The following is a 57,671-nucleotide window of genomic DNA, read 5'->3' on the forward strand; positions in this document are numbered from 1 at the left end:
GTTTTCTGTTATAGTTGCCATGAGTAGGGTTCCTTTCTTGGTGACTTTAGCCATCCCGAGAATACCCTACTTTTTTGCTGTCTGGAAGACTCCAGATCTTGGTACACAAACTATTGTACGCCATCCTGTGAGATGGCTTTAAACGGTTTTTTTGTTGTTTTTCTTTAACATCAAACCCAATAATCGACTCTTCACGGAAAAAACGTGACTTTTTCAGTGGCCTCCAGAAATGTGGGGTTCTTTGTTAATAATTATCACTTTATATGAAAAATCACAGCTTGAACTTCGAATTCTAAAGGTGCGAAAGGATGGGATGTTCGACCGTTGAAGGATTGGATAGTCTGTTGCGAAATGAAACACCTCGAATCGGAATGTGGTTGGACTCATCTGAATTGACCCCTGAAGAAACTGTTAATGAAATTATAACAAGATTGCAAGATGAGGCACTTCTAAAATTAAGAGATTGAACTGACTGATATGAACGAGGCGGTCAATACCTCTTTTAATAAATCAGTGTCATTTTATTTTTAACTCGGGAAAATCCATTTTTAACAAGGTGTGTTAAGGTTTAAAAAGCTTTTAAAACCTTGGCACGAAGGCAAAGACGTTGACGGTGGTTAACAGTCTGATATGCGCGGGTTGGGTACCGCATTTCAATCCATCCGTCGCGGAGCTGCCTCTGACTAACGGCGCACGTTCGGCTATCAATCAGTGCCTAGTGCATAGTTCAACATGAGGGTTCTCCTTACCGGGGTTTTGCCTCCGAGCCAAAGTTTCAAATTCTCCTTTTCAATACCAAAAAGTTCTTTTGAATAACAACTATGCAAGCAAAGCTTCAGACTGTTTCTTTTCGATCTCACAGCCAATAGCCCAAATGAACCCAATGAGTTCCCTGGCAACAGCCACGGCAGCTTTTTTTCCAGCATTCCCTCGAGACGTAATCAGATGATATTTCTGATGCAACCGGTGTTGAGCTTTCCAGGCAATACGCTTGGCCTCAGAGTCTAGTCCTTCCTGACGAGCACGGAGTTGTCCTTTTAAAGAAGGGGAGTGACGATAGGCCCAAGCGGATTCTACGATGACATGACGAATGTGAGCATTCCCAACTTTGGTGATAGATCCTTGCCAACGACTTGCTCCACTTGAATATTCTTTAGGAACAAGTCCGGCGTACGACATTAATTGCCTGGGACTTGAAAAACGAGAGAATTGTCCGATTTCCGCTACTAACGTGGTCGCGGTCACTTCTGCTACTCCACGCATGGTTTGAAGAGCTTGGATAACAGGCGCATGAACACTACTCGTTGCTTGTTCATGAATTTCAGATTCGATGCGCTTCACTCGGTCCATCGCTTCATCAATGGCATGAAGATACTCTTGAAATACGATTCGTAATGATGATTTTTCAAAACGAAGACTGTCCAGCCACTCTCTGTGCTTAACAGACCAATTCCGTGTTCCTTTTACCGGGCGTAGATCATGGCGAAGCAAAAATTGGACAAGGCGAAGTCGAGCTCGGTGTAAATCTTCCTTAGCGTCATGACGAGCGCGAACCAAGTCTCTCAAAGCCTCATGGTCTTCGTCGGGAGTCCAAACAGGTGTAAGTTCGCCAGCTCGAAGAAGCTGTGCGAGCCTTAATGCATCTCTTCGGTCCGTTTTGTTGATCTCCCGCGCGTCGTGGAATAAGGGTTGGTGCAACAACTATACAGTCAATACCGAGAGAAAGCAGAAATCTGAAAAGGCCATACCCAGTTGGTCCTGCTTCGTAGCAAACATACAAATGTTCAGGAGAGCCTATTTTTTTCATGAGCTTGCGGATAGCTTCAGGAGTGTGTGGGATGTTTCCGAGAAAACGTGGTTCACCACGTCCAGTATCTGCGACAGCAACAGAAATTGAATCTTTTGATACGTCTAAACCAACATATTTTGTGTAATCCTTCATAATAGCGGCTCCTTTCGAATGTAGCTCTGCATTTGGTTTTAAGTAGAATCCACTACACATTCTAACCAAAAGCAACCTACGTTAGGCGAATGAGGGGCCGCCTCGTTCATTATGACTAACGGGTACAATAGCTCAATAAAGGCCGCCGATCCAGTCGGCGGCCTTTTCTCAACTAACATGCGAATATTTTAACCCATGCGGACTGTGGCAAGCAGCTTTCGAGTCTCGTCTACGACTCGTTCGCTGAACTGCACGTCACGTGCCTGTGCCGAGGCAAGCATAGGCTTTCCATTCTCGTCGTAGTACACTCCGGTCGCATCGGACGTGTCGGTTAGAACCTTGGTAATAACGCGAGCGGCTCGCTTCGGGGTGCTCCAGTACTTGATTAAAGGGGCTAGTGGAGACATCACATACTTCGCGATAAACTGAAGAACGGCATTCGCGTCGCGGCCAAGACCGGTGCCGGGGTTGAAACCCGGCTCGACGGCGTTGAATCGCAGACGCGGTATCTCACGCGTGAATGCGAAAACCGTCGCAAGATTGCACTGCTTTGAGGTTGCATAGGCGTCATATCCCAGCTTCGAAGAACCGCCGGGTTCCCATTCGCCTCGTGCGCTTGACTCGGCGGAGATGTAACGCCCACCGCGGAAGCCAGCAACAACAGCGGGCTTTCGCTGAGGATCCTCAACGCCCGAACAGGTGAACACGACATTTGCACCGTCTGGCAGATGTGGGATTAGCGCCTCCGTGAATACGAACGGTCCAAGGTGATTTGTCGCGAAAGCGAGGTCCCAACCCTGCGCACTCCGGCCGCCCCTCATCGGCATAATACCCGCATTGTTCGCTAGACCGGCGATCGGAAGCTTGAGCGCGACGATCTCAGCAGCAGCTCGGTGAACACTTTTGATGTCGGCGAAGTCGCAGACGACTGACAAAGCGTGACCGCCGGGCAAGGCGTTGATCTCAGCTTTGACTTCGCTGAGCTTATTAGGGTCACGCCCGACTAACACAACGGTGCCGTGTTTGGCGAGCTCGAGCGCGGTGCGACGGCCAATGCCGGACGTAGGGCCGGTGATGACCCATGCTTGTGTGGTGCGGGCAGTTCTTTTCATAATGGTTTCCTTTTTCATTTCAATTCCTCCTTAAATGTATGACTAGTCAGTCATTATGTGGTTAAAAAAATTTAAGTAAGTATTCGCCAAAAGGCTTCGAATCCAGCCATACAATGTTTGTCTGCGTTGGCCGGGTCAATAAGCATGTAGTTGATTGTCGCTTCCGCTAACCCGGTCATGAGGGCAGCTATGAATCCTATCGGTGCTTCGCGCATGGGCCCATTTTCACTGCTCCGTTTCAGAAGCTCTCTCATTCCGGTGAGCGCCAGACTCGCAGTCTGGTGGCTCTCTTTTGTGATTTCGTCTGATATGCTCAGAAGCTCGAGTGTCCGGCGCTTTTCTGGATAGGACGTTGCCCAGTGTAGCCAATGGGACCACATATGAAGCGCCTGCATGCGGACATCGCTCTCCATCGGAAGTTCGCCTAAGGAAACTTCAGCCATCTCAGCCTTTAGTTCTAAGTAGAGATGGTTCAACAAATGGGTCTTCGTTTCGTAGTAGGTGAAAAGTGAGCCGTTAGAGACGCCAGCCTCTTTCGCGATTGTTGCCGTTGCTGCGCCCAATCCTTTGGAGGCAATAACGCGAATCGCTGCCGACATAATAGCGTTTTGTCTGTCTTCGCTTTTTGGTCTGGCCATGCTTAACCTCCTTTTATTGGTATTTTATTAAAAAGTGACTAGTCAGTCAATACCTAATTTATTTTGTTATCAATGAGCTGTATCGACTTGTATTTCTAGAGACGTTTTTTGAACTAACGGGTACGATAGTTAAACATAAAGGGTTCCACATATTAGTCATGTACAATATGTAGAACTCTTTATTTTATCTGACTTTTTTATATTTAGCTCTTGATAAACTCAGAAAATTAAGTTGTAGACTGGCGAGCCTGCGACACGGCTTCGTGCAGCTCTAGGATCTGGCCGGCGAGTTCGTATAACTAAAGTGTTCGACTGATAAATAAAATATTAGGCTAACGTAAGCGTTAACCTAAAGGCGCAGTCGGCGAATCGTTTATATATTCATCGCAACTGCTATACAGCCCCAGACCATTCATTACATAAGGACGAACAATATCTATAAGTAAATCGGTTCGATTATTTTCCCCAACAGTTAACCAATAATGCGCAGCGCCATAGATCGCTGAGCCTGTCATAGCCGAAATGATCTTTGTACGGTGGTGGTCTGTATATTGCCCTTTCGAAAAAATGCTTTCTATTATTTGCTGCAACATCTTCTTTACCTTTTCATCCACAAGCGCAGCAATCGATTTGGAATCCATTCTGCATATCTGGTAAAAATCTACAATGTAGTGGTGTGTCAGCAAGATCAAATGGTCACATATTTCAACTGTAAACTCCGGTGCATTCATCACTTGCTCGGGAATCATCTCACGAAAAACCTGTTCTGTGATTTCTTCAAGCAAAGCATATTTATCTTCATAATGGGCATAAAAGGTGGCGCGGTTAATGGTGGCTTTCTGTGCGATATCCTTTATGGCTATTGCATCAAATTCTTTACTCCGCAACAAATCTCTGAATGCTTCCCTTATTAACTGTCGTGTGCGCAAAACCCTTGGATCTTGCAGATTTACCATATCCATATCCCCTTCTAAAACATCAAATTTCACATTGTGTTGTCTATGCAACTTTCCACTGAATCTGCCTGTTGTATTCATACAAATTCAGTAATATTATTGTACCAGACAGATGTTGCTTAAACAATTTGTGACGATTTTTCCGAAAGGAAGGAACATAATGAACACAAAACAAAATAGACTTTTAATATTTGGTGCTGGTGTGATTGGTAGTGTATATGCTCTCCGATTTGCACAGTACGGACTGGACGTAACAATGCTGGCACGAGGAAAGAGACTGGATGCACTGAAAAGGAACGGACTGCGATACAACGATAATGGAACAATGAAGCAAATATCGATCAAAACGATAGAAAAGCTTGATAACGACGACATTTATGATTTTATTTTTGTTCCAGTACGATATGATCAGGCCGAATATGCCCTAACTGTGATCAAGAATAATCAGAGCAAATCCATTGTCACCTTGACCAACACCATTGGATATGACAGCTGGCTTGAAATCGTGGGCGACCGGTTACTCCCAGGATTCCCGGGTGCGGGTGGAGACATCAAAGAGGATGTTCTATATGCCCAATTCGGCTCCGAAAAACATCAAGGGACCATTTTTGGTGAAATAAATGGACTGACTACCGAAAGAGTGAAAGAGCTTGCCAAAATATTTGAATCGGTGGATTTACATTATGAAATTCAAAAAGACATTCAGGCATTCCATATTTCACATACTGCATTGGCTATCGTCAACAAGCATTTCTATACGAATGACGGAATGGTGGATTTAGAATCAGCAAGGAGTGTAAGCACTCTAAGCAAGATCGCCGCAGATATTAAACAAAACATTAACCGGGTAGAGCAAGCCGGTATTCCGGTAATCCCACCCGAAACGAAGGCATTGGGGGAATTGCCCGAAAACGATATTATTTCCCGTTACCACCAGATGCTGAGCAATGACTTTATTATTGATGTAAAGCTTGGGAACCATGCCGTCAGCCAAAAAGCAGAAATAATGTTATTAGATGAAATGTTTCATAAAAAGATATCTATACGGTGATGACATCACCGTAGACTAAACATAGGACTGCAAAACGGATACTGATATAACCATAGTGTCATCTAAGATAAATGTGCTATACAAATTACGATCTTAAAAAACAAAGAGAGTTTATAAAAAAGGTTTGTAACTCATCGTATTTAGGCAGAAAACCCTATGATCACTTTAGTAAATACTTTAAATATTGTGAGGAATGCTTGAAATATCACTTTCATAGTATTTTTCATCAACTAAGGGTTTTGAATAAATGCCCTTTCCACGGGATAAGTTTAAGGGACACATGTATAAGGTGTAACAAGACACAGATGTACTATTTTAGGTATGGCGATCATTATCGATGCTATTGTGGTTATAGTTTTATAACTGAAAATAGTAGTGTCAGAACAATTTGGACAAATTGGGATAGGGAATTCGAAATAAAGATAGATTTGTTTATTTGGAGATATATATGATTGATTAGATAGATCGTCTTTGAATTATGTGCAAAATGTAGGGGGCGTTGTGTCAATTGGGGTGGAAAATTAAGTAGATCGTTGAATTACTGAGTTGAGTTACTGTGCATATTCGAGTGGTTTTCATGTCGTTAATGAGGAGATTTTCTTGTCGTTGTACTTCAACCTACAGTTATGTAGGAACATTTGTGTCGTTAGAATAAATTATAATAATTCTAAATTAGTATTGACTTTAATTTATTTTTATTTATAATCATTATTAAGTGATATGAGTTATCAGTTGAAATGAATGAAACAAAAAGGCGATGGATTTTGGAGAAAGGGAGTGACGTTATGTACGATGTCATTATTATCGGGGCGGGTCCGGCAGGGGCTTCGGCGGCCATTTATACGGCAAGGGGGAACCTGAAGACGCTCGTCATCGACAAAGCTCCGAATACGGGGGCGCTTGCCATCACGCATAAAATTGCGAATTACCCGGGTGCGCCTGGGGAAATGACGGGAAAACAACTGCTCGATACGATGCGCGATCAGGCCAAAGGCTTCGGCGCGGAGTTCGTGCAGACGACGATTACCGCCGTCGATGTGGAAGGTGAAACGAAGTATGTGTTTACCGCAGACGGGACGTTCGAAGGAAAGTCGGTGATCGTAGCTACCGGCTCGAAGGGGCGCAACCGGATGCTTCCCGGCGAGGAAGATTTGCTCGGCCGCGGCGTAAGCACATGCGCTACGTGCGACGGCGCTTTTTTCACGGGCAAGACGGTCGCTGTCATCGGCGACTCGGAGGAAGCGTTGGAAGAGGCGCATGCGCTGACCAAATTTGCCGAGAAAATCTTTTTTGTCATCCCGCGGCCTGAACTGCAAGGTGTCGATCATCTGCCTGAGCTGCCGGGTACCGAGCTTCTTTTTAAAACGAGAGCTTTGGAAGTCATCGGCGACAATCAGGTAACGGGCCTCAAAATCCGCTCGGCCGCAGGCCAGGAAGAAGTTTTGCCGGTTGACGGCGTGTTTGTTTTCCTATCGGGCAGCAAGCCCGGCACCGACTTTTTGCAGGAGCAGGTTCCGCTGGATGAGGAAGGCTTCATGATCGTCGACAGCTTCATGCAGTCTTCCGTAGCCGGTGTGTTCGGGGCCGGAGAAGTAAGACGCTCACCCGTGAAACAAGCGGTCGTTGCCGCTGCGGACGGAGCGATTGCCGCGATTTCGGTCGATAAATTCATTAACAAACGGGCTCAATTGATCCCGCAATATAAATAACCTACTGACAAGGAGATGGATACCAATGTCCAACGTTATCGTCTATTCCAGCACCAACTGCCCTTATTGCCAACAGCTTAAAAAATATTTAACCGAGCAAAATGTCGCTTACGAAGAAAGAAATATCGATCTTAACGATCAATACGGCCAAGAGCTGCACGACATGGGCATGATGTCCTTGCCGGTTACGGTGATCGGAGAGCACAAAATTTTGGGCATGAACGTCACCCGGCTGAAAAAAGCGTTAGCTGAAGTCACCGCATAAAACAATCCAATTCGAGAGGAGCAAACAACATGACACAAACTATTGTACAAGCCAGTGAAACCGCCAAAATCGGTCTGCCCGCCCCGTCCTTCAACCTGCTGTCGACGAAAAATATGGAAACTTTGGAGGAATCCATTTCGCTTGAGGATTACAGAGGAAAGTGGCTGGTCTTCTTCTTCTGGCCGTTCGACTTTACTTACGTATGTCCAACGGAAATTACGGCATTCAGCGACAGCTACGCGCAATTCCTCGATTTTGATTGCGAGATCGTAGGCGCGTCCGTCGACAGCGTCTATACGCACAGAGCGTGGACGCAAACGCCGCGCGAGCAAAATGGCATCGGTCCGGTGAGCTTCCCGCTGGTCAGCGACTTTTCCAAAGAGACGGCAAAAGCTTACGGAGTGCTTGACGAGGCTACGGGCGCGGCGCACCGCGGACTGTTCATTATCGATCCGGAAGGCATTCTCCGCTACCAGGTAGTGACGGACATGAACGTCGGCCGCAGCGTGGAAGAAACGCTGCGCGTGCTTCAAGCTTTGCAGGCAGGGGGCTTGTGCCCGGCAAACTGGAAGCCAGGGGATAAAACGCTGTAATACGTTTTCGCTTTGACAACGAAAGTATCGCTTGCATGGAGCCTTGACCGTTTTTGCGGTTGAGGCTTTTTTTTAACCGATTAAACCTGCCTCTAAACGCGGCCCTCACATTTTCGAAAAACACCGATAGAGGTTTATCCCATTTGAAGTATAATAGTAACACCAAGACTCCCGTACCGATGGCGCGGCTCGTCCGGGTGATGAAATCATTTCAGGGCAGGGCGGTCGTTTGGGAGAAACGGGACAGGAGGCAAGAGGATGCAGTCTATTTCGGATAAACTTTTTATGGGTTCGTTGATTTTGTTGATGATTTCCGTGGTAGTCAGCGGGATCGGCTTCCAATTTATCAATTGGCGCACCCAGATTTCGGACGAGACGGAGGGAGAAACCGGCGAAAGCGGCTCGCGCAAAAAAACGGTCATCGACCGGCAGGACAAAAGCCTGCGTAGACTGGCCCGCTCTTATTTATTTTGGATCTCCCTCGGGGGTGTGGCGATTTCGATCGTCCTGTCTTATTTGTGAAGCGTAGAGGCTAGAGGCAGTTCCCGTCTTGATCGGGCCTGCTTGCGGCTGAAGCAGTAGTGGGTTACAATAACGCAAGTTCGCGGCCAAACAAATTGTAACGAACCATACAAGTCTTAAACGTGCTCCCAGAAGGCTTTTCAGCATGTAACGCACCGAGGCAGCCTTATTTCGTGGGAAAACCACCCGAATGAACGATGGAGGAGCTTAACAACGACGCTCAGGTTCGTTACAACGCAGCCGCGAAGAAATAAAGGCGAATAACGCTCGCCCTGAATGACCGTTTTTTGCGAACGTTCAACTGGGAAATGCTAATAACGCTAGACCAGCTCCTAGACCAGTTCGTCAGTGCCGGGAACTTACGGATCATAGTACAGACTAACTGGTCGTCCTGAATGAACGTTATTTTCGTAGCGTTCAACCAGGAGTCTGTCGGGCGGAGTTGCTTTTGTGCGGACTTAATGAACAAAACTGCATATATGCCGCTAGCGCTGGGTAGAAACCGCCAACTCGCTTGCACATACCTTCTACCGAGTTCGTCGGATAGACTTCTCGAACACTTATAGGTTTTATCTATGAAAATAAGAGTTATTATATATTAGTAATTATAAGTGTGGCGAGTATAATAAAACCAACTAACGTTAGCCAGCCTAGTATGCACAAGAAAGCAGGGATGATTCCATGACAGAAGAACAAGCCGCGAAAAATTGGAATGCCGCGCAGTATGATGCCAACATGAGCTTTGTCTCCGGCTACGGCCAAACCGCGCTGGCGCTGCTGGCGCCGCAGCGCGGAGAACGCATCCTCGACCTCGGATGCGGCACGGGAGACCTTGCCGCCGAGCTGGCGCGGCTCGGCGCAGAACCCGCGGGCATCGACTTCTCCGAGTCGATGATCGCGCAGGCCCGGGCCAAATACCCGGGCCTGGAATTCACGGTGGCGGACGCGACCGCCTACCGCAGCCCGCGCCGCTTCGACGGCGTCTTCTCCAATGCTGCGCTGCATTGGATCAAGCCGCCGGAAGCGGCGGTGGAAACCGTCCGGCTCGCGCTGCGGACGGGCGGGCGCTTTGCCGCCGAATTTGGCGGCAAGGGCAATATCGCCGCGATCACAGAGGCGATCGCGGAGGCACTGCAAGGCCTGGGCATCGATGCCCAGGCGCGGAATCCGTGGTATTTCCCGAGTATCGGGGAATATACCACGCTGCTGGAGGCGCACGGCTTCCGCGTTGCTTGCGCCGAGCATTTTGCCCGCCCGACGGCGCTTTCGGGCGGGGAGCAAGGCATGCGGCTTTGGATCGACACCTTCGCCGACTTCTTCTTTGACGGCCTCGCGGACGACGTCAAAGAAACGGCTCTGCGCCGCGCCGAGGAGCGGCTGCGTCCGCGGCTCTACGCGAACGGCGCCTGGAGCGCGGACTATGTACGGGTTCGCGTACTGGCCGTTCGCGAGTCCTAAGGGTGACAGGGGCGCCAAAGTTCCAACGATATGTTCTGCACGTTCTACACACCACCATTCAAAACAGCGTCCCAACCCAATTGGCATCGCAAAGCCGGCAAAAATACATCTTTTTGCTCCACGCTGCCCGTGCAGGGGGAAAATTCCTGCAAATCTGCAGGTTTTTTCGCTAAAACCGGGGCTCGGCCCTGTTAGGAGCGGGAATTCCTGCACAATTGCAGGTTTTTCCTCCGAACGGGTCGTTTTAAGCGAAAAAGCCTGTACTTTTGCAGGCTTTCAGCTCGTTGCCAATGACCCGCCAGCTCTAGCGGGCGGTCTGAACTTCCGCGGTTTGTCAACTGCCACGCCATGCCGCGCCGCACCATACCGCAAACAAACCTCCAGCCTCGCCGGTTAAGCGGGACTGGAGGTTTTTGCGCTCTTTTCAACTTACTCCACACCGTCGACAAAGTGCTTTTTATAGTTTTTGTCGCCTTTGTGCTGGAGATCTTCGATTGTCCATTCCAGTGTTGCGAGCAGATGGTCTTTCATGTTCCGGATCGTCTCGTAAAAGGCCGATTCAACTTCGCCGTTTTGCTTGATGCCGGCAATGGCTTGTGCGGCGACGAGCTTGCGGTGGTGGTCTTCGAATTGATCCAGCGCTTCAATGACGTGTTTGGCGTACAGCGCAATATCTTTATTTTTCTCGGGTACCATTTGTTCCAATTGATGAAGTTTGCTAAACATCGCGCATCCGTCCTCTCTCCATTGCGTTGACGAGGTTAGCTGCCGGATTCGGGCCGTGAGAGTTGCCCTACCTGGGGTTAGCCAGGATTCACCCCGTATGCCGCCGGCTGGCGCTTGCCTCTCACGGATACAAGCACGCCTTTGGCATGTGTCGGTTCCCCCGTTCCCTTGCGGGATTAAACGATCCGATCCGCCGCATTGCGGCAGTCGGATAATTGAATGATACGCCTGAGGCGGAAGAAAGTAAAACCGCAAAAACGCGTTTTTTTGCCCGATTTTTGCCGCTAGCGGATGAAAGCAACGTTTACTTGATCTGTTTTCATATCTTATGGCGCTGCCGCTCGCGATGGGACGCTAATGCTGCTGCGCGCAGCTCCCGGCGCGCGGTGTTGCGCTGCATGACGGCGGTCGGTCGACCATATGGTGCATGGAGCTGCTGAGCTAGTCCGGTACGGAACGGATCGAGGTTTGCGGGTGAATTTACAGCAAAAAGACAGACGTGGATTGTCCGTTATGATAACAAAATAACAAAAAAACGGAAGTGAACGTTGTTTTGGCAAAAAATCATTGACCTTCCTGCGAAAAGTGATTACATTATGTACATAACGATTATTTGTTAGGCTAACAATAATAACATCGGAGGCGCGCTTTGAGCGGCGTACCTATGGAGGATGAACTTATGAGCCAATTGGTTATTTTTTACGATCCTGACTTTCCTTATGAAGGAGTCCGCCCGGAGCGCGTGCAGTTGGAGGAGCTTGCCGGTGCGGGACGCCTGGTTGCCGCTGCTGAGCTGGCGCAAGCTTTGGAGGGGGCGGAAGGGTTCGTTCATCTGCACGGCAAATATTTTCCGAAAGATGCGTGGACGGCGATTGAAAGTTTAGCCGGCAGGGGCAAAGGGATCGTCCATGTAGGCAGCGTGCCGTTCAAGGTGCCTGTCTATCGCGGCGAAAACGGCTGGCAGCAGGAAGCCGAGCAAACGGTTTACCATCAGAAGCTGCATATTCACGAAGCGCTGCCTGTCGATCCTGCTCCAATTGCGCGGTATGCGGCGCACGACGAGCTGCCGCTGCTGGCAGGCCGCGAATCGCTCATTGCGGTGCAGCCGACCGTCGGTCTTGCTTTGCACGTTACGCGTTCGGACGATCATCCGGGCCAGATCGGTTCCAGCGGACCTATGGATGCGCATATGATTCCGCTTTTAAAAGGGATCTCGGCAGAAGGCCGCGAAGTCGCCGCCCCAGTCGTTCTGATCGAAAACACGAAGGGCGTTTTTGCCGGCGGGCGCTGGGTTTTGGCGAACCTGCTGACGGATAGCGCCTTCTGGTCGCAAGGCGGTGCTTCGCTGATCGCCGATCTGGCCGCATTTGTCCAAAGAGGCGTTACGGAAATTTGGTTCAAGCCCAACTATGCTTGCTACGATCCGGGGGATCGGGCTGCGCTGACCGTGCAGCTGCAAACTTTGGGGAACCGGGCGGGAGCCCTTTCGGCTTCGGCCAATGCCTCCTGGACGTTCTCGATCAAGGTCGGCAAAGTGGACGGTACCGAACCGGTCTGGTCGGCCGAAGTGCAAATGAACGCTTCCCGCGAGCTTTCGTACCGGCGGTTTCAAGTGCCTGTCGATCTGGAAGCGGGCTATTATACGGCAGAGTGCAAAGCCGTCGCCAATACGGGAGAGGTCCGCTTGTTCCGCCAAGGCTTCTGGGGCTACGATGCGGAGCTTCTCCGCCAGGGAGAGCCGATGTCGGCAGGCCGCGACTATTTTGTGAAGGACGGGCGTCCGCTGCCTGTCGTCGGCATGACTTATATGACCAGCGATGTGGCGCGCAAGTTTTTGTTCCTGCCGAACGTTTCGGTGTGGGACCGAGACATCGCGCAAATGGCGAAGGCGGGCATCAACCTGATCCGCACAGGCATTTGGTCCGCATGGCGTCAGGTGATGTTCGTCGACGGCCATCCTTACGAGGAAGTGCTGCGGGCGATCGACGCTTTCATTCTGACCGCAAAAAGGCACGATATCGAAGTGACGTTCAACTTCTTCGCATTCACGCCGGAGGCGTGGGAAGGCGTAAATCCGTACCTCGACCCGCGCAGCGTCGAAGCGCAGAAAAGGTTCATTGCGGCCGTCGTCTCCAGGCATGCGCAGACTACGAACGTTCATTGGGACTTGATCAACGAGCCTTCCATGTTTAATCCGAACAAGCCGTTTGCCGGCCCTCAGTCCGCTCACGACAAGTTCGAGCACGAGGCTTTTGTGCAGTGGCTGCAGGAGCGCCATGGCAGCATCCGCAAGCTGCAGGAACGGTGGAATATGATACCGGCGGATCTGCCCGATTTTGCAAGCGTACGGCTGCCCGATGCGTCCGAAATGAACATGAATACGACGGAGCAACTGGAGAAAAAAAGCTCGCCGTGGCTGGACTATACGCTCTTCACGATGGATATGCACAACCGCTGGGCCGGTGAGTTGATCGCGACGATCCGCAGCATCAATCCGCGGCAGTTGGCGACGGTCGGACAGGACGAGGGTCTCGGCGCGCAGCGCCCGTCTCCTTTTTTCTACGCCGAGGAAGTTGACTATACGACTGTGCATTCGTGGTGGCTGATGGACCAGCTGGTATGGGACGGCATCTTTACCAAAGCGCCGGATAAACCGAACCTGGTGCAGGAAACCGGCATCATGTACGTGGAAACGGCGGATGGCCGGGCGAAGAGGTCGGAGCTTGAGCTGCGCAACATTTTGGAGCGCAAGTACGCTTATGCGTTCTCGACGGGCGGAGCCGGAGCCGTACAGTGGATCTGGAACATCAACTTTTATATGAACAACATCAATGAGTCGCATATCGGCGCTTTGCGGGCGGACGGGACGGAGAAGCCGGAGGCGGACGTTTCCTACGATTTCGGCGCGTTCATGGGCGGAATCCGCGATTTGTTCGCAGGCAGAAAGCTGGAGGAAATCGTCGCCATCTTCCCTTACTCCAATGATTTCTCGACGAGAAAGCTCGCTTTTGACGCGACGGCCAAGCTGACCCGAACGCTTGCCTATGAAATGAACGTACCGTTCCGTGCGCTTGGCGAGTACCATCTGGATTCGCTGGAGCAGGACCGGCCGAAGCTGATCATCGTGCCGAGCGCGCACAATTTCAGCGATGCCGCGCTGCAGCGGTTGACGGATCATGTTCGTACGCATGGCGGCACACTGCTGTTTACGGGGCCGCTCGGGCTGGACGAATATTGGACGCCTCGCGCAAGGCTTGCGGATGTTGTCGGCGATACCGTGCTGAGCAACGTGCTGCGCGAGGAGCTGATGGAGCTGGAAGGCAAGCTGTATCCGGTATCTTTCGGCGGGGCGCGCATCGCTCAAGCGAATAAAGAGATTCACGCCGCGGCGGCAGGCTCGCAGACCGCCAAGGCCGGCCGCTATGAGCTGGGCCGGGGACAGCTGATCTGGTGTCCGCTGCCAATCGAGCTGAACGAGCGGAGCGAAGCGTTGACAGCACTGTACGCGTACGCCATCCGGGAGGCAGGCGTGGACGCGGAGCTGGAATGGCTGCAAGGCGGCGAGTGGCCGGGTATTTACGGGCGCAAGCTGAGCTTTGACGACGGTGCGCTGTATATTTTCGTATCGGAGTTTGGCGCGGATGCGAATGTTGAGGTAAAAGATCCGGCGACTGGCCGGAGCTACGCTTTTGATCTGGAAAGCGAGCGTGCGGTCATGTTTGCGGCGGACCGGGAAGGCGGCCTTACGGCGGTCTACAGACCGCGCGAAGTAACCATTGACGTCAAATGAGACCTTAACGCCTGCGAATTTCGTTTCTTTGCCGATTTTTAATCTACCTTTGGACACAGCTGGTCCGGACCCGTTCGTTCTATACGATGGGGCTGGATCAGCTGTGTCATTTTACATGCCCACTTCCATGGAGTTTTTCCTTCATATTTCCTGCTTTGCTAACTATTAATTCAAATTATGATTCCCAAAAGGAGAAATTTGTATTATTATGTAGAACGTATAGTTCTATTAGCCTAATTTTGCAGTAAAAGTGAATTGCTTCTTTGGCATTATGCTTTCCAATTTTTTTATGGGCACTTGAGGAGACCGGCATGTTTAAAAAAATTATCATTTTAGTTATGTTAACTCTTTTTCTCCCTGCAAACCAAGAAACGCAAGCAGCCGAGCGATTGTTTATGATAAATGACGTGCAAGTAGAGTCGCAATTTCCGGAACTGCCGTCCGGATGCGAGATAACCGCTGCTACAATGTTATTGAACTATTTTGGAGCTTCTGTTGCGAAAACGGATATAGCGGATTTATTGCCAAAAGGCCGGATGCCAGGAGTAGTTAATAATTCTTATGTCGGTGGCAATCCGAATGAAGTATTTGTCGGGAATCCGTATTCTACGATAGGCTATGGCGTGTACGAAACACCGATTTTGAAAATCATTGATCGCTATTTCCCAGGCAAAGCGAAAAACTTGACAGGCCATTCTTTTGATGAGCTGCTTGCTGCAGTTCGAGGGGGATCGCCTGTTGTGACTTGGGTAACCTTGGATTTAATGGCACCGGAAGAAGTTGACGCGTGGGTTGATTCCGAGGGCAATAGGATTCATTGGAACGGTCCGGAACATGCGATGCTGCTTGTTGGCTGGGATGATGATAACGGATATTTCAATGATCCCTACACCGGCAAACGCGTAGCATATAATCTTTGGGCTTTTAAAGATCGTTGGGAAAGCATGGGGAGCCGAGCGGTTACGCTGCTGCAAAATACGCCTTCGGTCACCGATTTAACATATGGAACTTATGAAACCGAAATAAGTATCGGTTCAAAAATTTCATTTCCAAACATCGTTGCCAATTATGACGACGGAGAGCAGGTAGATGTTACATCTTCTGTCCAGATCGCTTCCCGTGGTTCAATTATCGCTATAAACGATCAAACGATTAGAGGGATCTCCGAGGGGACAACTGAAATTGTTGTCAGCTACGCCGATAAATCGGTTTCATTGGGTATAAACGTGACTGAGGCGCCTGTTTTCAACGATATTAAGCATCACTGGGCATATGATACGATTCTTTGGTCGAATGAACATCAAATCGTTCAAGGATATCAAGACGGCTCTTTCAAGCCTGATAGTACCGTGAAGGAAGCCGAGTTTCTTGCTATGATCTTCCGCATGTATCCGGAAAGCATTAAAGCTCTTCACGTAAATCCTCCAGGCACTGCAATTTGGAGTGATATATATTATATGTATGCTAACAAGTATAATTTGGGACTTGATGGGGTTGATCGCGATCAAGTGATTAATCGCACAAAAGTGGCTACTATTGTTTCCGGATTGAATGGTAAAAATTTCAAAAATGAAGATTATGCAATTAAATTTTTACTTGATAACGGATATTCACAGGGGAAAACTTCGGCTACCGTTTCGGGATATGGGGGGAACCTTGGTTTAACCCGCGCTGAAGCGCTGCAACTCCTAAGAAATCTGCAAGATAAAGGTTTTACAACGTTACAATCGCGGCCTAATTCGAGACATTCATAAAACAATAGGATTGGAATGGGTATTCAGAGTGCAAGCTGAGGAAAAATCCACCATGTTTGGCAGGTAATTACAATGAAATCATTTTTTAAAGCATTCATTATTTTAGTTGTATGTTGTATATCTCTTGCTGGTTGTGTAGAAGAAACAATTTCTATTAAATCTTCCCCCGATCAGGTTAATGCCGTATCTTTGGAACCTTCGAGTTCGCCACCGATCCAAGTTCCGGAAACTTTACCAACAGATAGTACTACAGGTCAACATGTAACTGCTATAGAGGAATCGGCAGGTTCAGGGGCCATAAAGCAAACGAAGCTATCGACTTTAAAACCGGTCTATTCCGTAGGTAAAGGCAGCGTTGCTATTACTATAGACGATGGTCCGACCAAGCATACCGAGAAGCTTCTCAAAGTGTTAAGAGAGCAAAATGTCCATGTCACATTTTTCTTATTGGGACAAAATGTAAAGACCTATCCGGAAGCTGTAACAAAAGCTGTACATGAGGGACACGTCGTGGGTTTCCACTCCAATACCCATCCCCAAATGACGAAAATGACGTATGATGAGCAAAAAAACGAATTTGATAAAGGGCTGGCCGCACTCAGGAAGTGGGATACGTCACCAATAACTTTATTTCGACCGCCGTATGGCTCTTATAATAATGACACCAAGCTTATCACAGAAGAAAACCAAATGAAAATGGTATTATGGAATGAAGATCCGGAGGACTGGTCGACAACTAACTCTGCAAAGATTGCAAAGAAAGTGTTATCCCAAGTGAAATCGGGCAGTATTATTGTACTGCATGATAATCCTGCTACGATTGCCGCACTCCCGGCCGTGATAAAAGGAATCAAAAGTAAAGGGTTCAAATTGATCACGATTCCGGACCAGTGACTTATAACGAAGAAACGAGAAGCATTAATGAATAACGAAAAAGAACCGCGGGACGCAAACTCCCCCGCGGTTCTTTCGTTTATACAATTTCGTCGATACAACTGCTGCAAACCAGTTTTCCTTTAAAATACGTCATGTTCTCGAAATTGCCGCAAAAGATGCAAGCGGGCATGTATTTTTTCAGCGTAATTCTTTCAGGGTCGACGTAAACCTCGATCGCGTCTCCGATCTCGATGTGCAGCGTGCGGCGCAGCTCAATCGGCAGTACGATACGGCCCAGTTCGTCTACTTTTCTGACGATTCCCGTGGATTTCATGCAAGTTCCTCCTTCCTGTGGCGTAAAAATCGTCGAACGACAAGTACTGCTACTCATATTCCACATTTAAGGGGAGATTCCTTTAAATAGGCAAATTTTTTTTGACGGCTGGGGAAAAGAAGGGGGGGATGAAGCGGGGCGGTATCGGGAGATCAATGAGGAAGCGGGGGAAAGATGAGGAAAGGAGAGGGAGAGAGGTATGTGAAGAAGGAAGGAGAGGATTAATCGACCAGCCGCACGTCGACCATTACGTCAAGCTGCTGCCCGCCTGTGCCGCGGTAAACGCCTTTTACCGGCACGATGTCATTGTAATCCCGGCCGTGCCCCAGCTTGACGTAGCGCCAGTTGACTTCGCAATTGTTCGTCGGATCGTAGCCGAACCAGCCTGTGCCCGGGATCAGGCATTCCACCCAGGCGTGGGACGCCTGCGTAAAGTTGCTGCTGCCGCCTTGCAAATCGCCTACAAAATGGTAGCCGCTCACGTAGCGGGCGGGAATTCCTTTGTGCCGGCAGATCGCGATCATCAAATGGGAGTAGTCCTGGCAGACACCACGTTTGATGCGCAGCATTTCACCTACCGTCGTCTGTACGCTGGTCGCCGACGGGTCGTAGGTGAAGTCCTTGTAAATCGTCGAGTTGATGCTTTGAATCAGCTCGCAGGCGCTCAGTCCTTTATCGTCAATGGCGTCGGAATAAGCTTGAATCTCGCCCGACAGCTCGGTGTAGCCGGTTTGCAGCAAATATTCGGCATATTGGTCTTGAAAAGTGTCGCTCAACAGCAGTTCCTTCTCTTCGTCCGAAGCAAGCTCGTCGGATCGGACATTGTCATTATCGTGGGTGACCACCGTGGATACCATCTTGATAACGAGCTCGCGGTGCGCCTGATTGACGGTAAAGGCATGCACGCGGTTGTAAAAATAGTCCTCATAAGTAAACAGCGATGAAACGGGCTCGGTCGCAATCGTATGATGGTAGCAGGATTGACGGTAATTGGTGCGGGGCGTCAGCCTGATTTCATTGACACTGTCCTGCACTTCTTCCGCGTAGGAGTAGCGTGTAATGTGGGTGATCTCGAGCTTCATGCGATAACCTCCTCGCGAGGGGGGAAAAAGACTTTGGACATGCGGGAGCCGATCAGATTGCACGATTCCAGCAGTGCGTTCAGGGTCAACTCCAATTTGCCGGTTTTCATCTCCTCGTCGTCCATGCAGTCCAGTGTGGCCTTTACTTTGCCGGCAAGTTTGGCAAGCTTCTGGATCGCCTCGCTAAGGGCGGACTCTTCCTCTTCGATGGAGCGCAGCGCACTTTCCAGCGCATTAAAGGAAAAGCTGACGGAACGCGGAAACGCTTCGCTGAGCATCAAGTATTTGACGATGTGGGCCGGGCTGACGGTGTCCGCATAGACGCGGCGGAACGCTTCGTAGCCGCTGACCGATTTGAGCACCGACAGCATGAGCGGATAGGAGCACGGCTCCTCTGCGGCGTAGACGGTGCAAAGCGATTTGAGCAGCCGCAGCGTATTTTCCGCACGTTCGAGGTAGCGTCCGGCTTCGATGAAAAACCACTCGTTCTCCCTGGGCATGATCGACACGGCCGCGCCCTGGAACATGGACAGCGAATCCCGGATGTTCCGGTAAAAAAGATGCGGCGAATCCGCGGTTATGTCCCGCACTTCTTTTTCTTTTAACCACAGGTACAGACCGTTCAAAATGTCCCACAGCTCCGCCGGCATTCTCTCGCGAATCGTGCGCAGATTGGCGCGGGTGTGATTCGTGCATGCCAGCAGCGAGTTGGTGTTGCTTTTATCGAGCGTGGTGTATTGCAGCACATGGCTCTCGGTGAAGCTGCCGTACTGCTCCATGAATACCCGGCGGTCGCCGATCGTATCGATCAGCCTGCGCCATGACTCGCCGTCCGCCTTTTCTTTTTCTTCGCGGATGTGATAGTACACATCGATGAACCTGGCATGATTTTCCGTTCGTTCCGAATACCGGCCAACCCAAAATAAAGCCTCTGCCGTACGACCCATCATCACCATATCCCACAGCCTCCCGTCTATATTTTTATCCGGATTTCTTGTTTGCTTTCGTTACTGCATAACCCATGTGTCCTTGCAACCGCCGCCCTGCGAAGAGTTGACGACGAGCGAGCCTTCCTTCAAAGCGACGCGTGTCAATCCGCCGGGAATGACCTGCGTGTCTTCTCCGTTTATGACAAAGGCGCGAAGATCGATATGCCGTGGAACCATATTCCCGTCAGCCATAACCGGCGCTCTCGAGAGCTGAATCGTGGGCTGGGCGATATAGCGGTCAGGCTGTTCCTTGATTTTCAAAGCAAACTCGGCGATTTCGCGGTCGGTGGCCGTCGGGCCGATCAACATGCCGTAACCGCCGGATAAGGACGTTTCCTTGACGACCATTTGATCCAGGCGACCGAGAACGTCTTCCCGTTCCTCGGGTCTTGAGAGCACGTAGGTCGGCACGTTGTTCAAGATCGGCTGCTCATTTAAATAGTAGCGGATCATGTCCGGCACGTAAGCGTAGATCGCCTTATCGTCCGCTACGCCCGTGCCCGGCGCATTGACGATATTGATATTGCCGGCGCGGTAGGCATTCATAATGCCGGCGACACCGAGCATGGAGCTTGGATTGAAGGCCAGCGGGTCCAAAAAATCATCGTCGATTCTCCGGTAAATGACATCGATCTGGCGAAGGCCGTTCATCCCGCGAATGTACACTTTATGATCGATGACGGTCAGATCGTTGCCTTCTACAAGCTCGATCCCCATTTGCTGCGCGAGGAAAGTGTGCTCGAAATAGGCGGAGTTGTAGCACCCCGGAGTCAAGAGTCCGATGACCGGATCCGCTTTCCCGGAAGGGCTCAGCCTCCGCAATGCCGACAAAAACACGTTCAGGCTGTGCTCGATATCTTGAATGGAATGGCTGAATACGAGCTCCGGAAACAGGTGCGTCATAATCGACCTGCTTTTGTACAAATAGGAGAAGCCGGAAGGCGACCGGAGATTGTCTTCGAGTACGAAATATTCCCCCTTTTCATCGCGGATCAAATCGATGCCGGAGACGGTGATATAGACGTCGTTCGGTACGGACAGCCGCATCATCTCCGGCCGGAAGTACCGGTTGGAGAGCACCATTTTCCGCGGGATAATGCCTTCTTTCAATATTTCCTGATGATGATAAATATCTTTTATAAACATGTTCAAAGCTTTGACGCGCTGGTGGAGTCCCTTCTCGAGCCGGGACCATTCGTCTTTCGGGATGATGCGGGGAATCGGGTCAAACGGAATCGTCCGTTCGAGAGGTTCTGTCTGATCAGGGCTGTACAGCGTAAAAGTAATGCCCTCTTCCATCATCCGCTTCATGGTAGCCGATTGCCGTTTGCTCAGGCTGCCGGCTTTCATGGCCATAAACTGGCGGTACACGCTTTGATAATGTTTGCGTACCGAGTAGGAGCTAATGAACATTTCATCGAAAAAAGGGTTGGGATCATAGGGGTTGGTGACGAGATCTACGGGTTTGGACATGTGGCCCCCTGGTTTCTAGGCGTGCTTTCGGAATCGGTGGCCTTTCTAATAAATGGGCCCGAAGCAGAAACCAGGCCTCCTTTCCGAAAAAAAGTTGAAGTTATGTTGTGTTGTGTAATCTCACATGATGTTCTGAAAAAACTTTGATTTTTCTTTCATTTTAGATATTTCAGAAAATTATGTCAATATACCTGTCATAACTATTTGTCGACAAAAAACGAACTGTTTCGGGATATCAGTAAAATTCAGTTGATGTCAAGGGGGAATATTACTTATTCCAGGTAATTCCTGCTTGATTTCAGTCGAATTCAGCATTAAAATGTCGGATAAAGAATGTTAAATAAAGTCACATTTTATGTGAATAAAAAGGGGATGGATCTATGTTCGATTGGCTGGGATTTGGAAAAGGGCTGCCTTTGTGGTGGTCTTATCGTTTAAACCGCCACCTTAAGGAAGATGTAGAGCACATTTTCGAGGGGATCGCTCAAACCCGTATGCAAATTTTGCAAAGCTGGGCGGAAGAGTATTGGTCTTATTTGGCCCGGTTGAACGAACAATTGTCGGAGCAGCAAGCTTGGCCTGGTCAGCTTAAGCAGAGCGATCCGCTTGTTGGGCGTCTGTTTGCGGCAGCGCTCAAGAGAGGCGTTCATTTTTCGGAGCTGTTTGTGCTGGACGACCGGGATACCGTCGTGTATTCCACGCATGCGGCTCATGTTGGAACCGCTTATTCGGGAGAGGGCGTCCTGTCGCCGGGTCTTGGGGAGTCGCGCCGGAACAGGAAATGTTTGTTCGGGCCTTATTCGGATCCATGGACGAAAAAAATCGGTCCAAGCACCTCGGCTTTTCATGATGCGATGACGTTGCTTTACATTGTACCCGTAGTCGCCGACGGCGTATGGAGAGGGGCGTTGTGCGGCCGCGTTCCTAACGATGTGTTGGGCGACTTGATTCAGCGGGAGTCCGGACATGTGTACCCCGATTCGGGGGATAATTATATTTTTATGGCAAAACCGGGTTTAAATAGGCATATCGCCCCGGGAACGGCGCTGTCGAGAAGCCGATTCGAAGATTTGACGTTTACGCACGGAGATAATTTAAAGGATGGCGTACGGACGGATTTTGGCGTTGTCAGCGTGAAGGAGCATACCGAGCTGGAACTGGTCTTTACCGATCCGGCTACCGGTGAGCTTCATCCGGGCGTGGCCGGGACGATCGAGAATGGAAGTCATTTGTTTGTGGAATTTCCGGGCTATTCCGATTACCGTCACATTCCCGTTATCGGCAAGGGGGTCACTTTTCAGCTGCCTCACTGCCCCGATGTGTGGGGGATGATGTGCGAGGGCGATCTTGAAGAAGTGTACCGGTTCCGCAGCATCGATTGGAAAATACTGCGTTTGCAGATCGGCTTCATCCTCGGGTTCGTACTGCTGTCGGCGGCTTCTTTTGCGCTGCTGGGCGGCCGGGTGCCCGCATGGAGCGGGGCGGGAATGACCGTAGCAGCCGGCTTGCTGTACGGCGTCATCGGCGTCCGTCTGCTGCAAAAGCGGGGGATACAGCCGGTCGCGCGGCAGTTGGAACGAATCAACCGCTTCATCCGCATCAACGCGGAAGGCGGCGGGGATTTGACGCAGCGGCTGCAGGCGGAGAAGTTCCCCGGTGACGAAACGCGGGAAATCGCCAAATGGATCAATAATTTGATCGATTCCCTGGAAGGCATTATGCTGCAGGTGAAACAGGCCGCAATGGACGTGCGGGAAAGCCAGGAGCACTTGAGCGACTCGGCCGGATCGACGGAAGATTCGGCGCAGCGGATGAGCGGCAAAATTCACGATATGATCCGCTCGCTGCTCAGCCAGCTCCAGGACATCGACGTCGCCAAAGATGTCTCGCGGAATATGAGCGGCACGCTCCGCGAGCTGGAGCGGCAAGCTTCCGGGCAAATCGCCGTCGCCCGGGAAGAGGTCGGCCGGATCGGCGGGAAGATGGATCACATTTCGCAGAAAGTGGCCGAGACGAACGGTACGATTCAGACGTTTTTACAGACGACGCAGGAAATTCCGAAGCTGCTCCAAGTCATTGAGGAGATTTCGGCGCAGACGAATCTGCTTTCGCTGAACGCTTCGATCGAAGCGGCGAGAGTGGGCGAGCACGGCAAAGGCTTCGCCGTCGTGGCCGGCGAGATCCGCAAGCTGGCCGATCTGACGAAGCAGTCCACGGCGCAAATCAACGAGACGATTGAGCGTATCGAGCAGCATGCCCAAGAAGCCTTCATATCGATGGAGGAAGGCACGAGGGTCGTTGCCGAAGGCACGCAAATGGTTGCGGCGGCTTCGGAAATATTGAGCGGCACGAACGCGCACGACACGATGAAAACGCAGGTGGTCGACGAAGTCGTGGCGCTTATGGAGCGGGTCGCGGACGTGAGCATCGAGAACCGCCAAATATCCGCGGAAGTCGAGCGCACGGTGCGGGAGCTTTTGAGCGATATGCATCATGTTCGCCATACGACAGGCACGGTGGGCACGATCACGCAGTCCTTGCTGCTGCTGGTCAACCAGTTCCGGTTAACGGAAAACCGGCTGCGATAACATGTGGTCGACCGACCGTCGTCATGCAGCGCAGCGCCGTGCACTGGGAGCTGTGCGCGGTGCGATAAATCGGATTCTTTCGAATGTAAGCTGGCTGTAGCCGCATACAATGGTAACAGCGAGTCAGTCAGCCATTTACAAGGAGGAAATCTGATGGAAAACCGTCCGGGCGCTCAAGCCAATCTACAATACGCTGCGCCTCTCGCCAACTTGCGGGCTATCGTGGAACGTCTGCAAACGGAGCACGCGCAAATGCGCGGCCGGCTCACGGAAATCCGCGTCATGGCGGTTTCGCTTTACTCTCTTCAAGACTGCTCCGTCGGCATGTGCAAGCTGATTGAGCTGCAGGACCGGATCCTCTGCCTGGTCGAGGATTTGGAGCAGCATTCGGAATGGGAGGAGCGGGAGCTGTTTCCGCTGCTGCAGTCTTACTTTCACCGGGCAAAAGCCTTCTCCATCGCGCGGTCGATCATCGTGCTTGAGCAGGATCATGATTTGGCCAAAGAGGTTGTCCGTTCTTACGTCGACGGGGTGAATGCGATGAAAGTGCCCATCGATCTCGAATTTTTGCACTTCATGACGGCGGAGTTGATCAAAGCGTGCCTCCTTTTGCTCAAGCATTTCAGCTTGGAGGAGGAGTTCGTCTATCCGCTCGCGGAGCAAATTCTAACGGAATCGGAACGATCCGGCTAGGGGGTATCGAGGGGGGACTGCCGCCATGCGGCGGCACTGCAACGCGCGAGCGGGCCTGGCGGGTGCGGATAACCACTCCCCGCGCCAAGCCGATGCCGACTGCATGCCGAAAACGCGCTCGTCCGCATCCGCCACCACTGGCAACAGGTCGACCGCCGTTACACGGCGGCGCTGCAATGCGCGCTGGGAGCTGTGTGCGGCGCGTTCCGAAAAACCCGCGGAGAAACCCACACGCATCCGCGCCAGCCGATCGCATAATATGCCTGGTTGCGCGAAGAAAACCTGCAAAAGTGCAGTTTTTGCTCGATGGATGCGCCGGCCACGACAAATTCCTGCAATTGTGCAGGTTTTTCGCCGCGAACATGGGCTCAGGCTCATTTTGAGCGAAAATTCCTGCACAATTGCAGGCTTTTCGCCCCAATGAGCTACTTTTACGAAAAAAACCTGCACTTTTGCAGGCTTTCGGCATGCAAAGCCGTTTCGTGTGCGGCTGTGCCAAGTCAGGCGGCTCAACGAAACATTCTAGATGTGGAGAAACCCACACGCCGACACGCCAGAGCCCGTCGCATAATATACCTGGTTGCGCGAAGAAAACCTGCAAAAGTGCAGTTTTTGCTCGATAGATGCGCCGACCACGACAAATTCCTGCAAATGTGCAGGTTTTTCGCCGCGAACATGGGCTCAGGCTCATTTTGAGCGAAAATTCCTGCACAATTGCAGGCTTTTCGCCCCAATGAGCTACTTTTACGAAAAAAACCTGCACAATTGCAGGCTTTCGGCATGCAAAGCCGTTTCGTGTGCGGCTGTGCCAAGTCAGGCGGCACAACGAAACATTCTACATGTGGAGAAACCCACACGCCGACACGCCAGAGCCAGTCGCATAATATGCCTGGTTGCGCGAAGAAAACCTGCAAAAGTGCAGTTATTGCTCGATGGATGCGCCGGCCACGACAAATTCCTGCAAATGTGCAGGCTTTTCGCCGCGAACATGGGCTCAGGCTCATTTTGAGCGAAAATTCCTGCACAATTGCAGGCTTTTCGCCCAAATGAACCGTTATTACGGAAAAAACCTGCACTTTTGCAGGCTTTCGGCATGCCAAGCCGTTTCGTGAACAGTTCCGCCAAGTCAGACGGCTCAACGAAACATTCCACGCCTTTGCTTACCTTGTCCTAGGTGGGGGCAGCCCTTACCGGCTGAGCCAAGAGAGTCAGGCGCCTATGCCGGTGACTCAGCAGTGTGTGACAGCCCTTACCGGCTGAGCCAAGAGAGTCGGGCGCCTATGCCGGTGACTCAGCAGTGTGTGACAGCCCTTACCGGCTGAGCCAAGAGAATCGGGCGCCTACCCCCGGCGACTCAGCAGTGTGTGGCAGCCCTTACTGGCTGCGCCAAGAGAGAGCCGCGCCCATCCCGGCGACTCAGCAGCGGGGGCAGCCCAATCCGGCTGCGCCAACGGAGAGCCGTGCCGATCCCGCCGGTCACCCAGCGGGCTTCCGGCTGCACGGCCGGCGGCTACGGCCTGCCCGCCGCCGAAAAAAAAGGTGGAGCAGAATAACCTTCTGCTCCACCTTTATGTTACGCTTCCATGCGGGCAAGCGTCGCTTCTTCGCATTCCTTGGAGCAGAAGCGGTTGTGCTCCTCCTCGCACTCTTCGCAGCAAATGTGCTGCAAGTGGCAGTAGTCGTTGGCGCAGTTGATGTAGCGGTCTTCGGGTTTGCCGCAATGATAGCAGCGCCCGATGACGACATCTTCGTCCGTGCGGTTGATCGGCACGGAAATGCGCTCGTCGAACACGTAGCATTTGCCGTCGAACAGGCGGCCCTGCACTTCCGGGTCATGGCCGTAGCTGACGATGCCGCCGTCAAGCTGGTACACTTCCGTGAAGCCTTCCTTGAGCAGGAAGCCGGACAGCTTCTCGCAGCGGATGCCGCCGGTGCAATAAGTAAGAATCGGCTTGTCCTTGAATTCCTGCAGGTTGTCGCGGATCCACTCCGGGAATTCCTTTGTGGTCTCGACATCAGGCCGGATCGCTCCCCGGAAATGGCCGATATCGTACTCGTAGTTGTTGCGGCCGTCGAGCACGATGACGTCTTCCTGCTGCAGCTTTTCGTAAAATTGTTTGGGCTTCAAGTGGACGCCTGTCAAATCGTTCGGGTTTACGTCTTCTTCCAGACGGAACGTAACGAGCTCCTTCTTGGGGCGCACGAATATTTTTTGAAAAGCGTGCTTGTCGCTTTCGTCTATTTTGAAGACGATGTCCCGGAACAGCGGGATTTGGCGCATCATCCGCATGTAAGCCTCGGTCTGTTCGACCGTGCCCGAAAGCGTGCCGTTGATTCCTTCCGAGGCAATCAGGATGCGTCCTTTGACCCCAAGCTTTTTGCAGTAAGCCAAATGTTCTTTGGCCAGCGCTTCGGGATCGGGAACGGTGACGAATTTATAATATAACAAGATTCGATATGGCGCGTTCGTTGTTGTCATGATTAACCACCTATACGTATTTATTGCATGCTTGTAAAATGCATATGATAATAGTGACACAAATCGGCATATATTTCAATCGAGTTTCATTACCATGTAAAGTCCGATGATTTTATTGTTGTTCCATATCGGAATCATGGAAATCCGGCAAAAATGCCTGTCCCCGTTTTTGCGCAGAAGCTTGCTGTCAAAAGACCGCGAGATTCCCGTAAACCCGTGGTAACATTGCTCTAATGCCGCTGTCGTCTGATCGGAGCTTATGATGCTCGTGATGGATTGGCCGATCAGCTCGTCGGGCCTGTAGCCGCAAAGTGCCAACATGGAATGGTTGAGATAGGAGATTCGCGCCAATTGATCGAGGCGGAAAACCGCGTCAGGATTGGTTGCCGAATCAGGTTCATCGACCAAGTCTGCGGGCAATTGCGGCTGATCGAGGGTCCGGTAAGCACCGGCATTCGATAGCTTCATAAGCATAAGCAGCACCGCCAACTCCACGGTAAATGCGACGTAATAAGCCGATTCCCCGCCGTTAAGACGTAGAAACGAAAGCTTGGTCAAGACCGGGAACATGCTGAGCGCCGCTCCGCAGATGCAGCTTAACAGCACGATCATGCCGATGCCGGGCGGATGCTGTCCGATCAGAAGGCGCAGGAAGCGAAAGAGCATGTAGACCACGGCTGCAGCTATCATGAGCGAAGACAAGGTTAGGACGGGATTCCACATAATTAAATCGGGATACATAGCCCAATAGCTGATCCCGTCAAACAGTAAAGCGCTTCCGGCGAGCATGAAGCTGCAGCCGAAAGACGCCGCTGCTGCGTCTTGCCCGGTTTTGTATGCGGCCATGTGCATCAATAGCATGGTATAAGCGAGAATACAAGCGAAATATACGCTGTGCAGCAGATCCGAATGAGCGGCGGTTTGCGGAACCGCAACTGCGCTTGCGGTGTGGGAGAGCCAATAGGAAAAGCCGACGGCCGCGAAGCTGCCCCACTTCATGTATGTCCGGTTGACGGTGCCAAGCGAAGAACGGTCGACGACCAGGTAAAAAAAAGTAAACAGGAAGCAGCTGATTACAGAAATCAAAAAAGACAGCAAGGCATGCACGCATTGCAGTTGAAATATTGAGATTGTCGTAAGCAAGCGCTTCCCTCATTCCCGAATAAAATACCCTGATAGTTTATTAGTTCTTTTAGACTATGAGGGTAATTTGATTATAGGCGGAAGTTTTCGCGAAATGTGTCGAAATTTGTAGGAACGCTGAAAAAACTTGGTTAAACTAGTTAATTAGTTCTATTTATGCATGGAACATACTGTTTTATCTTGTTTTCATCATTTCTATGGCTTGAAACAACTCGCTCATTTCGTCCGCAAAGGTTTGCAGCTTCAGCAAAAGCGCCGGCCCTTCGCTCTCCGCCGCATTCGCAAGCGCGGTCTCCAGCTCGCTGGCCGTCTGCAATACACGGTTTGCCGAGATGTTCCCGGCCGCTCCCCGCAAAGTATGCAGCGCCCGCAACGCTTCCGGGTAACGGTTGGATTGAATCATCGATTGCAGCTGCGGCACCGCATCGGTGAATTGATCATGGAATTTGTCCAGCATGTGGCGATAGAGATATTCCCGCCCGCCTAATCGTTCGAGTGCTTGCCCGGTATCGAGACAAGCTTCAAAGTGAGGCCGCTGCGGAGCGGTATCCGGCAAGTTTTTCGGGTAGTCTTCGGGAGTCTGCTTGTCCTTCGCCAAATAGCGGTCGATGACTTCAAACAGACTGTCGGGATGAATCGGCTTTGCAATTGCGTCGTTCATACCTGCCTGAAGGCACGCCTTGCGCTGTTCGTTCGTGGAATCGGCCGTAAGCGCGATGATCGGGATTGACCTGAGTTCCGGAAATTGCCGGATGAGCACGGTCGTCTCGATGCCGTCCAGAACAGGCATGTGTATATCCATCAATATGAGCGAGCAGGCGCCGTTGTACAACTGGTTGATGGCTTCGAATCCGTTGTTGGCAACCTGGACGGCGTAGCCTCTGTTCTCCAGCAGCGACCGGGCGACAATTTGATTGATCTCGTTATCTTCCACGATCAGAATGCGCTCCTCATTTTCCGCTTTGGCCTGCTTGCCCTCCGTCGTCTGCTCAACGGAGTCCACGGCGCCGGCGGCCGTTACAGTGTCGATCGCATGCTGCAAAGCCCTCAGGCTTACGGGCTTGACCAACACGGCGTCGGGTCTGGCCTCTTCCGGAAGCTGGGCGAGCGCATCGTGTCCTGCCAAGGACGTGTACAGAATCGTGCGGATGTTGTGACGGTCGCAGATGAATTTCATCTCCAACCATGCTTCTATTCCGTACATATCCGGCGCCTCCATGTCAAGGATCAGCAGATCGAGCGGGATTACGCCCGCCGCTTTCAACGCTTCGGTCCAGGAGGAAACGCCGGCCGCTTCTTCGCAAATCGAATGCAGCATGTTCACCAAAGTTTCCCGCAGCGCCGGCTCGTCTTCGGCGACGAGCGCTTTCACCGGGAGAAGCGGTGCAGCGGTTTCCTGCTGAGCGCAAAGCTCGAAAGGGATGCGCATCCGGAACTCGCTGCCCGCGCCGGGCTCGCTGCAGACGTCGAGGCTGCCGCCCATCTGTTCGATTAAATTTTTGCAGATGACAAGTCCCAGTCCGGTGCCTCCGAATCTGCGGCTTGTTGAACCGTCGGCCTGGGCAAAAGGCTGAAAGAGCTTCGTTAGCTGGGATTCGGGAATGCCTATGCCGGTATCGCTGACCGTAATAGCGAGCAGCACCTCGTCTTGGCCGGACTCCTGCCCGGACTCCTCGACCCCGATCCGCACGGTTATCGATCCTTCTTCGGTAAATTTAACCGCATTGCTGGTCAGATTGAGCAAAATTTGATAAATCCGCAGCGGATCGCCAACCAGGGTGGAAGGAACCTGCGGATCTACGCTGCAAATAAACTCGATCGGCTTGTTGCCGAGCAGGACGCTCAAAGTTTCGCAAATCCGGTCAAGCGTTTCCGCCAGCTGGAACGGAATGCGCTCGAAGGTCAGCTTGTCCGCTTCCATTTTGGAGAAATCGAGAATATCGTTAATGATTTGGGAGAGCGCCTGCGACGATGAAGCGATTTTGCCGACATAGTCTTTCTGAAGCGCGGACATGCCGGTACGCTCCAGCAAATACGTCAATCCCATAATCCCGTTTAGCGGAGTACGGATTTCGTGGCTCATGCGCGCAAGGAACATGCTCTTGGCCTGATTGGCCTCGTCGGCTTCCCGCTTGGCCCGGATAAGCTCTTCCTGCGAGCGCTTTTGATCCGTAATGTCCCGGGTGATCGCCGAGTAGTAATAGGCGCTTCCTTCCGTCGTAATGTGAGGAACAATAATAAGCGACATAAAAAGAGCGCGGTTATTCCTGGTCAAAAATTCAGCTTCAAACTCCCAAAAGCCTTGCTTGACGGCGAGAGCCAACCCTTCGTCAAAATCGACGCTGCACAAGATTTCCACGTAATGGCTGAAATGGCGCCGAACCGCCAGCTCTTCGTCGCCGATTTCGCAATATTTTTTGCCGGCCTGGTTCATGTACAAAATGTTGCCCTTCCGGTCAAAGGTGAGAATGATGTCGTGGGCGCTTTCCATAATAGCGAGCAGCCGCTCTTTCGTAGCCGTGCTTTCCTTGATTTCGCTGACGTCCCGGGCGATGCACACGTATCCTTTCAAGCTTCCGTCCGGATGTGTAATGACGCTGATGTTCGATTCCACATACAGGCGGCTGCCGTCCCTGCGGCGCCAGATCCATTCCGTATCCTCGCGCCGCCTGCGCAGCGATTTAATGACGAGCGCCGTACTGTCGGCAGGCACATGCTCGTTCAGCTCGGCCGAGTAGCGCGCGGCTCTGTCCTGAAGCTGCCCGTGGTCCAGCCACAGCGCAGGCGTCGCCTTTTTCACGACATCGGCGTACGAATAGCCGAGCATTTCCTCGGCCCGCTGATTGAAATGAAGAACGGTGAAGCAGGGATCGATCACGATCATCGCATACTGATTATGCCGGATAAAAGCCTCGAACGGCTCGAAAAGCTCCCGCAAGTTCTCGATCATTCCGTTCACCGAGTGGGCCAGCGCCCCGAGCTCGTCCTTGCTTTTGAAGAAAAGCGGCTTCATATAGAAATCTCCGTCGGCAACCGCCTCGGTAACGTGCAGGATTTGCAAAATGCGTTTGATAATGAGCGAATAGGCTGTCCAATAAATCAAACACGACAGGACAAGCTCGGTGAACACGATCAAGCCGACGGTCGTCCACAGCAGCGGCTCGGCCGGCGCTTCGAACGTGCTTTTGGGCACGGAATAGGCGAGGTACCAATCCAGTTTGGGCACGCGGGTATAAAAAAGGTGCATTTCGTTTTCGTCGAACGTGACGTTGAAAGAGCCGGAGTCATGGGACAGCATCTCTTTGAACTCGGGAGCTTTATCGGCGAGTGAGGTGAACAAGTTTCGCTTCAAAATCAACGAAGGCTGGGTATTGTACAGCATGAGCCCTTCGCGGTTGATCAGCAGATTTCGTCCGTTCAGCAAAGGCGGAACCAGATGCTGGCGGAACGTTGCCGCGGCGTCGAGCGAAATATCGACGATGCTGATCAATTGCTTCCGGTCGTTAAATACCGGTACGGTGATGCTGATGATGTAATCCCCTTTATTCGAGAAATAAGGGTCGGAGATGGACGTTTTGCCGGACATGGCGTCCGTGTAATATTTTTCTCCCCGAATATTCAGTACTTCGCCTGTAGTCAGCGTCAAATTGCCGGCAAGGTCGGCGATTCCCATCGAGTCGTAGCGTTCCCCGCCGGCCCGCAGCTCCTGGTTCAAAAAATCGAGCTGTTCCTTCAGCGTCCCCTGCTTCATTACGCTCATGCGGCTGATCAATTCAATCTCGGCCAGACGAATCGAAAGAAAGTCATACAAATTTTGCGCTGAATTTTTAACTGTGGAGAGCGATTGTTCTTCCAACTGCTGGATCAATCTGTCTCTGGACAGCTTGTAATTGGCGAAACCGACGATAAATAAAGATATGGAAGTAATGAGCACTAAGGCTGCAAGTAACTTGAAACGAAGCGAAGATGACATCGGCTGTCCCCCGAAAAAAATTAAGAATGGTTGTTGTATCAATTATATCCATTATAGCGGAATCATCAGGGGAACAGGCAGTCTAAATTTTCACGGCATGCAGAAGCGGCAAACGCGGACATGATTCACAAAAAGGCGACAGCTTGCGGCACATATCTGAAAGCGTTTGCATATAATGGGATCAAGGTTCATCATGGAGGTGAAGACGGGCCATGATCAAAAATGTGCTGTCTGCATGCATTGGCGTCTGTTTTATTGCCGCTCCCTGGATATTCGGCTTCTCCGGGCTGCAAAATGCCACGGTCGTTTGCGTAGCGCTCGGTGCTATTCAGTTTCTTTGCTCCTTGCTGGCGATCGGCAAATCGGGAAAAAAAGCATGGCAAAACTGGGCGGCTTTGATTACCGGTTTTTGCTTCATCGTTTTCCCTAACGTGTACCATTTGGAAATTTTGGGATTTTTTCTTTTCATCGTAGCCGGCTTCTTAACGCTGCTGCTCAATTATTCGAGTCTGTACGACGATTATCAATGAGAGCGGCCTGATTCCAGCGATTTTCTGTAGGCGGCCGGAGTCAATCCCATAATCCGCTTAAACATGCGGTGAAAGTGCGGCAGCGTTTCAAATCCGCAAAGCTCGGCGATGCGGCCGATCGTATGGTCGGAGACGGCCAGATGTTCCTTGGCGCGGATCATCCGTTTGGTCGTCACATAAGCGGTCAAATTCATTCCGGTAAACTGTTTGAACGAGCGGCTGAAATGAGCCGGCGTGACGGCTGCCCTGCGCGAGAGCTCGGCAAGCCCGATGCTTTCGTGCAAATGCTCGTCGATATACGGCAGTATTTCCCGGATCCATAACGGGCCGAACGGCGAATCCGCTATGCGGTGGCGGCCTCCGGGCTCGACTGTGCGGTTCAAATAGAGCAGCATTTGCTGCAAATGGAGCACAACCGCCTGACGGTAACCCGGATGTTTGGCCGCCATCTCGAGCTGGATTTGTTCGAGGCCGGCTTCGATGGCGGACTGCTGCGAATATTCGAGCGCAAATTTGTACTGTTTGCGCTTTTTGGCTTGCTCGAAACAGCTCAGGTAAGAGAACGAATCGCCGAGCGCCGCATGCCGGACGAGCAGGGGGCTGAAGAAGACGGCGGAAGAGGTGACCGGATCGTCCTTGTCGGGAAGCGCCCGGTGGATCGTATTGCCCGGGATCGCGAACAGATCGCCCTGCTGCATATCATAGAAAGTTTGATCGATGAAGAAAGTGCCTTGTCCCCGGTACACGTACACAAGCTCATACCAGTCGTGAAGGTGGTCCGGCAGCTCGCTTTGTATGTTTTTCGTATCTTTGTATACAAATGCGAACGGGAATGCGGGTTCTGCTGCGAATTGCTTGCGGATAGGGGTCATCTATTGCTCCTCCGGGCCGGATATTTTTTGAATATTATATCAAAAAAGAGTATATATTTGCTATTTAAAATCATTTTTTATTTCGATATTGCTGATAAAATGAAAGGAAATGAAGAAATCCGCAATGGGGAGTGATGGATGTGAAATACAGATCGTTAGGACGAACGGGACTGGACGTCTCCGTTTTGAGCTTTGGCGCATCTTCGCTTGGAAGCGTTTTCCGGGATGCGCATGAAGCGGAAGGAATCCGCACCGTACATACGGCGGTCGATGCGGGAATCAACTACATCGACGTGGCCCCTTACTATGGCTTGACGAAAGCCGAAACCGTGCTGGGCAAAGCGATCCGGGAGCTGCCGCGCGGCAAGTTGGTGCTGTCCACGAAGGTGGGACGGTACGGCGAGGACAGCTTCGATTTTTCCAAAGAGCGGATTGCCGGCAGTCTGGAAGAAAGCTTCCGGCGCCTGCATACGGACTATGTCGATCTGCTTTTCCTGCATGACGTCGAGTTTGCGTCCGCCGATCAGATCGTAGAAGAAGCGATCCCGGCTTTGCAGCGGTTGAAGCGGGAGGGCAAAATACGTTTTTACGGCATTTCCGGCCTGCCGATCCGGTTGTTTGAAAGGCTGCTGCCCCGTGTTGAAGCGGACGTGATTTTATCCTACTGCCATTATTCGCTGAACGATACGGCGCTGCTCGGCCTGCTTCCCTTGCTGGAGGAGCGGGGCATCGGATTGGTGAACGCTTCCCCGCTGTCTATGGGGCTGCTGAGCACGCGGGGAACGCCGGAGTGGCATCCGGCAGGCGGGCCGATTAAGGCGGCTTGCAGGCAAGCGGCGGAATACTGTGCCGGTCGGGGTACCGATATTGCCAAGCTGGCGGTGCAATTCTCCACCGCTAACGAACGCATCCCGACGACGCTGGTCAGCACGGCCAGTCCGCTGAATATCGCGAACAATATAGCGTGGACGGAGGAGCCGATCGACCGGGAGCTGCTGGCGGAGGTGCTGCGCATTTTGCAGCCCGTTCATAATCTCAGCTGGCCGAGCGGTCGGCCTGAGTACAACGATGCCGGGCAATCGGCGGGGGAGGCGCTGTGATGAAAGGAATCGTATGCGAGCGAGCGGACTCGCTGAAATTCGTTGACCTGCCCGTCCCCGTTCCGGCTCCGGGAGAAGCTCTTGTGCGCATCCGGCGGATCGGCATATGCGGCACGGATCTTCACGCCTATAAAGGGAATCAGCCGTTCTTTACGTATCCGCGCGTGCTTGGCCATGAGCTGTCCGGCACGGTTGAAGCCGTCGCAGGCGACGGATGCGGGCTCGAGAGCGGCGATCAGGTCAGCGTCATCCCCTATATGCACTGCGGAAGCTGCATCGCCTGCCGGAGGGGCAAAACGAACTGCTGCACCGATATGTCGGTGCTGGGCGTTCATGCCGACGGAGGGATGCGGGAATATATCTCCGTCCCTGTCAGCCATCTGATCAAGACGGATGGCTTGACGCTGGAGCAGGCGGCGGTCGTGGAGCCGCTGAGCATTGGCGCTCACGCGGTCCGGAGAGCGGAGCTGCGCCGCGGGGAAACGGCGCTTGTCATCGGCTCCGGCCCGATCGGGCTGGGCGTCATGGCGTTTGCCAAGCGTCAGGGCGCGCGGGTTATCGCCATGGATGTGAACGACGAGCGGCTGGCGTTTTGCCGGCAGTGGGCCAAGGCCGACCACACGGTTCATGCGCTGCGCGAGCCCAGGGAGCAGCTGGCGCTTCTGACGGACGGGGATTTCCCGACGGCGGTTTTCGATGCGACGGGAAACAAGCAGTCGATGACCGATTCATTCGGCTACGCCGCCCACGGCGGCAAGCTGCTCTTCGTCGGACTGGTCAAGGCCGATATCGCTTTTCACGACCCGGAATTTCACAAGCGCGAGTTGACGCTGATGGGGAGCCGGAACGCCACGAAGGAGGATTTTGAGCAGGTGATCGGCGCGTTAAAGAGCGGCGGCATCGATGCGGGCAGCTACGTGACGCACCGCGTGCCTTTTGCCGATGCAATTCACTCCTTCGATTCCTGGCTGAAGCCCGAATCCAAAGTGATCAAAGCGATGATTGAATTATAGCCCGGATATTTAGGCGGATCCGCCTGTTTCGCGTACAGCTTCGGCTGCTGCGGAACGGGTTTTTTTTCTGTTGGGGGAATTCGGGGTTGTACACGCTGTGTTTTTGGTGCATTATGGCAAAAGGAGGAGATTTTTGCTATGAAACTAAGCGTGTTGGATCTAGTTCCCGTCTTCGCACCCGCCGAACCGGCTTTTGCGCTCGAACAGTCGGTGCTGCTTGCGCAAACCGCAGAAAAGCTCGGCTATTCGCGTTACTGGGTCGCCGAGCATCACGATATGCAGGGTCTGGCCTGCACGTCGCCTGAAGTGCTGCTTGCTCATATCGGCGCGCGGACGAGCCGGATCAGGCTCGGTTCCGGCGCGCTTCTGCTGCCGCATTACAGGCCGCTTAAAGTAGCCGAAACATTCCATACGCTGTCCGTCCTGTATCCGGACCGAATCGATCTCGGAATCGGCCGGGCGCCCGGCGCTTCGGCCCAAGCGGCAATTGCGCTAAGCGGCAATTTCCTGGAAAACGTCCGCAACCTGCCGGACACGCTGCAAGGGCTGATGAGCCTGCTGTCCGGCGATTATGAATGCGAGGGCCAGCTAGTTACGGCAAGGCCCGTTCCTGCTGTTCCGCCGCAGGTGTGGATGCTCGGAACGAACCTGAAGAGCGCCGCTTATGCGGCCCAATTCGGAACAGGCTACGTGTTCGGACAATTCATGAGCGAGCAGGACGCGTCTGAAGCGATTGGCGCGTACCGGCAGCAGTTCCGGCCTTCGGCGCTTTTGCGGAAGCCGCGGGTCATCATCGCCGTCGGCGTCGTATGCGCGGATAGGGTGGAGGAGGCGCAGCGGCTGGGCACTGCCGGAAGCGTGCTGTTCGGCATGCAGCCGGGAGCGGAGCGGACGTCTTCGGCTGCCGGGAAGCTGCTTGCGGGAACCGGGGATTCGGTGATCGCTCAGTTGACGGAGCTCAAGGAGCAGCATGAGGTGGAGGAGTTTTTGGCCGTTACGATGATACCGGACTATGCGAAGCGGCTCCGTTCCTTTGAACTGCTTGCTGCTGCCGCGGGAATTTCAGGCGATTTTGACAAATAGATTTCAGTACTATATAGTACTAATCATGATGAAAAAACATAAAAAAACGAATCGCGATGTCGTTCTCGAAGTCGCCGCCTCCTTGTTTCTCACCAAAGGCTACCTTGCCACAAGTATGGATGAAATCGTAGCCGTGAGCAAGGTGTCCAAAACGAACATCTACTACTATTTCAAAAGCAAGGAGGAGCTGTTGTCGGCGATTCTTGATCAACTCGTTCACATGTACTCGGGGATGATCGCCGAAGCCGCTTCGCGCACGGACAAGTCCGTCCGGGAACGCTTTGAAGCGCTGCTGCACATGCTGACCCGCCAGGAGCTGGAATGTTTGGGCGGATGTCCGTTTCTTACCCTTTACACACAAATGCCGCAGGATGTACCGGTTTTTAAGGAGAAGCTGAGCCGTTTTTTCCGCGACCAGGTCGCAACGGTAGAAGCTCTGCTGATCGAAGGCATGAACAAACGGGAGTTCAAGGCGGGGCTGCCTGTTGGACCGACCGCCCAATTCATCGTCTCGGCGATCGAAGGCGGACTTTTCCTGCGGCATGCAAGCCAAAATCCAACCCTGCTGGAGGATTCACTTTTATCTTTAGCATTTTTGCTAAAGTAATTTTTTTAATAAAAATTAGTACTGTTTAGTGCTAAAAAAGAAAGCGAGCGAATGAAATGGCACACATTTTCGTAACTGGCGGTACAGGTTTTATAGGCATGCATACGCTGCTGCAGCTTTCCCGGGAGAAGCATACGATCACGGTTCTTGTCCGGTCGCGCAAGAAATGGGAGCAGGTTAACAGACAGATGAGCTTGGAAGCAGGGTGGAATTCCGCATACATGACGCCGGTCATCGGGGATTTGGCTGCGCCCGGTCTCGGATTGACCGAGGCGGACAGGGAGCTGGCTTTGGCGGCGGATGTCATCATCCATGCGGGCGGCCCGATGGATATTTTGCTCGGCGAGGAGGAGGCCCGGGCGGCTTTTCTGCAAGCTGCGGACGAGATGCTGGCATTGGCTGCGCACATTCATAAGCGCAAGGGTCTGCGGCATTTAATCCATGTGGTTGGATTTAAAAGCCCAGTCACCGATGAGAACGCGAGCTCGCCGGAACCCGTCATCGCCCGTTTGGAGAAATATCCGCCTTATGAGCGGATGAAGTTTTTGGCCGATTTGCACATTCGCCGGGGCGCACGCAAAGAAGGATTTCCGCTCTCCGTCATCCATCCGAGCGTCGTCATCGGCAGCTCCGAGCACGGAAATACGCCGCAGACCGGCGGGCTAGGCATTCTTGTCGGTTCCACGGCGCGCAAGCTGATGGGGCTCGTTCCCGGCGGCAAGTCGCATTGGCTTCCGCTCGTTCACGTGGACCACGCAGCCGAGTTCATCAGCGCTCTTGCCGGTGAGTCCGAACCTGCCAATGGCACGTATTACTTGATGGACGAAAAGCGGCAAAATCCTTCGATGGTGAAGCTGGCATCGGAAATGGCCAAGGAGCTTCGGGTCGGCAAGCCGCTCGGCTCGATAACGCCGGCCTTGCTGTCCAAAGTGCTTGGCACCCCGTTGGGGCGCAAGTTGGGTATCCCGAAGGAATCGCTCGATTTTATCGTGGATGTCGGCTACCCGTTGGAAGCCGCGCGCGGTGTTCAGCGCAAACACGGGCTGGCCCATGCCGTGAATGCAACCGTCCTGCCGTTCACATTCACGGATCTGGAATTCAGGCTCCATCATTCCGCTCCTGACCCGGCCGGATATTTTCACAGCAAACGCGGACCTTTGGCGGCGCTGGAGCGGAAGGGAAGCGGTCCGGAAACGAATCCGCCGATCGTGTTCGTGCACGGAACTTTAAGCGGAGCGGATTGTCTGATCCCGCTTGCCGATCAGTTCCCCGAATCGTCCGTATGCCTGGTCGATCTCCCCGGCTTCGGCCGCTCCCCGTACCATCACAGGCAGGGTGTGCTGAAGGGACATGTCGAATCGCTGGTACAGGCGATCCGTTCTTTCGACACCCCGGTTACGCTGGTCGGTCATTCGCTGGGCGGATTGCTCGCCGCTAAAGCGTTGGAACGCGTACCCGAGCTCATCGCCGGGCTGCATCTGCTGCAGCCTGTGCTGCACAGCGCGCCGCGCCTGTACCGCAGCGCGCGCATGACGGAGCTCGCGCTGCGCCGGCTTGACGCGGCGGGCTTGCGGAAGCAGCTGCTGGCGCAAAGCTGCTTCGAGCGCATCGAGGACATTCCGCCGGCGTATGCCGATTATGTCCTCGGGGAACTGCGGTCGCCGCGCGTCCGGAAGACGACCGCCGAAGCCCTTGCCGCCCTCACGCGCGCGGAGAGCTTCGAGGTTTCGCCCGCAGCGTTGCTCAAAGGGCAAATATCGATCCTATGGGGTACAAAGGACCGGGTATATCAATTGCCGGAACGTTACCGCTCCTTGCGCACCGTGCAAATTCCGGAGGCTCATCATTTTCCGCTGTCGCACCCGGAGCAAACGGCCAGGCATCTCAGGCAGTTGATTTTGCCATAATTACGAGCTGCACGACCGGCGAAGAAATGGTAACTTATTGGTAGTGGAAAAATGAAGGGATGGATCAAACGATGAAGAAAATGTTGAATTGTTTATAACAAGCTGATTGAATCAATCGCGCTCGTGGCCCCCCTGCCGCATTCTGTGAAGTTCATCTATACCAAAAAGAATGCGGAGGTCAAACGATTATGCGAAATGAAAAAGAAGTGCTGGCGCAAATTTTACAATTTACCGGTCGGGATGCGAATATTCGATGTGTTGTGCTTAACGGCTCGCGTACGAATCCGAATGCCCCGAAAGATTTTATGCAGGATTATGACGTTGACTATTATATGGCCGACTTGCAGCGTCATCCGTACAATGCCGACAGGAGCTGGATCTCCGAATTTGGCGAACGCGTTGTCGTTCAATATGAGTATTTTGAGGACGGCTCTTCCATTTACATGATGCAGTTCAAAGACAGCGTCAGAATCGATCTCAGTTTTAAAGACATCAAAAATATTCGGGAAGTCTTTGAAGACTCGTTAAGTAAAGTTTTGCTCGATAAAGACGACTTGAATTTGAACCTGCCTGAGCCGAGCGACCGCTCCTATTTCGTCAAGCGGCCTTCGCAAGATTTGTGGGATCTACACCTCGTTGAATTGTGGTGGCTCCAGGTGTATATCGCGAAAGAACTGTGGCGGGACGAAATTCCGCGAGTGAAAAACCTCTACGACTATTATTTCATGGAATCGCTGCGCTTTCTTCTGGAGTGGCATGTGGGCATAAACCATGATTGGCAGGTGAACGTCGGCAGTTCCGGAAAATGGTTCAAGCGGTTTCTGGGGCCTGACATTTACAAGGCGTATATTTCGCTCTATGTGGACGCCGACCCGGAAGAGCAGTGGAACAAGCTTTTTGAAGCGGGCGAGTTGATTCGCAATGTCGGCATGCCGCTCGCAGAACGATTGGGATACCGCTATCCGATACTGGAAGACCGCAATGTAACGGCCTATATTGAACAAATCAGACAATTGCCGCCGGACGCCGAGTCTTTGGATGAAGGCCAAGGGGCCACTTAGCGGGCAAGCATAGCATGAATCAGGCACACCGATGCGCTTTTGGCATGGGTGTGCCTTTTTTAATATTCGGGCCGCCTGAGGGGCCTCGTTTTTGGCGCAGTCATTCATGATGCGGCCAGGCCAGGCGGCGGTACCGAAAACTTGCGATTGTTCAGGCTGCCCAGTTGCCCAGTACCCGCACGCCAGAGCCAGCTGCACAATCTGCCTGGTTGCATGAGGAAAACCTGCAAAAGTACAGTTTTTTGCCCGGTAGATGCGCTGGCCACGAAAATTCCTGCAAATGTGCAGGCTTTTCGCCGTGAACAGGGGCTCAGGTTCATTTTCACCGAAAATTCCTGCACTATCGCAGGCTTTTCGCCCAAATGGGCCTTTTTTGCGGAAAAAGCCTGCACTTTTGCATGTTTATTCCTTGTCGAGCCCCCTTGCGTTCCCAACTACAGCGAGCCCCCCCATTTTTTGCGGGAGAGATGTGGGTAGATGCCCACCTACTTCAGCACCGCAATTCGCGCAGGGGAGACATGGGGTGGGGAAGAAGGGCTGCCCCCCAACTACAGCGAGCCCCCCTTATTGCGGGAGAGGTGTGGGTAGGTGCCCACCCACTTCAACACCGCAATTCGTACAGGGGAGGCGTGGGTTGGGTAAGAAGGGCCGTGCCCCCCACTTCAGCGACGACGCTTCATTCATTATAGGCGCCAGCCTGCTGGTGGATGGGGGGGACACGGCGGTTTAGCCGGGAGACAGCGAAGCGCAGGCGCCTGTTACGAGCAGCCGCAAATTTGTCAACGCCTGCTCCTCTTCGCCGCCGGGCTTGCCACCGCCGTACGTGCTCGGCCCGATCATGGCCGGGCTTGCCGCTGCCGGGACGTTCAAGCCAACTGAATGACCTGGACTCCCCATGTCAATCCAGCGCCAAAACCGATCAGCACGACGATGTCCCCGGAATGAAGACGTTGCTGCGCCATCGCTTCGGCAAGGGCTATCGGAATGGATGCCGCCGAAGTATTTCCGTATTTTTCGATATTCACAAAAAATTTGTCCATAGGGATATTCGCTTTTTCGGCGGCGCTTTCGATCATTCGGATGTTGGCCTGGTGCGGAATGATGAGAGCGATGTCGTCAATCTTAAGGTTCAATTCCGCCATCACTTTTCGAAGCAAAACATCAATGATCCGCACCCCGAACTTGAAAACTTCGCGCCCGTTCATCGCAATGGGGCCTGCGACCGGCGATTTCAGCAGTTCCGCTCCTCCTTCCTCCGAACCGAGCAGAGAAAAGCCGGGAAACGTGCAGTCCCGGGATTGCAGCACGGCTGCGCCGGCTCCGTCCCCGAACAGGACCGCGGTATTGCGGTCGTTCCAATCCACCAGCTTCGACAGCTTGTCCGCGCCGATCACCAGGGCGTTGCTGCAGGCGCCGGAACGGATCATATGGCTTGCGACGGATAGGGCATACACAAAGCCTGAGCAAGCCGCCGAAATGTCGAATGCGGGCGCGCGGCTTTCAAGCTTTTGCTTGACCAGCGAGGCTGTTGGCGGAAAAGCATGCTCAGGAGTCGAAGTGGCGACAATGATAAGGTCGATTTGCTCCCGCAGCAGCCCGGCCCGGTTTAAAGCTTCCGCTGCCGCCCTAACGGCAAGGTCGGACGTGTCCATCGATTCCGCTGCAATATGCCTTTGGCGAATGCCCGTCCGTTGGACGATCCATTCATCGGATGTTTCAAGCGTCGCGGATAAATCAAAATTGGTTACCAAGCCGGGCGGTACATACGATCCCGCACCTGCAATGGCGACCCCGTACCGATCGGGATGTGAATGCACGAGTGATCCCCTCCAAACAATTTACATACACAAAAGACACAAAAACACCACCCGAAAAACCAAAAAAAGAGGAGCAGATCAAAATATAACACAGGTCGTTTGAAAAGGAAATATTAAAAAACGCAAATGCCGCCGCCGTGAAGAGGCGCTTGTGCACGTGCCTTGACTTTACCTGTTTTCGATGCTACGATTTAACCACAAAAAACCCAAAAACACTTTTCCACATCATCAAGCATTGGAGGTGCGGGAACTATCGAGTCGCTTACTAAACGCCGTCAGCAATTTTTGCAAAAATTAATCGATTTGTATCAGAAAACGAACTTGCCCATTCATTACGAAACTTTGGCTAAAGCGCTGGGCGTGAGCAAATGGACGGCATATGATATGCTTAAAGGCATAGAAACTCTGGGTTTCATTTCACGCAGCTACGAGGTGAACGCCAAAGAAACCGGGCGCTCGCAGGTTGTGTTCGTGCCTACTTCCAAAGCTATGGATCTGTTCAAGCAGCTGCGCAGCGAAACGCTCGATCCGGCGGACTGGCATCAAACGGTCGGCAGCATTTCCAGGCTGCTCAAGGATTTGAAGCACAGCAGTCTCAACGAGGCGCTTCGCAAAATGATGGATGAGATTTCGAAAATCAATACCCGCATCAATTTTTGCGCATACATGATCGGCTTGCTGCTTATATACTTAAAGAAGCTCGGAGGCAAAACCGAGTCGTTGATCCATCACATTGTTCATAGGGCTCCGAGCAAGGAAACAGGGATGACGATGTTCGTCGGAACTGTCCTCGGTACGGTGATACAAACGATGAACGATGATTTGGGCATTGAAATTACGGAACTCGTATCCCAGCTTTTGAAGTCAATCGCGGATCTTTCCGGGGAAGAGAAGGAACTGCTCTCCAATTTCCTGAGTGAGGCTTTTTAAACCAAGCCGTCCTCGACTGCTTTGTTTTTGGGTCTTTTGCAGGCCGGAACCCCGGAACGCTCGGGGGAGGTGGATGAAAAAGAAACATTTATTGCACCATAATAAAGATCAGCATGCTTGGTACGGCGTTTCGCATCCTGCCATGGATTACGTTTTGGGAATCAACAGAGAGCATGAGCTTTTAAATTTGATAAACAAGGAGCCGTGATTTATGATGAAAGAAACTATCGGAAAAGCGATCTCGCTGGGATTAGGGCTGGCGATTGCCGGCAAAGAGCAGGTGGAGAAGACGATCGACGAGCTGGTGAAAAAAGGCGAAGTGAACCGGTCCGAATCGCGCGCTTTGGTGGATGAGCTCGTGAAGAAGGGCGAGGAAACCCGGCAGCACATAGAGTCGATGGTGCGGGAACGTGTACATGCTATTCTGGGTGAACACCGTCCGGCAACCCAGGAGGACATCGCGCGGATCGAACGGCGTTTGGATGCTTTGGAAGCTTTGCAACGGAAGGATCATACAGATAACTGACAGGAGGCCGCAGATGAACCCAGGAAAACGGATTCGACAGCTGCAGCGTTACCAGGCGATTGCCTCTGCTTTTGCACGCAACGGGCTCGGATACGTCTCTTATGAAATGGGGCTGACCGAGAAGCTTAAGATGTTTCGGAGCGCAGAACGGAAGGGAATTCAGGCCAAAAGCGTCGGTGAGCGCATTCGTCTGCTGCTGGAGGAGTTGGGTCCGACTTTTGTCAAGCTGGGTCAAATCGCGAGCACGCGCCCCGACCTGATTCCGTCCCAAATCCTGAAAGAGCTGGAACAGCTTCAGGATAACGTGCCTGCGTTCTCTTACGAGGAAGCGTCGCGAATTATCGAACAGGAGCTCGGAGCGCCTATTTCAAGTTTGTTTGCGCATTTTTCCGTGACGCCGCTTGCGTCGGCATCCATTGGGCAAGTTTACCGCGCTGTCCTGCCGGACGGCACGGAAGTCGCGGTCAAAGTACAGCGGCCAGACATTCATGCGCTTATCGAAACCGATCTGGACATTTTGGCGGATTGGGCAAGGTTGGCCGAAAACCGTCTGGAATGGGCGCGGAATTACCGGCTGCGCGACATTATCGACGAGATTGGAAAGGCGCTGCGCGCTGAATTGGACTACGGGACGGAAGCGCGCAACATGGAAAAATTCGCGATCCAAAGCAAAGCCCTGAACTACATTCATGTGCCGGCAGTCTTTTGGGAATACAGCACCAAGCGGGTGCTGACCATGGCATACATAGAAGGCATCAAACTGTCCGACCATGAACAGCTTGACCGGGCGGGACTGGACCGCAGGATGCTTGCGGAGCGGTTTGCTTCGACCATTTTCCATCAGGTGATGGTCGACGGCTTTTTCCATGGCGATCCCCACCCCGGCAACGTGCTGGCGCTTCCGGACGGCAGTCTCGCCCTGCTCGACTTCGGCATGGTAGGGCGGCTGGCCGCCGAGACGAAAAAGCATTTCGCCTCGTTTGTCATCGCCCTGCGCAATCAAAGCACGAAAGGCGTCATACGCGCCATTTCGAATATGGGCGTTGTCCCCGAGGATGCGGACAAGAGCTTGCTGCATGCGGACGTCGATGAAATGCGCGAAAAATATTACAAAGTTCCGTTAAACCAGGTCAGTCTGGGAGAAGCCGTCAACGATCTGTTTACCGTGGCGTTCCGCCATCAGATACGCATTCCGGCGGAGCTGACCTTGCTCGGCAAAGCGCTTTTGACGATGGAAGGGGTAGTGTCGGCGCTGGACCCGACTTTGAGCGTCTTTGATGTGGCCGAGCCGTTTGGGAAAAAGCTGTTTCTGGAACGGTTGGACCCCATACAGATGTTCAAAACATGGATAGAGGATGCGCCCGAGTACATGGATTTGCTGCGTGAAGTTCCGTCAGGCATGAAGCAGTTGTCTTCGTGGATGCGGAAAGGACAGGCGCGGGTCGAAATCGGGGTGCCTCAACTGGACGACCTGATGAAAAAAATGGACCGCATCAGCAACCGGCTCTCGTTCAGTATCGTGCTGCTGGCTCTTAGCATCGTGATGGTCGGACTCATTATCGGCGCCGCCCTGAGCCACTCGCAAACGATGCTCTGGCGCATTCCTATCATTGAGATCGGCTTTGTGATCGCGCTGCTCATGTTTGTGTGGCTTATTTACGCCATTTTTCGCTCCGGCCGCTTCTAGCCCTAGCCGCGATAACCGAATAAGGAGAACCATACAATGAACGACAAGCAATTTGATGAAATTTTCGCCATTATGAAGGCTTCGTTTCCGAATAGCGAAATGAGAACTTATGCCGGACAGCGGGCGCTGCTGTCTAGCCCCTACTACCGCCTTATCACGGAAACGGATGACAACGACAAAGTGATAGCCTTTTTGGCCGCGTGGGAATTCCCTTCGTTTCGCTTCGTGGAACACATTGCAGTCGATCCAGCCACGCGGGGAGGCGGCATAGGCGGAAAGCTAGTGGCTGCATATGCCGGAGAGTCGCGCAAACCTGTTCTGCTCGAGGTGGAACCCCCAGACAACGAATTGGCGCAGCGGAGAGTAGGCTTTTATGAACGGTTGGGGTTTATTTTCAATCATTTCGAATACATACAGCCGCCGCTTCAGGAAGGCGAGGGCGAAATTCCGCTCAACATCATGAGCTATCCTCAATCACTCTCGAAATCGGATTTCGATCTTTTTAGAAAGATTTTATTTACCGAAGTCTACAAGGTCGCACTCTCGAACCGATAGGAAAAAGTCGGTGCGTCGCCGGCCATAGCAAGATTGAAAAACCCTTGTATATCAAGGGTTTTTATCTTGATGCGGGTCTTTATCGGTGAGGTTCAGGCGTAAACATGTCTTGAGCCACTGTAAGGAATGCTCGAACTGCCGGGGAAACGGAAGCCGATGGACAAGCTAATGCCACGTTACGCCAATTGAGTTGTTTAAGGTTCCCGATTTTAATGTTTGGCTGGTCTTTCAGAAACAATTCAGGCCCGATAGTAATGCCAAGTCCTTCTTGCACCATGCTTGCGATCGTGGCACAGTCTTGAACCTCAAAACGAACCCGGGGTTTTATTTGGGCTTGGGAAAAGATTTCATCTACATGAGATCGATAAACTCCTTTAGGCATAATAAACGATTCTTCTTTTAAATCCTGTACGTCGATTGCTTGCACTTTTTGGAAGCGATGCCCTTCAGGAAAGGCAACTACCATTTTATCTTGGATTAGCGGCAATACATGCAGATCCGTATTCACATTTTGTTGGACGACAATTCCGATATCGATCACTCCGATCTCAAACCACTCCATAATTTCATCATAAGTTCCTTCAAAAAAGATAAACTCAATGTTTGGATATTTTTTATGAAACTTGGAAATGATTTTGGGCAATATGCAAGAGGTCGCGCTAGCGAAACTTCCGATTCGTATAGTGCCGGCTTCAAGTTTTGATGCAAATGCGATTTCTTGTTTGAGTTTTTCCATCTGATTTAAGATTTCCCGGATATGAATCAGAGTTTTGTGGCCAACATCCGTAAGGATGAGACCTTTTTTGCGATCGCGAATCAAGAGAGTAATGCCCCATTCCGTCTCCAAACCGGCAATAGCATGACTTACTGCAGATTGTGTCATGTTAAGCATCTCGGCTGCTTTGGTAAAGCTGCCTAATTCGATTACTTTGGAGAATATTTCAAATCTCGCAATGCTCATGAGTATCTCCTCATATATTTGATTAATAACATTAATTTGATTCATGTTAGCATGGGGAATATAATTTATGCAAGCAGTACATCTGATGCTGAACTATCCTGTCTTTGGAGGCAAATAATATGGCTCGAAAACTGTTTTCATCCATGGATCTAAAAGGTTTACACCTAAAAAATCGTATTGTCATGGCGCCAATGTGCCAGTATTCGGTTACTTCAAAAGATGGAATGCCAAGCGATTGGCACTATGTTCACTATCTCAGCCGCGCGATAGGCGGAGCGGGCCTCATTATCATGGAAATGACGGATATTGATCCCGACGGCCGAATAACCGATTTTGATCTTGGTTTGTGGTCCGACAAGCATATTCCGGCCTTCACCAAAATTATCGACGGCGTACATGCTCATAACGGAAAGATCGGGATTCAGATCGCTCATGCCGGAAGGAAAACGGAAGACGCGGTGACTCCCATTGCTCCGTCCGCGATAAAATTCCCCGGATCGTCGTATAAAATGCCGCACGCCCTATCAACTGAAGAGGTACAAGACGTCATCCGAAAATTTGCCGATGCAGTCCGCCGCGCTATAAAAGCCGGTGTAGATACGATCGAGCTGCACGGGGCTCACGGCTACTTGATCCATCAATTCCAATCTCCTCTAACCAATAAACGCGAGGATATTTACGGCCAAGAACTTGCCCGTTTTGGAGTAGAAGTCATACAAGCGGTGAAAAAAGAGATGCCCCCGGATATGCCGCTCATCTTCCGCATCTCGGCAATTGAGTACGCCGATGGCGGATATGACATTGATCATGCCATTGAATTGTGCAAAGCCTACCGAACTGCAGGTGTCGATGTGTTTCATGTGAGTACAGGCGGAGAAGGTCCCGCCGGACAAAAAAAGCCGGGCAATTACCCGGGCTATCAAGTATCTTTTGCACGTCAAATCCGCGAGGCTTTGAACGTACCCGTCATCGCAGTCGGTTTGCTGGAAGATCCTGAGCTGGCGGAAGCGGTTATAGACAGGGAAGAAGCGGATCTTGTCGCGATTGGCCGGGGCATGCTGCGTGATCCGTATTGGGCTGCGCATGCGGCTATTACGCTTCTCAATGATCCGGATCATATTCCGAAACCATACAGAGATGCGTATTAAAGCAGGAAAGGAGAAACAAACTTAAAATGTTAAAACGGCCGGAAAAAGACGAATATGATCCATATTTTTCAATTTATATCAATCTTATATCCGAAGGCGATATCCTCCAATTTCTTCAACGGCAGCGAAATCGGATAAACGACTTATTTGGCAGGCTTAACGAAGAAAAAGGCGAGCTGCGATATGCGCCCGGGAAGTGGAAATTGAAGGAAGTGCTCGCTCATATCAGCGATTCGGAACGAGTTATGAGTTACTGGTTGCTCAGCATCGCACGTGGAGATGCGACAAAACTTTCGGGCTACGATCAGGATATGTTTGTAAACGCAGGTTCCTTCAGCGACTATACGTTTAAGGAGTTGATTGCAGATTTCCAAGCGGTCAGACAAGCAACAATCTCCCTTATGACCACGATTTCAGAGGCGAATTGGTTAAGGACTGGCTATGTTGTCAATAAAGAAGTGACTGCACGAACCATGCTTTATGTAATTGCAGGACATGCGGAGCATCATTTGAATGCGATTAAGAATGCAGTTACGGTATCGGAAAAGGCTGTTTTGGAGGACAGCGTAGGTACAAGGCATTATGGAAGCGGCTGGCAGGATCATTTAAAATAGACCTATCTGCATCGATGGGAGGATTTTAGGTGAGCTTGAATGAACGTAATCGTAATAAACTGGAGAGCTTGATCCTGGAACATCAGTTTTCACATGCCTTACAGTATTTGATGGAGAATACGCTGCAAGGAATTAGATGTACAAAAGCCGGAACGGCCAACTATGATTCTCCTTGCGGCTCCAGAATCGGCGGAGATCCCGACCTTCCTTCTGAAATAGAATGGCCCTTGACGACTGACGGCATACCTATGACTTTTTTGCTTCAACTGAATTTGAAAGATTTGGCCAGGCATGACGCATCTTCGCTGCTTCCGGTTGGCGGTATGCTTTATTTTTTCGTGGGGATCGATGAGCCGGCTTATAATATTCAGCATCGCGTATTGTTTTTGCGTGAGGATCAGCTTGCTTCTGCCCAGCGCCGCTTATCTCCCGAAGTGACTGCTTTGGAAGAGCAGTTTTGCGGTTATCAGCTTGAAGCCAGGGCATCGCTTGAGCCACCGAATTATGCCTACGTCGATTATGACCGGATCGAGAACGAAACGTTCGGTTATGAAGATTACGAGGATTTGAGTTTTTCGATCAGTGACAGTCAGCGTGGCGAGGTTGCCCGATTGTTCGGTTACCCTACGAGCCAGCACGATGATTGCGAATATGAGGCGGCTTTAATGATATTGACAGGCGCAAACTACAGCTATGATAAAAATAAGGCGCTTCAACAAATAACCAATCATTTTGCGGGGGATGAGGAAAAAGCCAAGCAGGAAATTGGGGATACGCTAATGCTCCTTGAGATTGAATCGGATGACGATGTCGGATTTTTGTGGTGGGACGCCGGTGTGCTGCAATTTTTTATTCGCAAGGAAGATTTGCTGGCAGGGCGCTTTGACCGTACGTATTGCTCGCTCTATTCAAGCTGAATGCAGTGGAGATCAAAAGCCTTGATCGGTTTGTCGGCCCAAAAAACTGCGAAAGTGCAGGCTTTTTCGATGGAAAAGGTTTCAGCTTTCGAACCGTTCGGCACGGGATGTGCTGCCTTTCCGCTGAGGCCCGCGAGCTGCTGAATTTTGTCGCCGAATATGGTGTCGAATTGTATAATTGATTCTTTGCGTTGACATGTTATAGTATAGAACTGGTAGTCCAAAAACAGCTATCAATTCAAATTAAAAGGAGCTGAGCATGGTGGCGGTAGAGGCTTATTTGAATTTTAATGGAAATTGTCGCGAGGCTGTACAATTTTACGCAGAGGTTTTTGGAACGGAACAACCCAAAATGATGACTTTCGGGGAAATGCCGCCTAATCCGGAATTTCCGCTTCCGGAAGCGGCGAAAAACCTGATTATGCACACCAGGATTTCTATTTTTGGAAGCACAGTGATGTTTTCCGACGTTTTTCCAGGCATGCCTTTTGTGGTGGGCAACAATATAAGCCTGTCCATCGTGACCGAAGATGCCGACGCTCTGCAGTCCGCTTTCGATAAGCTTAAAGAGGGCGGCAAAGTGGGCATGGAGCTTCAAGAAACGTTTTGGAGCAAACGCTACGGCAATTTGACGGACAAGTTCGGCGTACAGTGGCAGTTCAATCTCGGATCGGGCGAGTGGTAATACTATCACAATCACAATATCAATGAGCACCGCTGCGATAACCTTGCTGCCCTGTCGGCGCAGGGTTATCGGCGTTTTTGTGCGAGTGGAAGCCGGGTTGTTCCGTTCCGCCGAATTGCCTGATGTCTTTGTTGGGAGTGAATACCCGTGGAAGCCAACCTTAAGAAACCGAGCGGATTGCTGCATACGAAATCCAGATCGGATAAATCGACGCTTGATTTATATTTGCCTACGCCGGAACTTGAGCTTTATGTCGAGCATTATTGGATCGTAAATTGGGATTTAAGAGGGCAGGAGCCTTACGTTTCGGAAAATTTGCCCCATCCATCCGTGCATTTGGTCATTGAGCGGGATCAGTCGCAGATCGTGGGGGTTATCAAAGAAAAATTTGCGAGACGGCTCGAAGATAAGGGCTTCGTGTTCGGGATCAAATTCAGGCCGGGAGCTTTCTATCCATTCGTAAACAGCCCTGTTTACAAATTCACGGGACGTACAATGTCTGCGCATGAAGTTTTCGGGGCCGATTTTTCACCGTTTGAGGATGCCATTCGGGCGATGAATGACCAAGCCGGGATGGTTGAGCTAGCGGAAGCGTTCCTTCGCAAACGGCTGCCTGTGCATGACGAGACGGTTGCGCAAATGAAGTCGATTATAGACAGTATTATATCCGATAGAAAAATTACGGCCGTCGAAGACGTTGCGGACCGGTTCCAAATTTCAACGCGAATGCTGCAGAGGCTGTTCAGAAAATACGTCGGCGTCAGCCTCAAATGGGTCATTCAACGCTACCGGCTCCTTGAGGTAGCCGACCAATTGGCGAACGGCCCCCCTCAGAGCTGGCCGGAGCTCGCCATCGAGCTGGGGTACTACGACCAGAGCCATTTTATAAAAGATTTTAAAGGGATCGTCGGGCTTTCTCCCGAGGAATATGTCAGGAAAAACAGCGCTAATAGCGACCGACAACCTGCTTCTGACCGCTAATTTTTCATCGCTTTTGCCAGCTGGTCCAGTTTGTTCATCGTATTCCAGTTGCGCGCTGTCGACGTATTGCCTAGCTTTTGCAATTGCTTCGCCAGTTTGGAGTCCAGTATGCTGCGCCGGAACAAGAAATAAATTTCGCGTCCGTGAATGCAGTATTCGTCGTCATCGCGCTCGCTGGCGGCCAAGGAATCGACCGCCTTTTGCGGCGGAGCATCGGTAAACGCGGAAACGTGGATGCTTTCTTTTTCCGCCAGAACGAGATCCGCATAAGGGCAGTCCGCGATGATTCGGTCCAGTTCTTCTGCGGTTCTTAAAACAACGGTGCTCGAAATCCCGAAAGCCCCTTGGATTCCTTCCTCAATCCGCCGGCGCAGCTGCTCGGGGCTGTCCGGCGATTCGAACAGGACGTTGCCGCTTTGAATGTACGTCTGTACCCGGTCAAGACCAATCGCTTCCAATGCGCTTTTCAGCTCGGTCATCTTAATCTTGTTATGTCCGCTCACGTTAATAGCCCGCAGCAGCGCGATATAAATTGTCATTCCGGCATCTTCCTCCATTGCTTTTTATAAATAAGGCTCTTGGCCGTTATCCATCCAATCTTCGCGCGTAGGGCCATAGATTCCGGTCGGCCGCAGCCCCGCTTGACGCATAAGCACGGTCATTTGCCCGCGATGATGCATTTCATGTTGGACCAGCAGATGCAACGATTTTGCGTTGGACCATACTTCGCCGTGCGCGTCGTGCGTGATCAGCAAATCCTCGTCGCTCCATAGGGTTTCTACCGCATGAAGCAGCGCTACCGGTGAGAACATCCATTAAGCGTCCGGTTGCTTCCGTCTCGGCCTTCCATTCGGCGGCAAATGCGCTAATCGTATGATACATTTGTTTTTCCTCCTTGAAAAGCTTTTTATGAGGCCATCGTCGATTATTAATGTACATAAGAACAGCCGGGTCTGTATTGTAAAAAAGCGACAAGCCATTTGTCGCGGCAATGGGGCCCAGTGACAAGTATAGCGGTAATATCTTTGGAATGAATCCGTGTTTGGCCATCGTATTTTTATACAAATCTAAAAATAATAATTCAAACTGGCTAAGAGCCAGCAGTTCATAGCCATCCTCTTGCCCATGTATAACGATATTATTTTTATGTGGATGTTGATTTTACCGGCATCGTTGTTAGGAGCATTTGTCTTTGGCTTCCCGCCTGTCATCATATTTATCATTCTTAAAAGCGATCAGATTATTAAATGTTTTGTAGCGTTTGTGAAAGTAATCGATATAGATGTGTAAAAGTGATGGAGCATTAGCGGCAAAGAAAATGGAAGCATTGCTTTGCCGCAGATTTTTTGCAGCATTTACATCGGCAGCGAAGGGCGGAGAGCAGTAAAAGATTGCCTTGACTTTTCACGAGCCAAGCGCTATCTTAAAAGTGAATTTAAATTCACTAATAAACACCTTTTGGCAATGGTGTATTTCCAAAAGGCAGGGAATTTATTTTTTTCTTTTAAAAATGAATTTAAATTCACTATTAAAAAGGAAGCGGTGCTTGCCCCATGCAATTGGAATCGATCGATGTATTCAGCCCTGATTTTAAAAAGAACCCTTACCCGACCTACGCTTACTTGCGCGAAAACGTTCCCGTATTCCGCATTGCGCTGCCGGACGGCCAGGGGTTGTGGCTCGTTACCCGGTACGCTGATGCGTTGTCCGTGCTGAAGGACGGCCGATTCGTCAAAGACGTGCGGAACGCGATGACGCCGGAAGAACGTGAGCAAATACCGCCCAAACCGGAAGTGCTGGAGGCGTTCTCGCAAAACATGCTGGATCTGGATGCGCCGGATCATACGCGGCTCAAGCAGCTCGTTCACAAAGCTTTTACTCCCCGGATGATCGAGCAGCTGCGCGACCGTGTGCAGCGTCTTGCCGACGAGCTGCTGGACGCTGTGGAAGGCGAGGGGACGATGGACTTGATTGCCTCTTACGCCTACCAGCTGCCGATCACGGTGATCGTAGAGCTGCTCGGCATTCCGTATGAGGACCGCAACATGTTCCGGGCGTGGTCGGATGATCTGGTGGCCGGTTCCGAAATCGTCGAACCGGATGAAAGGCAGCTGGCCGTATCGGCCGCATTGGCCGATTACTTGCGCAGCCTGTTCGCCCTCCGTCGCAGCGATCCGCGGGACGATCTCATTTCGGCGCTTGTCGCGGTAGAGGAAGCGGGGGAGAAGCTGAATGAAAGCGAGCTGCTGGCGATGATTGTCCTTCTGCTCATTGCCGGCCACGAAACGACCGTCAATCTTCTCGGCAACGGTATGCTTGCGCTGCTGCAGCATCCCGAACAGCTGCGAATGCTGGCGGAAAATCCGTCGTTACTGCCGAATGCGATCGAGGAGCTGCTGCGGTATACGAGCCCGGTGGAAATGACGACTCCCCGTTTTGCGGGCGAGGATGTGGAGCTGTGCGGCGCGGTTATTCCGCGCGGAGAGACGGTGCTCGTCGTGCTCGCATCCGCCAACCGCGATGCGGAGCAGTTCGCCGACCCCGAGCGGCTGGACATTACGCGCCGGGACATACGCCACTTGGCGTTCGGCCAAGGTATTCACTTTTGCCTGGGCGCGCCGCTGGCCAGGCTGGAAGGGCAGATCGGCATCGCCACGCTGCTCCGCCGGCTGCCCGGGCTGCGGCTGGCCGTTCCAGCCGAGGAGTTGGCGTGGCGCCCGCATCTCATATTAAGGGGGCTGGAGAAGCTGCCCGTCTTGTTTTAACCGCATGTTGAAGGCGCTCATGCCCGACCCGACAGCTGAACAATCCGCAGCCGAACGATACGTTGGGGGCCACGCCGCGTCAGAGGCGGTAGCCACAATCTGCCTGGCTGCGCGAAGAAAACCTGCAAAAATACATGAATTTGTATCCTAGATCGCTGGCCACGCTGAATTCCTGCAAAAGTACAGGCTTTTCAGCGGAGACATGGGCTCAGGTTCACTTTCAGCGAAAATACCTGCACTTTCGCAGGTTTTTCGCCAAAACGAACCGATTTCCAAGGAAAAACCTGCACTTTTGCAGGTTTTTCCCTTGCCAAGCTGCTCCCTGCCACTGCCCAGTTACGCAGTTCCTCGACCTGCGCCGGGAGAGGCGCGCGGGCCCCGCTGGTTCCCCCGCCCTAACAAATTGCCGTGACTTTCTTGGGCTGCTTGGGCCGCCGAACGATATGTTCGGCTTTTTTTATTTTTTTCGCTACGATTCGACAATTTGTAGAGAAATTTGTGAGAAGTATTTGGTATAGTTAGTATATCGGGACCGTAAAAATATACAATGAAAACAATTGTGTTGACAGCAACAGTCGGATATGGTTCGCTATACTATGAAAATGACCCATTTTTCGATAAAATCATACAAAATTATACAATATTCCATATAGTTCGTTAGGGGGTGAGCGTTGCGAAAAAGAGCGTTGTTTTTTACATGAGCATCATACTATCCGTTTGCGTGCTTACGGCCTGCCAGAGACCGGACCCGTCCGCGCAAGACTCTGACGCCGCCTCCGGCGCGGCTGTGCAGTCCAGGCATCATTACGGGGACGACCTGCAGATGCAAGATAAGCGGCAGGCTTTGCAGCAATTTATCGTCTCCGGGCTTTCCGGCCGGTTCGGCGTGTTTACGAATTACCGCGATACCGGCCAGAGCGGGGAAGCGGCGTCTGGGCACGAGGTGTTAAGCGAGTCGGCCGGTCTGCTGATGCGCTACTACGCGCTCACCGGGCAGCAGGATGCCTTTGATCGGGAATGGGAGCGCGCCAAGCAAACTTTTGACCTCAAGACCGGGTTCAGCTACCGTTACAGTCCCGCGCTGCAAAAGCGGTATACGGTCAACGCGGCGGTGGACGATTTGCGGATCATCCGGGCGCTGGACGAAGCCGGGGAGGCGTTCAATAGCGACCGGTATAAGAGCGAAGCCCAAACTTATGGCAGCCGTTTTTACGAGCATAATGTGAAAGACGGCAGCCTGTATGATTTTTACGACGAAGCTTACGGAACGACCAACGCGTTTGTTACGCTGTGTTATGTCGATTTCAGGGCGCTGCAAAAGCTCCCGCTTTCCCCGAAGCAGGGGCAAAAGCTTACGGCTAACATGCGGCAAATCGTGCAGGGCGGCTATTTGTCCGATTCGTTCCCGTTTTATGAAACGCGGTATCAATACGATAAGAAAGCGTACAGCTCCGAAAATATTAACACGGTGGAATCGCTGCTGACGATTTTGGCGCTGGCGGAAATTCGCGAACAGAAGCCGGCGAGCATCCGCTATTTGAAAGAAAAAGTGAAGCAGGGCGCATTGTTCGGGCAGTACACGCGTGACGGCAAGCCGCTGAACGATGTTCAGTCGACAGCCATTTACGCCATAGCGGCGATGATCGGCTCACGGATTGGGGATCAGGAGCTATACGGGGACAGCATCCGCAAAATGAACCAATTTCAAATTGCCGATGCAAGCAGTCCGCTGAACGGAGGGTTCGGCGATACCGCCGCGCAGCAGGCGTATTCTTTTGATAATTTGATGGCACTGCTCGCATATGCGTACTAATTGGCTAACGATGAATGAAGATGGAAGGAAGGCGCAGAGCATGGCAGGCGATAAAGCCAAACATTACGTTCAGCGGGCATTTGCCGCGTTCAGCCACTACATATCTCCGGCTTTTTTGGCGGCGGCCGGCGTTTTGCTGGTTACGGCGATTGCGCTGTACGTGCCGCCCTATATCGGAATGGCGGATAACGGGGATTATTTCCGTATTTTGTACAGCAACGGTCTGTACTTTAATGCGCCCGACTACAACAGCCAGTACTTGGGCTACTTTGTCAAAGAGTACGGCATATTTCAATACTACAACGAGAACGGCTCCACGTTGTTCTCCTCGCAATCGCTGTTTATCAAGCTCGCCATTTGGCTGAACGGGCTGTTTGTCCATGGACAGGTGTTTGATATTCGTGTTCAGTCGGTCATTTTCACCGCGCTGTATACGATCGGGATTTATTTGCTGGTGGAGAGTCTGACGTGGCGAATTCCCCGGAAATTCGGTTATCCGATTGCGCTGCTCGCTGTTTTTATGTTTGGCGATACGGCATACACGGCTTACTTCAATTCGTTTTTCAGCGAAAGCGTCGTTTTGGTGACGATGGTGTTTATGTTTGCATCGGCACTGCTGCTTTACCGGAAACGGTACAACGATTACGTCATGCTGGCCGTGTTCGCGGTCAGCGCCCTTCTGCTGACGACCAGCAAACAGCAAAATGCACCTGTTGGCGTCATCGTCGCCATTGTCGGCGTCTTTCTTGTGTTCATCGGCAAAACAAGAACGTTTCGCGCGCTGGCAGCTTCCTCGCTGGTCGTTTTGCTGCTGGCGGGAACGGCTGCTTACGTATGGATTCCGAAAGAGTTTGTCAACATCAACAAATACCATGCGATGGCCCGGGGGGTGCTCATGGAATCCGCCGATCCGGAAGCGGCGCTGGAGTCGCTCGGCATGGACAAGCAGTACGCACTGTTGAAGGGGACCATTTATTACGAGCCCTACTCGACGGTAGACGTCAATTCCGAATTGCTGGACAAAAATTTTTACAGCCGGTACGGCTTCGGCTCGATTCTGGTTTACTACATGAGCCATCCCGACCAAGCCGGCAAAATGCTGGAATTGGCCGCCAAAAATGCGTTTACGATTCGCCCGGCGGCTATGGGCAATTATGAAAAGTCGGTCGGTAAGCCTTTTGGAGCGCAAACCGCGTTTTTCTCGGGATACAGCACGATCAAAGAGGCGCTTTCCCCGAAAACGTTCGGCTTCATCGTCATCTGGACGATTCTCGTTGTCGGCTTGTATTCGCCGTCCTTTATTTCCGCCGTCCGAGCGAGGCGGTTCAGAGCGGCGCTGCGGCTGCCGCTCGTCGTCACGATGATACTTTTCGGCTTATCGGGCATCGCCGTTTCGATTGTCGGGGCCGGGGACGCCGATTTGGCGAAGCACGAATTTTTGTTTACGGCGGCTTTCGATTTCGTTACTTTTTTAACGGTCGCCGATGCGATCAGACGGCGCTTGTGGCAAAGCGAGCAAGAAGCGGAGCCTGAAGACGCTGTCGCCGAAGCTCGCAGAAACGTTGACAAAAGTGGAGGCGGGCATGCGTATGCGAACCCTTTTTAAGACACTGATCCTGGCCGTCTGCATGCTGCTCGCGCTTCCCTTTTCCTATGTCCATGCGTCCGGGCGGGAGCCTGTCCACGTCCTGCTCGTCTATGACAGCTTGGCCAAAGAATCGCCCAGAGAAGGCAATATCGAATCGCTCCAGCGGCTGCTGGCGCCCTTCGGCGCAAAAGTTGCGCTCACAACTTTCGACAGCTACAGCCAAGGGACTATGAGGCAGTTCGCCAAAGTGATCGAGGTCCGCAATGCGGCCGATTTGGCCGTTGCGAACGAGGCTTACGCGCACGACTTGGAGGCCTACGAAGGCGGCTTATTGCATATTGGAGCGGACGCCCCCTCGAAGCTGC

Annotated in this window: 51 protein-coding genes and 1 riboswitch (1 of these 52 running past the window's edge); of the genes, 31 read left to right on the top strand and 20 right to left on the bottom strand. The window is 51.9% G+C overall.

The genetic code is table 11. The annotated features are described in order from the left end of the window. Window positions 1-819: 819 nt before the first annotated feature. The 5 genes from AC3G2T_RS26500 to AC3G2T_RS26520 form a co-directional block, all read right to left on the bottom strand. On the bottom strand, window positions 820-1,665 hold the full coding sequence (locus AC3G2T_RS26500) for an IS110 family RNA-guided transposase (protein ID WP_488437542.1): 846 nt from the start codon (window positions 1,663-1,665) through the stop codon (window positions 820-822). Next, window positions 1,571-1,942 carry a hypothetical protein gene (locus AC3G2T_RS26505; RefSeq protein WP_488437547.1) on the bottom strand — a complete coding sequence of 124 codons (372 nt, stop codon included), beginning with the start codon at window positions 1,940-1,942 and terminating at the stop codon, window positions 1,571-1,573. Before AC3G2T_RS26505 ends, AC3G2T_RS26500 begins: the two co-directional genes overlap by 95 nt. Before the next feature lie 188 nt (window positions 1,943-2,130). Next, window positions 2,131-3,072 (bottom strand): SDR family NAD(P)-dependent oxidoreductase, encoded by a 942-nt coding sequence (locus tag AC3G2T_RS26510; protein ID WP_474683544.1) that lies wholly within the window; start codon window positions 3,070-3,072, stop codon window positions 2,131-2,133. Window positions 3,073-3,125: 53 nt separating this feature from the next. Then, window positions 3,126-3,692 carry a TetR/AcrR family transcriptional regulator gene (locus tag AC3G2T_RS26515; RefSeq protein WP_474683545.1) on the bottom strand — a complete coding sequence of 189 codons (567 nt, stop codon included), beginning with the start codon at window positions 3,690-3,692 and terminating at the stop codon, window positions 3,126-3,128. Window positions 3,693-4,036: 344 nt separating this feature from the next. Then, the gene (locus AC3G2T_RS26520) at window positions 4,037-4,648 is read right to left on the bottom strand and encodes a TetR/AcrR family transcriptional regulator (protein ID WP_488437472.1); all 612 of its coding nucleotides are present in this window, start codon (window positions 4,646-4,648) and stop codon (window positions 4,037-4,039) included. Between the two features lie 160 nt (window positions 4,649-4,808). Between AC3G2T_RS26520 and AC3G2T_RS26525 the strand changes: the two genes are divergently transcribed. The 6 genes from AC3G2T_RS26525 (at window position 4,809) to AC3G2T_RS26550 (ending at window position 10,246) form a co-directional block, all read left to right on the top strand. Further along, window positions 4,809-5,699, top strand: coding sequence for a ketopantoate reductase family protein (locus tag AC3G2T_RS26525; protein WP_488437473.1), 891 nt, complete (start codon window positions 4,809-4,811; stop codon window positions 5,697-5,699). Window positions 5,700-6,436: 737 nt separating this feature from the next. After that, window positions 6,437-7,408: an NAD(P)/FAD-dependent oxidoreductase gene (locus tag AC3G2T_RS26530; RefSeq protein WP_488437474.1), complete on the top strand. Its 972-nt coding sequence runs from the start codon at window positions 6,437-6,439 to the stop codon at window positions 7,406-7,408. Window positions 7,409-7,433: 25 nt separating this feature from the next. After that, window positions 7,434-7,673 (top strand): glutaredoxin family protein, encoded by a 240-nt coding sequence (locus tag AC3G2T_RS26535; RefSeq protein WP_474683549.1) that lies wholly within the window; start codon window positions 7,434-7,436, stop codon window positions 7,671-7,673. 29 nt (window positions 7,674-7,702) lie between these two features. Beyond that, window positions 7,703-8,266, top strand: coding sequence for a peroxiredoxin (locus AC3G2T_RS26540; RefSeq protein WP_474683550.1), 564 nt, complete (start codon window positions 7,703-7,705; stop codon window positions 8,264-8,266). A gap of 258 nt (window positions 8,267-8,524) precedes the next feature. Next, entirely contained in the window at window positions 8,525-8,788 is a 264-nt protein-coding gene (locus AC3G2T_RS26545; protein ID WP_474683551.1) for a hypothetical protein, read from the top strand. A gap of 681 nt (window positions 8,789-9,469) precedes the next feature. After that, window positions 9,470-10,246 carry a class I SAM-dependent methyltransferase gene (locus AC3G2T_RS26550; RefSeq protein WP_488437475.1) on the top strand — a complete coding sequence of 259 codons (777 nt, stop codon included), beginning with the start codon at window positions 9,470-9,472 and terminating at the stop codon, window positions 10,244-10,246. A gap of 429 nt (window positions 10,247-10,675) precedes the next feature. Here the strand turns inward: AC3G2T_RS26550 and AC3G2T_RS26555 are convergent, their stop codons facing one another. Beyond that, entirely contained in the window at window positions 10,676-10,972 is a 297-nt protein-coding gene (locus AC3G2T_RS26555; protein WP_474683553.1) for a hypothetical protein, read from the bottom strand. A 9-nt stretch (window positions 10,973-10,981) separates the two neighbouring features. Further along, window positions 10,982-11,165: riboswitch (cyclic di-AMP (ydaO/yuaA leader) on the bottom strand. Between the two features lie 486 nt (window positions 11,166-11,651). Between AC3G2T_RS26555 and AC3G2T_RS26560 the strand changes: the two genes are divergently transcribed. The 3 genes from AC3G2T_RS26560 to AC3G2T_RS26570 all read left to right on the top strand — a co-directional run bounded on the left by AC3G2T_RS26560 (window position 11,652) and on the right by AC3G2T_RS26570 (window position 17,410). Then, window positions 11,652-14,762 (top strand): beta-galactosidase, encoded by a 3,111-nt coding sequence (locus AC3G2T_RS26560; protein ID WP_488437476.1) that lies wholly within the window; start codon window positions 11,652-11,654, stop codon window positions 14,760-14,762. 311 nt (window positions 14,763-15,073) lie between these two features. After that, window positions 15,074-16,516, top strand: a complete 1,443-nt coding sequence (locus AC3G2T_RS26565; RefSeq protein WP_488437477.1) for a C39 family peptidase — start codon at window positions 15,074-15,076, stop codon at window positions 16,514-16,516. A gap of 72 nt (window positions 16,517-16,588) precedes the next feature. After that, window positions 16,589-17,410 (top strand): polysaccharide deacetylase family protein, encoded by an 822-nt coding sequence (locus tag AC3G2T_RS26570; RefSeq protein ID WP_488437478.1) that lies wholly within the window; start codon window positions 16,589-16,591, stop codon window positions 17,408-17,410. Between the two features lie 79 nt (window positions 17,411-17,489). Here the strand turns inward: AC3G2T_RS26570 and AC3G2T_RS26575 are convergent, their stop codons facing one another. The 4 genes from AC3G2T_RS26575 to AC3G2T_RS26590 form a co-directional block, all read right to left on the bottom strand. After that, window positions 17,490-17,726 (bottom strand): AbrB/MazE/SpoVT family DNA-binding domain-containing protein, encoded by a 237-nt coding sequence (locus AC3G2T_RS26575; protein ID WP_488437479.1) that lies wholly within the window; start codon window positions 17,724-17,726, stop codon window positions 17,490-17,492. Window positions 17,727-17,947: 221 nt separating this feature from the next. Further along, the gene (locus AC3G2T_RS26580; protein WP_474683558.1) at window positions 17,948-18,808 is read right to left on the bottom strand and encodes a transglutaminase family protein; all 861 of its coding nucleotides are present in this window, start codon (window positions 18,806-18,808) and stop codon (window positions 17,948-17,950) included. Then, complete coding sequence (locus AC3G2T_RS26585; RefSeq protein WP_474683559.1) at window positions 18,805-19,764, bottom strand: alpha-E domain-containing protein; 960 nt, start codon at window positions 19,762-19,764, stop codon at window positions 18,805-18,807. Before AC3G2T_RS26585 ends, AC3G2T_RS26580 begins: the two co-directional genes overlap by 4 nt. Before the next feature lie 51 nt (window positions 19,765-19,815). After that, a complete protein-coding gene (locus AC3G2T_RS26590) occupies window positions 19,816-21,270 on the bottom strand; it encodes a circularly permuted type 2 ATP-grasp protein (protein WP_488437480.1) in 1,455 nt (484 codons plus the stop codon). 380 nt (window positions 21,271-21,650) lie between these two features. Between AC3G2T_RS26590 and AC3G2T_RS26595 the strand changes: the two genes are divergently transcribed. Beyond that, window positions 21,651-23,858 carry a methyl-accepting chemotaxis protein gene (locus AC3G2T_RS26595; protein ID WP_488437481.1) on the top strand — a complete coding sequence of 736 codons (2,208 nt, stop codon included), beginning with the start codon at window positions 21,651-21,653 and terminating at the stop codon, window positions 23,856-23,858. Window positions 23,859-24,011: 153 nt separating this feature from the next. Then, entirely contained in the window at window positions 24,012-24,551 is a 540-nt protein-coding gene (locus tag AC3G2T_RS26600; protein ID WP_474683562.1) for a hemerythrin domain-containing protein, read from the top strand. Window positions 24,552-26,124: 1,573 nt separating this feature from the next. On the opposite strand, the gene trhO is transcribed toward AC3G2T_RS26600, so the two are convergent. From trhO to AC3G2T_RS26615, 3 genes are all read right to left on the bottom strand, one after another. Continuing rightward, window positions 26,125-27,030, bottom strand: a complete 906-nt coding sequence (gene trhO / locus AC3G2T_RS26605) for an oxygen-dependent tRNA uridine(34) hydroxylase TrhO (RefSeq protein WP_474683563.1) — start codon at window positions 27,028-27,030, stop codon at window positions 26,125-26,127. 75 nt (window positions 27,031-27,105) lie between these two features. Continuing rightward, on the bottom strand, window positions 27,106-28,173 hold the full coding sequence (locus AC3G2T_RS26610; RefSeq protein ID WP_474683564.1) for a PAS domain-containing protein: 1,068 nt from the start codon (window positions 28,171-28,173) through the stop codon (window positions 27,106-27,108). Window positions 28,174-28,348: 175 nt separating this feature from the next. After that, complete coding sequence (locus AC3G2T_RS26615; protein ID WP_474683565.1) at window positions 28,349-32,146, bottom strand: response regulator; 3,798 nt, start codon at window positions 32,144-32,146, stop codon at window positions 28,349-28,351. Window positions 32,147-32,358: 212 nt separating this feature from the next. Between AC3G2T_RS26615 and AC3G2T_RS26620 the strand changes: the two genes are divergently transcribed. Next, a complete protein-coding gene (locus tag AC3G2T_RS26620) occupies window positions 32,359-32,676 on the top strand; it encodes an SPW repeat protein (protein WP_474683566.1) in 318 nt (105 codons plus the stop codon). Here AC3G2T_RS26620 and AC3G2T_RS26625 read toward each other — a convergent pair. Beyond that, window positions 32,670-33,548 (bottom strand): helix-turn-helix domain-containing protein, encoded by an 879-nt coding sequence (locus AC3G2T_RS26625; protein ID WP_488437482.1) that lies wholly within the window; start codon window positions 33,546-33,548, stop codon window positions 32,670-32,672. The genes AC3G2T_RS26620 and AC3G2T_RS26625 overlap by 7 nt on opposite strands. 140 nt (window positions 33,549-33,688) lie before the next feature. Here AC3G2T_RS26625 and AC3G2T_RS26630 point away from each other — a divergent pair, with 140 nt between their 5' ends. The 6 genes from AC3G2T_RS26630 to AC3G2T_RS26655 all read left to right on the top strand — a co-directional run bounded on the left by AC3G2T_RS26630 (window position 33,689) and on the right by AC3G2T_RS26655 (window position 40,319). Continuing rightward, window positions 33,689-34,648, top strand: coding sequence for an aldo/keto reductase (locus AC3G2T_RS26630; RefSeq protein ID WP_488437483.1), 960 nt, complete (start codon window positions 33,689-33,691; stop codon window positions 34,646-34,648). Then, window positions 34,648-35,661, top strand: a complete 1,014-nt coding sequence (locus tag AC3G2T_RS26635) for a zinc-binding alcohol dehydrogenase family protein (protein WP_488437484.1) — start codon at window positions 34,648-34,650, stop codon at window positions 35,659-35,661. Before AC3G2T_RS26630 ends, AC3G2T_RS26635 begins: the two co-directional genes overlap by 1 nt. 138 nt (window positions 35,662-35,799) lie before the next feature. Next, window positions 35,800-36,744 carry an MsnO8 family LLM class oxidoreductase gene (locus tag AC3G2T_RS26640; protein ID WP_488437485.1) on the top strand — a complete coding sequence of 315 codons (945 nt, stop codon included), beginning with the start codon at window positions 35,800-35,802 and terminating at the stop codon, window positions 36,742-36,744. A gap of 25 nt (window positions 36,745-36,769) precedes the next feature. Further along, the gene (locus AC3G2T_RS26645) at window positions 36,770-37,351 is read left to right on the top strand and encodes a TetR/AcrR family transcriptional regulator (RefSeq protein ID WP_474683571.1); all 582 of its coding nucleotides are present in this window, start codon (window positions 36,770-36,772) and stop codon (window positions 37,349-37,351) included. 56 nt (window positions 37,352-37,407) lie between these two features. Next, window positions 37,408-39,258, top strand: a complete 1,851-nt coding sequence (locus tag AC3G2T_RS26650; protein WP_488437486.1) for an alpha/beta fold hydrolase — start codon at window positions 37,408-37,410, stop codon at window positions 39,256-39,258. A 188-nt stretch (window positions 39,259-39,446) separates the two neighbouring features. Beyond that, the gene (locus AC3G2T_RS26655; RefSeq protein WP_488437487.1) at window positions 39,447-40,319 is read left to right on the top strand and encodes an aminoglycoside 6-adenylyltransferase; all 873 of its coding nucleotides are present in this window, start codon (window positions 39,447-39,449) and stop codon (window positions 40,317-40,319) included. A gap of 104 nt (window positions 40,320-40,423) precedes the next feature. Here AC3G2T_RS26655 and AC3G2T_RS26660 read toward each other — a convergent pair whose 3' ends face one another. The 3 genes from AC3G2T_RS26660 to AC3G2T_RS26670 all read right to left on the bottom strand — a co-directional run bounded on the left by AC3G2T_RS26660 (window position 40,424) and on the right by AC3G2T_RS26670 (window position 42,136). Next, entirely contained in the window at window positions 40,424-40,753 is a 330-nt protein-coding gene (locus tag AC3G2T_RS26660) for a hypothetical protein (RefSeq protein ID WP_488437488.1), read from the bottom strand. 292 nt (window positions 40,754-41,045) lie between these two features. After that, the gene (locus tag AC3G2T_RS26665; RefSeq protein WP_488437489.1) at window positions 41,046-41,189 is read right to left on the bottom strand and encodes a hypothetical protein; all 144 of its coding nucleotides are present in this window, start codon (window positions 41,187-41,189) and stop codon (window positions 41,046-41,048) included. Beyond that, window positions 41,186-42,136 (bottom strand): beta-ketoacyl-ACP synthase III, encoded by a 951-nt coding sequence (locus tag AC3G2T_RS26670; protein ID WP_488437490.1) that lies wholly within the window; start codon window positions 42,134-42,136, stop codon window positions 41,186-41,188. The genes AC3G2T_RS26665 and AC3G2T_RS26670 overlap by 4 nt, the downstream gene beginning before the upstream one ends. 285 nt (window positions 42,137-42,421) lie before the next feature. Between AC3G2T_RS26670 and AC3G2T_RS26675 the strand changes: the two genes are divergently transcribed. The 4 genes from AC3G2T_RS26675 (at window position 42,422) to AC3G2T_RS26690 (ending at window position 45,834) form a co-directional block, all read left to right on the top strand. Next, on the top strand, window positions 42,422-43,066 hold the full coding sequence (locus AC3G2T_RS26675; protein WP_474683577.1) for an Lrp/AsnC family transcriptional regulator: 645 nt from the start codon (window positions 42,422-42,424) through the stop codon (window positions 43,064-43,066). Window positions 43,067-43,277: 211 nt separating this feature from the next. Then, a complete protein-coding gene (locus AC3G2T_RS26680) occupies window positions 43,278-43,592 on the top strand; it encodes a phasin family protein (RefSeq protein WP_474683578.1) in 315 nt (104 codons plus the stop codon). A gap of 13 nt (window positions 43,593-43,605) precedes the next feature. Then, window positions 43,606-45,279, top strand: a complete 1,674-nt coding sequence (locus tag AC3G2T_RS26685) for an ABC1 kinase family protein (RefSeq protein ID WP_488437491.1) — start codon at window positions 43,606-43,608, stop codon at window positions 45,277-45,279. Between the two features lie 36 nt (window positions 45,280-45,315). After that, complete coding sequence (locus AC3G2T_RS26690) at window positions 45,316-45,834, top strand: GNAT family N-acetyltransferase (RefSeq protein WP_488437492.1); 519 nt, start codon at window positions 45,316-45,318, stop codon at window positions 45,832-45,834. A 79-nt stretch (window positions 45,835-45,913) separates the two neighbouring features. On the opposite strand, the gene AC3G2T_RS26695 is transcribed toward AC3G2T_RS26690, so the two are convergent. Beyond that, a complete protein-coding gene (locus AC3G2T_RS26695; RefSeq protein WP_488437493.1) occupies window positions 45,914-46,795 on the bottom strand; it encodes a LysR family transcriptional regulator in 882 nt (293 codons plus the stop codon). A 119-nt stretch (window positions 46,796-46,914) separates the two neighbouring features. Here AC3G2T_RS26695 and AC3G2T_RS26700 point away from each other — a divergent pair, with 119 nt between their 5' ends. The 5 genes from AC3G2T_RS26700 to AC3G2T_RS26720 all read left to right on the top strand — a co-directional run bounded on the left by AC3G2T_RS26700 (window position 46,915) and on the right by AC3G2T_RS26720 (window position 51,140). After that, window positions 46,915-47,943 carry an NADH:flavin oxidoreductase/NADH oxidase gene (locus AC3G2T_RS26700; RefSeq protein ID WP_488437494.1) on the top strand — a complete coding sequence of 343 codons (1,029 nt, stop codon included), beginning with the start codon at window positions 46,915-46,917 and terminating at the stop codon, window positions 47,941-47,943. Window positions 47,944-47,969: 26 nt separating this feature from the next. After that, window positions 47,970-48,557 carry a DinB family protein gene (locus AC3G2T_RS26705; RefSeq protein WP_488437495.1) on the top strand — a complete coding sequence of 196 codons (588 nt, stop codon included), beginning with the start codon at window positions 47,970-47,972 and terminating at the stop codon, window positions 48,555-48,557. Window positions 48,558-48,586: 29 nt separating this feature from the next. Further along, complete coding sequence (locus tag AC3G2T_RS26710) at window positions 48,587-49,474, top strand: YwqG family protein (protein ID WP_488437496.1); 888 nt, start codon at window positions 48,587-48,589, stop codon at window positions 49,472-49,474. Between the two features lie 262 nt (window positions 49,475-49,736). Continuing rightward, window positions 49,737-50,159, top strand: coding sequence for a VOC family protein (locus AC3G2T_RS26715; RefSeq protein ID WP_488437543.1), 423 nt, complete (start codon window positions 49,737-49,739; stop codon window positions 50,157-50,159). A gap of 147 nt (window positions 50,160-50,306) precedes the next feature. Further along, complete coding sequence (locus tag AC3G2T_RS26720; RefSeq protein ID WP_474683585.1) at window positions 50,307-51,140, top strand: DUF6597 domain-containing transcriptional factor; 834 nt, start codon at window positions 50,307-50,309, stop codon at window positions 51,138-51,140. Here the strand turns inward: AC3G2T_RS26720 and AC3G2T_RS26725 are convergent. After that, window positions 51,137-51,679: a DUF1697 domain-containing protein gene (locus AC3G2T_RS26725; protein WP_488437497.1), complete on the bottom strand. Its 543-nt coding sequence runs from the start codon at window positions 51,677-51,679 to the stop codon at window positions 51,137-51,139. The two genes, AC3G2T_RS26720 and AC3G2T_RS26725, sit on opposite strands and share 4 nt — an antisense overlap. A gap of 24 nt (window positions 51,680-51,703) precedes the next feature. Continuing rightward, on the bottom strand, window positions 51,704-51,952 hold the full coding sequence (locus AC3G2T_RS26730; RefSeq protein WP_488437498.1) for a DinB family protein: 249 nt from the start codon (window positions 51,950-51,952) through the stop codon (window positions 51,704-51,706). 741 nt (window positions 51,953-52,693) lie between these two features. On the opposite strand from AC3G2T_RS26730, the gene AC3G2T_RS26735 reads away from it, so the two are divergent. The 4 genes from AC3G2T_RS26735 to AC3G2T_RS26750 form a co-directional block, all read left to right on the top strand. Then, the gene (locus AC3G2T_RS26735; protein ID WP_488437499.1) at window positions 52,694-53,905 is read left to right on the top strand and encodes a cytochrome P450 family protein; all 1,212 of its coding nucleotides are present in this window, start codon (window positions 52,694-52,696) and stop codon (window positions 53,903-53,905) included. 697 nt (window positions 53,906-54,602) lie between these two features. Then, entirely contained in the window at window positions 54,603-55,718 is a 1,116-nt protein-coding gene (locus tag AC3G2T_RS26740; RefSeq protein WP_488437500.1) for a hypothetical protein, read from the top strand. A gap of 40 nt (window positions 55,719-55,758) precedes the next feature. Then, entirely contained in the window at window positions 55,759-57,324 is a 1,566-nt protein-coding gene (gene wsfD, locus AC3G2T_RS26745) for a glycan biosynthesis hexose transferase WsfD (protein ID WP_488437501.1), read from the top strand. Beyond that, window positions 57,308-57,671: the beginning of a hypothetical protein gene (locus AC3G2T_RS26750; RefSeq protein ID WP_488437502.1), read on the top strand. Its footprint extends 1,175 nt past the window's final position; the window shows 364 of its 1,539 coding nt (coding positions 1-364); it begins with the start codon at window positions 57,308-57,310; the stop codon falls past the right edge of the window. Before wsfD ends, AC3G2T_RS26750 begins: the two co-directional genes overlap by 17 nt.

It is taken from the genome of Paenibacillus sp. sgz302191, assembly GCF_057749925.1.

What these genes read in the sequence shown, in the direction of transcription:
- wsfD (WP_488437501.1), top strand. Translation starts at nt 55,759, where the DNA reads ATGGCAGGCGATAAAGCCAAACATTACGTTCAGCGGGCATTTGCCGCG.
- AC3G2T_RS26645 (WP_474683571.1), top strand. Translation starts at nt 36,770, where the DNA reads ATGATGAAAAAACATAAAAAAACGAATCGCGATGTCGTTCTCGAAGTC.
- AC3G2T_RS26580 (WP_474683558.1), bottom strand. Translation starts at nt 18,808, where the DNA reads ATGAAGCTCGAGATCACCCACATTACACGCTACTCCTACGCGGAAGAA.
- AC3G2T_RS26690 (WP_488437492.1), top strand. Translation starts at nt 45,316, where the DNA reads ATGAACGACAAGCAATTTGATGAAATTTTCGCCATTATGAAGGCTTCG.
- AC3G2T_RS26640 (WP_488437485.1), top strand. Translation starts at nt 35,800, where the DNA reads ATGAAACTAAGCGTGTTGGATCTAGTTCCCGTCTTCGCACCCGCCGAA.
- AC3G2T_RS26530 (WP_488437474.1), top strand. Translation starts at nt 6,437, where the DNA reads ATGAATGAAACAAAAAGGCGATGGATTTTGGAGAAAGGGAGTGACGTT.
- AC3G2T_RS26685 (WP_488437491.1), top strand. Translation starts at nt 43,606, where the DNA reads ATGAACCCAGGAAAACGGATTCGACAGCTGCAGCGTTACCAGGCGATT.
- AC3G2T_RS26725 (WP_488437497.1), bottom strand. Translation starts at nt 51,679, where the DNA reads ATGACAATTTATATCGCGCTGCTGCGGGCTATTAACGTGAGCGGACAT.
- AC3G2T_RS26650 (WP_488437486.1), top strand. Translation starts at nt 37,408, where the DNA reads ATGGCACACATTTTCGTAACTGGCGGTACAGGTTTTATAGGCATGCAT.
- AC3G2T_RS26585 (WP_474683559.1), bottom strand. Translation starts at nt 19,764, where the DNA reads ATGGTGATGATGGGTCGTACGGCAGAGGCTTTATTTTGGGTTGGCCGG.
- AC3G2T_RS26540 (WP_474683550.1), top strand. Translation starts at nt 7,703, where the DNA reads ATGACACAAACTATTGTACAAGCCAGTGAAACCGCCAAAATCGGTCTG.
- AC3G2T_RS26680 (WP_474683578.1), top strand. Translation starts at nt 43,278, where the DNA reads ATGATGAAAGAAACTATCGGAAAAGCGATCTCGCTGGGATTAGGGCTG.
- AC3G2T_RS26600 (WP_474683562.1), top strand. Translation starts at nt 24,012, where the DNA reads ATGGAAAACCGTCCGGGCGCTCAAGCCAATCTACAATACGCTGCGCCT.
- AC3G2T_RS26635 (WP_488437484.1), top strand. Translation starts at nt 34,648, where the DNA reads ATGAAAGGAATCGTATGCGAGCGAGCGGACTCGCTGAAATTCGTTGAC.
- AC3G2T_RS26520 (WP_488437472.1), bottom strand. Translation starts at nt 4,648, where the DNA reads ATGGTAAATCTGCAAGATCCAAGGGTTTTGCGCACACGACAGTTAATA.
- AC3G2T_RS26575 (WP_488437479.1), bottom strand. Translation starts at nt 17,726, where the DNA reads ATGAAATCCACGGGAATCGTCAGAAAAGTAGACGAACTGGGCCGTATC.
- AC3G2T_RS26510 (WP_474683544.1), bottom strand. Translation starts at nt 3,072, where the DNA reads ATGAAAAAGGAAACCATTATGAAAAGAACTGCCCGCACCACACAAGCA.
- AC3G2T_RS26570 (WP_488437478.1), top strand. Translation starts at nt 16,589, where the DNA reads ATGAAATCATTTTTTAAAGCATTCATTATTTTAGTTGTATGTTGTATA.
- AC3G2T_RS26655 (WP_488437487.1), top strand. Translation starts at nt 39,447, where the DNA reads ATGCGAAATGAAAAAGAAGTGCTGGCGCAAATTTTACAATTTACCGGT.
- AC3G2T_RS26565 (WP_488437477.1), top strand. Translation starts at nt 15,074, where the DNA reads ATGTTTAAAAAAATTATCATTTTAGTTATGTTAACTCTTTTTCTCCCT.
- AC3G2T_RS26735 (WP_488437499.1), top strand. Translation starts at nt 52,694, where the DNA reads ATGCAATTGGAATCGATCGATGTATTCAGCCCTGATTTTAAAAAGAAC.
- AC3G2T_RS26740 (WP_488437500.1), top strand. Translation starts at nt 54,603, where the DNA reads ATGAGCATCATACTATCCGTTTGCGTGCTTACGGCCTGCCAGAGACCG.
- AC3G2T_RS26620 (WP_474683566.1), top strand. Translation starts at nt 32,359, where the DNA reads ATGATCAAAAATGTGCTGTCTGCATGCATTGGCGTCTGTTTTATTGCC.
- AC3G2T_RS26555 (WP_474683553.1), bottom strand. Translation starts at nt 10,972, where the DNA reads ATGTTTAGCAAACTTCATCAATTGGAACAAATGGTACCCGAGAAAAAT.
- AC3G2T_RS26705 (WP_488437495.1), top strand. Translation starts at nt 47,970, where the DNA reads ATGTTAAAACGGCCGGAAAAAGACGAATATGATCCATATTTTTCAATT.
- AC3G2T_RS26590 (WP_488437480.1), bottom strand. Translation starts at nt 21,270, where the DNA reads ATGTCCAAACCCGTAGATCTCGTCACCAACCCCTATGATCCCAACCCT.
- AC3G2T_RS26625 (WP_488437482.1), bottom strand. Translation starts at nt 33,548, where the DNA reads ATGACCCCTATCCGCAAGCAATTCGCAGCAGAACCCGCATTCCCGTTC.
- trhO (WP_474683563.1), bottom strand. Translation starts at nt 27,030, where the DNA reads ATGACAACAACGAACGCGCCATATCGAATCTTGTTATATTATAAATTC.
- AC3G2T_RS26515 (WP_474683545.1), bottom strand. Translation starts at nt 3,692, where the DNA reads ATGGCCAGACCAAAAAGCGAAGACAGACAAAACGCTATTATGTCGGCA.
- AC3G2T_RS26550 (WP_488437475.1), top strand. Translation starts at nt 9,470, where the DNA reads ATGACAGAAGAACAAGCCGCGAAAAATTGGAATGCCGCGCAGTATGAT.
- AC3G2T_RS26595 (WP_488437481.1), top strand. Translation starts at nt 21,651, where the DNA reads ATGTTCGATTGGCTGGGATTTGGAAAAGGGCTGCCTTTGTGGTGGTCT.
- AC3G2T_RS26505 (WP_488437547.1), bottom strand. Translation starts at nt 1,942, where the DNA reads ATGAAGGATTACACAAAATATGTTGGTTTAGACGTATCAAAAGATTCA.
- AC3G2T_RS26545 (WP_474683551.1), top strand. Translation starts at nt 8,525, where the DNA reads ATGCAGTCTATTTCGGATAAACTTTTTATGGGTTCGTTGATTTTGTTG.
- AC3G2T_RS26695 (WP_488437493.1), bottom strand. Translation starts at nt 46,795, where the DNA reads ATGAGCATTGCGAGATTTGAAATATTCTCCAAAGTAATCGAATTAGGC.
- AC3G2T_RS26700 (WP_488437494.1), top strand. Translation starts at nt 46,915, where the DNA reads ATGGCTCGAAAACTGTTTTCATCCATGGATCTAAAAGGTTTACACCTA.
- AC3G2T_RS26730 (WP_488437498.1), bottom strand. Translation starts at nt 51,952, where the DNA reads ATGTTCTCACCGGTAGCGCTGCTTCATGCGGTAGAAACCCTATGGAGC.
- AC3G2T_RS26535 (WP_474683549.1), top strand. Translation starts at nt 7,434, where the DNA reads ATGTCCAACGTTATCGTCTATTCCAGCACCAACTGCCCTTATTGCCAA.
- AC3G2T_RS26560 (WP_488437476.1), top strand. Translation starts at nt 11,652, where the DNA reads ATGAGCCAATTGGTTATTTTTTACGATCCTGACTTTCCTTATGAAGGA.
- AC3G2T_RS26525 (WP_488437473.1), top strand. Translation starts at nt 4,809, where the DNA reads ATGAACACAAAACAAAATAGACTTTTAATATTTGGTGCTGGTGTGATT.
- AC3G2T_RS26615 (WP_474683565.1), bottom strand. Translation starts at nt 32,146, where the DNA reads ATGTCATCTTCGCTTCGTTTCAAGTTACTTGCAGCCTTAGTGCTCATT.